The sequence below is a fragment of the Metapseudomonas otitidis genome, assembly GCF_011397855.1.
GTDB classification, from domain to species: domain Bacteria; phylum Pseudomonadota; class Gammaproteobacteria; order Pseudomonadales; family Pseudomonadaceae; genus Metapseudomonas; species Metapseudomonas otitidis.
In genome coordinates, this window is record NZ_AP022642.1 from 5,470,642 (window position 1) to 5,527,605 (window position 56,964).

The 56,964-nt window shown below is 67.2% G+C and carries 48 protein-coding genes and 1 riboswitch (2 of these 49 cut by a window edge); of the genes, 12 read left to right on the forward strand and 36 right to left on the reverse strand.

Annotated features, from left to right (window positions below):
- From PotMrB4_RS25420 to PotMrB4_RS25470, 11 genes are all read right to left on the reverse strand, one after another.
- Positions 1–562 carry the 5' portion of an ATP phosphoribosyltransferase regulatory subunit gene (locus PotMrB4_RS25420; protein ID WP_044401182.1) on the reverse strand. The gene continues 623 nt to the left of window position 1, outside the view, so 562 of the gene's 1,185 nt are visible here — the first part of the coding sequence; the start codon lies at positions 560–562; the stop codon falls past the left edge of the window.
- Positions 563–596: 34 nt separating this feature from the next.
- On the reverse strand, positions 597–782 hold the full coding sequence (locus tag PotMrB4_RS25425) for a DUF2065 domain-containing protein (RefSeq protein WP_044401399.1): 186 nt from the start codon (positions 780–782) through the stop codon (positions 597–599).
- A 105-nt stretch (positions 783–887) separates the two neighbouring features.
- Positions 888–1,754, reverse strand: a complete 867-nt coding sequence (hflC, locus tag PotMrB4_RS25430; RefSeq protein ID WP_172434782.1) for a protease modulator HflC — start codon at positions 1,752–1,754, stop codon at positions 888–890.
- A complete protein-coding gene (gene hflK / locus PotMrB4_RS25435; RefSeq protein WP_107329348.1) occupies positions 1,754–2,914 on the reverse strand; it encodes an FtsH protease activity modulator HflK in 1,161 nt (386 codons plus the stop codon). Before hflK ends, hflC begins: the two co-directional genes overlap by 1 nt.
- A 97-nt stretch (positions 2,915–3,011) precedes the next feature.
- Positions 3,012–4,313, reverse strand: coding sequence for a ribosome rescue GTPase HflX (gene hflX, locus PotMrB4_RS25440; RefSeq protein ID WP_172434783.1), 1,302 nt, complete (start codon positions 4,311–4,313; stop codon positions 3,012–3,014).
- Positions 4,314–4,325: 12 nt separating this feature from the next.
- Positions 4,326–4,580: an RNA chaperone Hfq gene (gene hfq, locus PotMrB4_RS25445; RefSeq protein ID WP_003453015.1), complete on the reverse strand. Its 255-nt coding sequence runs from the start codon at positions 4,578–4,580 to the stop codon at positions 4,326–4,328.
- A 97-nt stretch (positions 4,581–4,677) separates the two neighbouring features.
- Positions 4,678–5,652 (reverse strand): tRNA (adenosine(37)-N6)-dimethylallyltransferase MiaA, encoded by a 975-nt coding sequence (miaA, locus tag PotMrB4_RS25450; RefSeq protein WP_172434784.1) that lies wholly within the window; start codon positions 5,650–5,652, stop codon positions 4,678–4,680.
- 1 nt (position 5,653) lies between these two features.
- On the reverse strand, positions 5,654–7,537 hold the full coding sequence (gene mutL / locus PotMrB4_RS25455) for a DNA mismatch repair endonuclease MutL (protein WP_172435154.1): 1,884 nt from the start codon (positions 7,535–7,537) through the stop codon (positions 5,654–5,656).
- 5 nt (positions 7,538–7,542) lie between these two features.
- On the reverse strand, positions 7,543–8,982 hold the full coding sequence (locus PotMrB4_RS25460; protein ID WP_142013936.1) for an N-acetylmuramoyl-L-alanine amidase: 1,440 nt from the start codon (positions 8,980–8,982) through the stop codon (positions 7,543–7,545).
- 8 nt (positions 8,983–8,990) lie between these two features.
- On the reverse strand, positions 8,991–9,458 hold the full coding sequence (gene tsaE, locus PotMrB4_RS25465; protein WP_074970538.1) for a tRNA (adenosine(37)-N6)-threonylcarbamoyltransferase complex ATPase subunit type 1 TsaE: 468 nt from the start codon (positions 9,456–9,458) through the stop codon (positions 8,991–8,993).
- A complete protein-coding gene (locus PotMrB4_RS25470) occupies positions 9,446–10,945 on the reverse strand; it encodes an NAD(P)H-hydrate dehydratase (RefSeq protein ID WP_172434785.1) in 1,500 nt (499 codons plus the stop codon). The genes tsaE and PotMrB4_RS25470 overlap by 13 nt, the downstream gene beginning before the upstream one ends.
- Positions 10,946–11,014: 69 nt before the next feature.
- On the opposite strand from PotMrB4_RS25470, the gene queG reads away from it, so the two are divergent.
- Complete coding sequence (queG, locus tag PotMrB4_RS25475; protein ID WP_172434786.1) at positions 11,015–12,085, forward strand: tRNA epoxyqueuosine(34) reductase QueG; 1,071 nt, start codon at positions 11,015–11,017, stop codon at positions 12,083–12,085.
- A gap of 4 nt (positions 12,086–12,089) precedes the next feature.
- Here the strand turns inward: queG and orn are convergent, their stop codons facing one another.
- Both orn and PotMrB4_RS25485 read right to left on the reverse strand, forming a co-directional pair.
- A complete protein-coding gene (orn, locus tag PotMrB4_RS25480; protein WP_172434787.1) occupies positions 12,090–12,632 on the reverse strand; it encodes an oligoribonuclease in 543 nt (180 codons plus the stop codon).
- A 41-nt stretch (positions 12,633–12,673) separates the two neighbouring features.
- Positions 12,674–13,456 carry a class I SAM-dependent methyltransferase gene (locus PotMrB4_RS25485; RefSeq protein WP_172434788.1) on the reverse strand — a complete coding sequence of 261 codons (783 nt, stop codon included), beginning with the start codon at positions 13,454–13,456 and terminating at the stop codon, positions 12,674–12,676.
- 85 nt (positions 13,457–13,541) lie between these two features.
- Between PotMrB4_RS25485 and rsgA the strand changes: the two genes are divergently transcribed.
- Positions 13,542–14,573: a small ribosomal subunit biogenesis GTPase RsgA gene (gene rsgA / locus PotMrB4_RS25490; protein ID WP_044401129.1), complete on the forward strand. Its 1,032-nt coding sequence runs from the start codon at positions 13,542–13,544 to the stop codon at positions 14,571–14,573.
- Between the two features lie 52 nt (positions 14,574–14,625).
- Here rsgA and motB read toward each other — a convergent pair whose 3' ends face one another.
- Together motB and motA are read right to left on the reverse strand one after the other, a co-directional pair.
- Positions 14,626–15,687 (reverse strand): flagellar motor protein MotB, encoded by a 1,062-nt coding sequence (motB, locus tag PotMrB4_RS25495; protein ID WP_142013928.1) that lies wholly within the window; start codon positions 15,685–15,687, stop codon positions 14,626–14,628.
- Positions 15,688–15,700: 13 nt separating this feature from the next.
- The gene (gene motA / locus PotMrB4_RS25500) at positions 15,701–16,552 is read right to left on the reverse strand and encodes a flagellar motor stator protein MotA (RefSeq protein ID WP_074970550.1); all 852 of its coding nucleotides are present in this window, start codon (positions 16,550–16,552) and stop codon (positions 15,701–15,703) included.
- A 117-nt stretch (positions 16,553–16,669) separates the two neighbouring features.
- Here motA and PotMrB4_RS25505 point away from each other — a divergent pair, with 117 nt between their 5' ends.
- The 5 genes from PotMrB4_RS25505 (at position 16,670) to PotMrB4_RS25525 (ending at position 24,083) form a co-directional block, all read left to right on the forward strand.
- Positions 16,670–18,193 (forward strand): HDOD domain-containing protein, encoded by a 1,524-nt coding sequence (locus PotMrB4_RS25505; protein WP_172434789.1) that lies wholly within the window; start codon positions 16,670–16,672, stop codon positions 18,191–18,193.
- 46 nt (positions 18,194–18,239) lie between these two features.
- Positions 18,240–19,055 (forward strand): thiosulfate sulfurtransferase, encoded by an 816-nt coding sequence (gene rhdA / locus PotMrB4_RS25510; RefSeq protein WP_172434790.1) that lies wholly within the window; start codon positions 18,240–18,242, stop codon positions 19,053–19,055.
- 24 nt (positions 19,056–19,079) lie between these two features.
- Positions 19,080–19,943, forward strand: a complete 864-nt coding sequence (gene asd, locus PotMrB4_RS25515; protein ID WP_044401114.1) for an archaetidylserine decarboxylase — start codon at positions 19,080–19,082, stop codon at positions 19,941–19,943.
- Positions 19,944–20,135: 192 nt separating this feature from the next.
- Complete coding sequence (locus tag PotMrB4_RS25520) at positions 20,136–21,950, forward strand: molecular chaperone (RefSeq protein WP_172434791.1); 1,815 nt, start codon at positions 20,136–20,138, stop codon at positions 21,948–21,950.
- Positions 21,951–22,013: 63 nt separating this feature from the next.
- Positions 22,014–24,083, forward strand: coding sequence for an EAL domain-containing response regulator (locus PotMrB4_RS25525; protein ID WP_044401107.1), 2,070 nt, complete (start codon positions 22,014–22,016; stop codon positions 24,081–24,083).
- Positions 24,084–24,146: 63 nt separating this feature from the next.
- On the opposite strand, the gene serB is transcribed toward PotMrB4_RS25525, so the two are convergent.
- Positions 24,147–25,361 carry a phosphoserine phosphatase SerB gene (serB, locus tag PotMrB4_RS25530; protein WP_172434792.1) on the reverse strand — a complete coding sequence of 405 codons (1,215 nt, stop codon included), beginning with the start codon at positions 25,359–25,361 and terminating at the stop codon, positions 24,147–24,149.
- A 133-nt stretch (positions 25,362–25,494) separates the two neighbouring features.
- Between serB and PotMrB4_RS25535 the strand changes: the two genes are divergently transcribed.
- Entirely contained in the window at positions 25,495–27,021 is a 1,527-nt protein-coding gene (locus PotMrB4_RS25535; protein WP_172434793.1) for an AhpA/YtjB family protein, read from the forward strand.
- A gap of 23 nt (positions 27,022–27,044) precedes the next feature.
- Complete coding sequence (locus tag PotMrB4_RS25540) at positions 27,045–27,593, forward strand: metal-dependent hydrolase (RefSeq protein WP_074970566.1); 549 nt, start codon at positions 27,045–27,047, stop codon at positions 27,591–27,593.
- Between the two features lie 73 nt (positions 27,594–27,666).
- Here PotMrB4_RS25540 and PotMrB4_RS25545 read toward each other — a convergent pair whose 3' ends face one another.
- The 9 genes from PotMrB4_RS25545 to PotMrB4_RS25585 all read right to left on the reverse strand — a co-directional run bounded on the left by PotMrB4_RS25545 (position 27,667) and on the right by PotMrB4_RS25585 (position 36,887).
- Positions 27,667–28,383 carry a PqiC family protein gene (locus tag PotMrB4_RS25545; protein ID WP_044401095.1) on the reverse strand — a complete coding sequence of 239 codons (717 nt, stop codon included), beginning with the start codon at positions 28,381–28,383 and terminating at the stop codon, positions 27,667–27,669.
- A gap of 157 nt (positions 28,384–28,540) precedes the next feature.
- Positions 28,541–30,799: a DNA topoisomerase IV subunit A gene (parC, locus tag PotMrB4_RS25550; protein WP_074970568.1), complete on the reverse strand. Its 2,259-nt coding sequence runs from the start codon at positions 30,797–30,799 to the stop codon at positions 28,541–28,543.
- Positions 30,800–30,806: 7 nt separating this feature from the next.
- Positions 30,807–31,331, reverse strand: a complete 525-nt coding sequence (locus PotMrB4_RS25555) for a retropepsin-like aspartic protease family protein (protein ID WP_172434794.1) — start codon at positions 31,329–31,331, stop codon at positions 30,807–30,809.
- Entirely contained in the window at positions 31,328–32,311 is a 984-nt protein-coding gene (locus tag PotMrB4_RS25560; protein WP_172434795.1) for an esterase-like activity of phytase family protein, read from the reverse strand. Before PotMrB4_RS25560 ends, PotMrB4_RS25555 begins: the two co-directional genes overlap by 4 nt.
- Positions 32,308–34,197 (reverse strand): DNA topoisomerase IV subunit B, encoded by a 1,890-nt coding sequence (gene parE, locus PotMrB4_RS25565; protein WP_044401084.1) that lies wholly within the window; start codon positions 34,195–34,197, stop codon positions 32,308–32,310. Before parE ends, PotMrB4_RS25560 begins: the two co-directional genes overlap by 4 nt.
- Before the next feature lie 14 nt (positions 34,198–34,211).
- Positions 34,212–34,829 carry a YqiA/YcfP family alpha/beta fold hydrolase gene (locus PotMrB4_RS25570; protein WP_172434796.1) on the reverse strand — a complete coding sequence of 206 codons (618 nt, stop codon included), beginning with the start codon at positions 34,827–34,829 and terminating at the stop codon, positions 34,212–34,214.
- Between the two features lie 59 nt (positions 34,830–34,888).
- Positions 34,889–35,704: a 3',5'-cyclic-AMP phosphodiesterase gene (gene cpdA / locus PotMrB4_RS25575; RefSeq protein ID WP_074970576.1), complete on the reverse strand. Its 816-nt coding sequence runs from the start codon at positions 35,702–35,704 to the stop codon at positions 34,889–34,891.
- 119 nt (positions 35,705–35,823) lie between these two features.
- A complete protein-coding gene (locus tag PotMrB4_RS25580) occupies positions 35,824–36,279 on the reverse strand; it encodes a DUF1249 domain-containing protein (protein ID WP_069560628.1) in 456 nt (151 codons plus the stop codon).
- Positions 36,270–36,887 carry an NUDIX domain-containing protein gene (locus PotMrB4_RS25585; RefSeq protein ID WP_044401072.1) on the reverse strand — a complete coding sequence of 206 codons (618 nt, stop codon included), beginning with the start codon at positions 36,885–36,887 and terminating at the stop codon, positions 36,270–36,272. The genes PotMrB4_RS25580 and PotMrB4_RS25585 overlap by 10 nt, the downstream gene beginning before the upstream one ends.
- A 180-nt stretch (positions 36,888–37,067) precedes the next feature.
- Between PotMrB4_RS25585 and PotMrB4_RS25590 the strand changes: the two genes are divergently transcribed.
- On the forward strand, positions 37,068–37,817 hold the full coding sequence (locus PotMrB4_RS25590) for an RsiV family protein (RefSeq protein ID WP_172434797.1): 750 nt from the start codon (positions 37,068–37,070) through the stop codon (positions 37,815–37,817).
- Here PotMrB4_RS25590 and cytX read toward each other — a convergent pair.
- Positions 37,786–39,075, reverse strand: a complete 1,290-nt coding sequence (gene cytX, locus PotMrB4_RS25595; RefSeq protein WP_172435155.1) for a putative hydroxymethylpyrimidine transporter CytX — start codon at positions 39,073–39,075, stop codon at positions 37,786–37,788. The two genes, PotMrB4_RS25590 and cytX, sit on opposite strands and share 32 nt — an antisense overlap.
- Positions 39,076–39,206: 131 nt before the next feature.
- On the reverse strand, positions 39,207–41,090 hold the full coding sequence (thiC, locus tag PotMrB4_RS25600) for a phosphomethylpyrimidine synthase ThiC (protein ID WP_107329283.1): 1,884 nt from the start codon (positions 41,088–41,090) through the stop codon (positions 39,207–39,209).
- Between the two features lie 90 nt (positions 41,091–41,180).
- A riboswitch (TPP riboswitch) is annotated at positions 41,181–41,287 on the reverse strand.
- 207 nt (positions 41,288–41,494) lie between these two features.
- On the opposite strand from thiC, the gene PotMrB4_RS25605 reads away from it, so the two are divergent.
- Positions 41,495–42,931, forward strand: coding sequence for a TolC family outer membrane protein (locus tag PotMrB4_RS25605; RefSeq protein WP_074970584.1), 1,437 nt, complete (start codon positions 41,495–41,497; stop codon positions 42,929–42,931).
- 53 nt (positions 42,932–42,984) lie between these two features.
- On the opposite strand, the gene PotMrB4_RS25610 is transcribed toward PotMrB4_RS25605, so the two are convergent.
- From PotMrB4_RS25610 to PotMrB4_RS25635, 6 genes are read right to left on the reverse strand one after another with little or no spacing between them, the layout of a single operon-like run.
- Positions 42,985–43,695: an NAD(P)H-dependent oxidoreductase gene (locus tag PotMrB4_RS25610; RefSeq protein WP_172434798.1), complete on the reverse strand. Its 711-nt coding sequence runs from the start codon at positions 43,693–43,695 to the stop codon at positions 42,985–42,987.
- Positions 43,692–44,912 (reverse strand): pyridoxal phosphate-dependent aminotransferase, encoded by a 1,221-nt coding sequence (locus PotMrB4_RS25615; RefSeq protein WP_172434799.1) that lies wholly within the window; start codon positions 44,910–44,912, stop codon positions 43,692–43,694. Before PotMrB4_RS25615 ends, PotMrB4_RS25610 begins: the two co-directional genes overlap by 4 nt.
- 15 nt (positions 44,913–44,927) lie before the next feature.
- On the reverse strand, positions 44,928–46,547 hold the full coding sequence (locus PotMrB4_RS25620) for a 5-guanidino-2-oxopentanoate decarboxylase (RefSeq protein ID WP_172434800.1): 1,620 nt from the start codon (positions 46,545–46,547) through the stop codon (positions 44,928–44,930).
- Positions 46,548–46,579: 32 nt separating this feature from the next.
- Complete coding sequence (locus PotMrB4_RS25625; protein ID WP_172434801.1) at positions 46,580–48,667, reverse strand: acetate--CoA ligase family protein; 2,088 nt, start codon at positions 48,665–48,667, stop codon at positions 46,580–46,582.
- Between the two features lie 10 nt (positions 48,668–48,677).
- Positions 48,678–49,838 carry an acyl-CoA dehydrogenase family protein gene (locus PotMrB4_RS25630; RefSeq protein WP_142013879.1) on the reverse strand — a complete coding sequence of 387 codons (1,161 nt, stop codon included), beginning with the start codon at positions 49,836–49,838 and terminating at the stop codon, positions 48,678–48,680.
- Between the two features lie 17 nt (positions 49,839–49,855).
- Entirely contained in the window at positions 49,856–50,644 is a 789-nt protein-coding gene (locus PotMrB4_RS25635; RefSeq protein WP_172434802.1) for an enoyl-CoA hydratase/isomerase family protein, read from the reverse strand.
- Between the two features lie 684 nt (positions 50,645–51,328).
- Between PotMrB4_RS25635 and PotMrB4_RS25640 the strand changes: the two genes are divergently transcribed.
- The gene (locus PotMrB4_RS25640; RefSeq protein ID WP_172432356.1) at positions 51,329–52,276 is read left to right on the forward strand and encodes an IS110 family RNA-guided transposase; all 948 of its coding nucleotides are present in this window, start codon (positions 51,329–51,331) and stop codon (positions 52,274–52,276) included.
- Positions 52,277–52,409: 133 nt separating this feature from the next.
- Here PotMrB4_RS25640 and PotMrB4_RS25645 read toward each other — a convergent pair whose 3' ends face one another.
- The 3 genes from PotMrB4_RS25645 to PotMrB4_RS25655 all read right to left on the reverse strand — a co-directional run.
- Positions 52,410–53,837, reverse strand: a complete 1,428-nt coding sequence (locus tag PotMrB4_RS25645; protein ID WP_172434803.1) for an amino acid permease — start codon at positions 53,835–53,837, stop codon at positions 52,410–52,412.
- 345 nt (positions 53,838–54,182) lie between these two features.
- Positions 54,183–56,396, reverse strand: a complete 2,214-nt coding sequence (locus tag PotMrB4_RS25650) for an ATP-binding protein (protein WP_172434804.1) — start codon at positions 56,394–56,396, stop codon at positions 54,183–54,185.
- A protein-coding gene (locus tag PotMrB4_RS25655) for a substrate-binding periplasmic protein (protein WP_394354047.1) crosses the window boundary here: on the reverse strand, positions 56,393–56,964 show its 3' portion. It continues 202 nt past the right edge of the window; 572 of the gene's 774 nt are visible here — the last part of the coding sequence; its start codon lies off the right edge, out of view; the stop codon is at positions 56,393–56,395. Before PotMrB4_RS25655 ends, PotMrB4_RS25650 begins: the two co-directional genes overlap by 4 nt.

The window sequence follows — 56,964 nt, forward strand, 5'->3', positions numbered from 1 at the left end:
CGAAAAGACGCTGCTCAGCTTCGCCGGACAACTCGGCAGCACGGGCAAGACCACGGTAGATACCGACATGACCAAGGTCCATGTGCACGTCCGGCACATCGGCCAGCTCGAGCATCTCCAGCATCAGGCTGATGACTTCGACATCGCTGGCCGGGCTGGCATCGCCATACAGCTCGGCACCCAGCTGGATCGGGCTGCGGGAGGTGGAAAGTGCGCGCGGCTTGGCATGCAGGACACTGCCCGCATAGCACAGTCGGTTGGGCCCTTCGCGACGCAGGGTATGGGCGTCCAGGCGCGCAACCTGGGGCGTGATGTCGGCGCGGAAGCCCATCTGCCGTCCCGATTGCGGGTCCGTGACCTTGAACGTACGCAATTCAAGATCCTGCCCGGCGCCCGTGAGCAGGGATTCGAGAAATTCGATGTGCGGGGTTACCACGAAGTCGTAGCCCCAGCGCTGGAACAGGTCCAGTACCTGGCGGCGGGCTGCCTCGATGCGCGCCGCGTCGGGCGGCAGTACTTCTTCGATTCCGTCTGGCAGCAGCCAGCGATCTACCGTTGCCATTTCGCCACTCCCCTCTTAGCCGGGCGGCAAGCCTTCAGTGAAGCAGATACAGGAGGCCGGTCCCCAGCAACATGCTGGCGAGGCCCATGAGGCGGAGATGGCGATCCTTCAGACTCGCCAACCCAAGCACCGCGGCGCGCCAACGGCGCGGATAGAGGAAGGGCAGGATGCCTTCCAGCACCAGCACAAAACAGATCGCTATGCCGATTTCCTGCCACATGATTCCCGCGGACGCAAAAAAGCCGGGAATTCCCGGCTGGCCCATCATAACACGTTTTCCCGGAGGGTCACCCCGGCGGTCAGGTTCGTCCGCCGGGGTGCATCCTCACTTGACCTTGTTCAGGAACTGGAAGAACTCGCTGTGCGGGTCCAGCACCATCACATCGCTCTTCTTGGCGAAGCTCTCGCGGTAAGCCTGCAGGCTCCGGTAGAAGGAATAGAACTCCGGGTCCTGGCTGTAGGCCTTGGCATAGATGGCAGCCGCCTGGGCATCACCATCACCGCGAAGCTCTTCGGACTCCCGGTAGGCTTCGGCCAGCAGTACACGGCGCTGACGGTCGGCATCCGCGCGGATACCTTCTGCCAACTCGCTACCCTTGGCGCGATGCTCACGCGCCTCCCGTTCGCGCTCGGTACTCATGCGCTCGAAAACGCTGCGGTTCACCTCGCGAGGCAGGTCGATGGCCTTCACGCGAACGTCCACGACCTCGATACCCAACTCCTTGCTGGCCATGGTGTTCAGCGAACGCGTGATATCGGCCATCAGGCCATCGCGCTCACCGGACACCACTTCATGCAGGGTGCGCTTGCCAAACTGGTCGCGCAGGCCGGCCTCGAGACGACGGGAGAGTCGCTCGTCCGCAATCTGCTTGAGGCCGGATGTGGCGGTGTAGAAGCGCTCGGCATCGGAGACCCGCCACTTGGCATAGGCATCCACCATCACCGCCTTCTTCTCCTGGGTCAGGAAACGCTGGGTGGGTGAATCCAAGGTCAGCAGGCGCGCATCGAACTTACGCACCTGGTTGACGTAGGGGATCTTCACGTGAAGGCCGGGCTGGACATCTGCCTCGACGATACGGCCGAACTGGAGGAGAACCGCTCGTTCGGTCTGGGCCACGATGTAGAAGCTGCTCCAGGCTACCAGCCCGAGCACGACAACCCCGATCAGGGCGATCAGCGACTTGTTACCCATCAGCGACTCTCCCTAGAACGCAGATCGCGCTGCTGCAGATCGGTGGTGACGCGCGAACCCAGGTCGCTGGCCGCGCCGCTCGAGGTGGCCGGCGCCGGTATTGCCGCACTGGCACCACCGCGGTTGTCGATCATCTTGTCCAGCGGCAGATACAGCAGGTTGTTCTGCCCCTTGTCACCCGTTACCAGGACCTTGCTGGTGTTGCTGAAGACTTCCTGCATGGTGTCGAGGTACAGGCGCTGGCGCGTGACATCGGGCGCCTTGCGGTATTCAGCCACTAGTTTGGTGAAGCGATCAGCCTCACCCTTGGCACGGGAGATGACCTCTTCACGGTAACCGTTGGCCTCTTCGATGATGCGCTGGGCCTGACCACGGGCTTCAGGGATCACGCCATTGGCGTAGGCCTCTGCCTGGTTCTTGGCGCGCTGTTCATCTTCACGGGCACGGATCACGTCATCGAATGCTTCCTGCACCTCACGGGGCGCGGCCGCACTCTGGACGTTGACCTGGGTGACGGTGATGCCGGTGCCATAGGTGTCGAGGAAGCGCTGCAGGCGCTCCTTGATCTCACTGGCCATCAGCTCACGGCCTTCGGTCAGCACCTGGTCCATCTCGGTCGAGCCCACCACATGACGGAGGGCGCTCTCGGTGGCGTGCTGCAAGCTCACTTCAGGCTGATCGACGTTCAGCACGAACTTCTGCAGGTCACTGATCTTGTACTGCACAGTGAGCGGCACTTCGACGATGTTCTCGTCCTCGGTGAGCATCTGCCCCTGCTTGCTGTAGGCTCGCTCGCGGGTGACGTTCTCCTGGAACTTGCGATCGATCGGCGGGAAATAGATGTTCAGGCCAGGCCCAACGGTCTCGTAGTACTTGCCGAAGCGAAGTACCACCGCCTGCTCCTGTTCATCGACCACGTACACCGCGCTGTAGAGCCAGCCCAGTACAAGGATGAACAGGGCAATACCCAACAAACCGAAGCCACCGCCACGGTTTTCATCGCCGCCTCGTTTCTTGCCGCCCCCGAACAGGCCATTAAGGCTGTCCTGCAGCTTGCGGAAGGCTTCGTCCAGATCCGGCGGTCCCTTGCGGTCACCGCCACGGCGGCCACCCCAGGGATCCTGATTGTTCGAGTTGCCACCCGGCTCGTTCCAAGCCATAGCGCTCTCCATACTGATAAAGCAAAGACGCGCCCAAGGCACGTCCGCCAATGCTACCGAAAGCCCGCTATCTGCGGCAAAAAGCCATTCCGCGGCCTTATTGCAAAGTGTGTTGCTCGATGAACGCCTGGGGTTGCCAGCCTTCGCGACTGACAAGCCGGTTCAGCTCGACACGCGGCAACCTGACTGCCAGCAATGTATCGCCAGCCTCGTCGTGCTGCTCGCTCTGCACGGCCCCCAATGCGAAGAACTGTGCCCGCAGGCGCCCCAAACGCTGCGGTAGCTTCAGGGTCCCTACGAAGAGGTCCTCCCCCAACAACTCGGCAATCGCTTGCTCAAGCAGCTCAAGCCCTTTGCCCTCGCGGGCAGACAACCAGACACGCTCAGGCTTGCCATGCTCGTCTCGCTGGATTTGCGGTTCCATGGATTCCAGCAGGTCGATCTTGTTGTAGACCTCCAGCATCGGCAATCCATCGGCACCGATCTCCCCCAGTACCGCCAGCACTTGTTCGATCTGCGCCATCCGCTCAGGCTCATGAGCATCGATAACGTGCAGCAGCAGGTCGGAGTTGCTGGACTCCTCAAGGGTAGCCCGGAAAGCCTCGACGAGCTTGTGCGGAAGATGGCGGATAAAACCCACGGTATCTGCCAGCACGATCGGCCCCAGATCTGCCAGTTCGAGCCGGCGCAGCGTGGGATCCAGCGTGGCGAAAAGTTGGTCTGCCGCATAGACCTCGGACGTGGTCAGGGCATTGAAAAGCGTGGATTTACCCGCGTTGGTATACCCCACGAGTGACACAGAAGGGATATCCGCTCGCCTGCGGCCACGTCGGGCCTGCTCACGCTGGCTGCGAACCTTTTCGAGGCGCTGCTTGATCTGGCGGATGCGCACGCGCAGGAGGCGGCGGTCCGTTTCCAGCTGGGTCTCACCGGGACCACGCAGGCCAATACCGCCCTTCTGGCGCTCCAGGTGGGTCCAGCCGCGAACCAGGCGGGTACTCATGTGTTCGAGCTGCGCGAGCTCCACCTGCAGCTTGCCTTCATGGGTCCTGGCGCGCTGGGCGAAGATATCGAGGATCAGACCGGTGCGGTCCAGCACCCGGCACTCGAAGGCGCGCTCGAGGTTGCGCTCCTGGCTGGGTGTGAGGGTGTGATTGAAGATGACAAGCTCAGCCTGCTCAGCCTTGACCAGATCGTGAAGCTCCTCGACCTTGCCGCTGCCGATCAGGTATTTGGCGGTCGGCTGGTGACGGGAAACAGAGATGAAGGCCACCGTATCCGCACCAGCCGATCGAGCCAGTTCCTGGAATTCCTGCGGGTCTTCTCGCGCCTCAGGATCATGGCCTTCCAAATGAACAAGGACGGCACGTTCACCACCACCTGGGCGTTCGAAAAACAAAGCAGACTCCTATCAGGCGTTACCGGGCTCAGGCTGCTCTTGTTCGCTGGCGCTGGGCAGGCGGACGGGGCGGCTCGGTACAACGGTGGAAATGGCGTGTTTGTAGACCATCTGGCTGACGGTGTTCTTCAGCAGGATCACGAACTGGTCGAAGGATTCGATCTGGCCCTGCAGCTTGATGCCGTTGACCAAGTAGATGGAAACCGGTACGCGTTCCTTACGCAAGGTATTCAGGTAAGGGTCTTGTAGCGAATGCCCTTTTGACATATGCCGCACTCCTGTAGGGATCTAATTCGTATGAGTTGTCAAATGACGAGAAAGTTGGCCGCCCTACCCCCAAGGATAGACGGTAACTGGCGAGGTCTTAGCCCAATATGGAGACCGACTCCAGGTATTTCAAGGCGCGCGGCAGATTGTCGCAAGCCAGGCTGTCGAGCCAGTGCAAATCGGCCCAACTGCGTAACCAGGTGAACTGTCGCTTGGCCAACTGGCGCGTGGCAATGATGCCTCGCTCCTCCATTTCGGCCCGGGTCAGGTTGCCCTCGAGGTATTCCCATACCTGGCGGTAACCCACAGCCCTTATAGACGGCAATCCTGCGTGCAAGTCACGTCTTTCGCGCAGGTTTTCGACCTCTTGGACAAACCCCTGTTCCAGCATCAGACGAAATCGTTGCGCAATTCGTGCATGCAAAACCTGGCGATCCGCAGGAGCAATCGCCAGCTGCGCGACAGTATAAGGCAAATGCCCCGCCCCAGCGGGGCCGGCGTCGTGATTTTGCGACGCCTGTCGACGCCGCAGCTCACTCATGGAAACACCGCCAGAGAGGTACACCTCCAGCGCCCGGGTCAGGCGCTGGGGATCATTGGGATGGATGCGCGCAGCCGACTCGGGATCGACAGCTGCCAGCTCCTGATGCAAGACCTCCCATCCCTCCCGCGCAGCACGGCCTTCCAGCTCAGCCCGTATGGCCGGATCCGCGCTGGGCATGTCCGCCAACCCCTCCAGCAACGCCTTGTAGTAGAGCATCGTGCCGCCAACCAGCAACGGTATGCGGCCCCGGGCGGTGGCATCCGCCATGGCGGCCAGCGCATCCGCGCGAAAATCCGCAGCTGAATAGGCGTCGGCAGGATCGAGGATATCGATCAATTGATGCGGGTAGGCTTCCAGCGTGGCGCGATCCGGCTTGGCGGTGCCGATATCCATGCCGCGATACACCAGGGCGGAATCAACGCTGATCAACTCGCAGGGCAGCGCCTGGGCCAACTCGATGGCCAGATCGGTCTTCCCCGCAGCAGTCGGCCCCATCAGGAAGATGGCAGGCGGCAAACGCTCCCCCATCTCAACGGCCCCGCAGGAAGAGCTTGTCGAGGTCGTCCATGCCCAACTGGGTCCAGGTGGGGCGCCCGTGGTTGCACTGGCCGCTGCGCTCGGTCTGCTCCATGTCGCGGAGCAGGCCATTCATCTCCGGCACGGTCAGCCGGCGATTGGCACGCACCGCGCCATGGCAGGCCATGGTCGCCAGCAGCTCGTTCAGGTGCGCCTGAATGCGGTCGCTGGTCCCGTATTCGAGCAGATCCGACAGCACATCCCGCACCAGTTGGGAAGCTTCGGCCTGCTTCAGCAATGCCGGTGTCTGGCGGATCGCCAGGGTCTCCGGCCCCAGTCGCTGCAGCTCGAAGCCAAGCCGCTGGAACCAGGCCGCGTGCTCTTCGGCGCAGTCTGCTTCGCGCTGGCTCACCGCCAGGGATTCCGGCACCAGCAACGGCTGTCCTTTGAGGCCCTCGCTGGCCATGGCGATCTTCAGGCGCTCATAGGTGATGCGCTCGTGAGCCGCATGCATGTCGACCAGCACAAGCCCCTGTGCGTTTTCCGCAAGGATGTAGATGCCCTTGAGCTGTGCCAGCGCATAGCCCAGCGGCGGAATATCGCCCTGGCTTTGCGGCAGGCTCACGGGCGCCGAATCCGGCAACGGCGCGAAATACTCGCGGTAAGCCGCCTGGGCCTCGGCCGTCCCTACAGGGCCGGCAGGCCGAGACGGCAGCGCATAACCGCCAGACGAGGCTGTCGGTCGCCAGGCAGGCTCGGCCACAGGGCGTTCCAGCACATTGGCGGCCAGGCTCATCTCGCCCTGGGGACCGAACTCGCCCGCTTCCAGCCCGGTAGGGCGAACCATGGGCGCGACCGCCGCAGGCGCGGCGAGCTGGTCTTCGGGACGCACCTCGCCCAGGGCGCGATGCAAGGTTCCGTAGAGAAAGTCATGGACGGTGCGCCCCTCGCGGAAACGCACCTCGTGCTTGGTGGGGTGCACGTTCACGTCCACCGCCGCAGGGTCCAGCTCCAGAAACAGCACGAAGGTCGGATGGCGACCGTTGTACAGCACATCGCGATACGCCTGGCGCACCGCATGCACCACCAGCTTGTCCCGCACCATCCGACCGTTCACGTAGAAATACTGCAGGTCCGCCTGGCTGCGGGAGAACGTAGGCAGCCCCACCCAACCCCACAGGTGCAGACCGTTGCGCTCCACCTGGATGGGCAGCGCCTGCTCCAGGAAAGCCGAGCCGCACACACTGGCAACGCGCCGCGCGCGGGAAATCTCGTCACGGGCCTCGTGCAGCGCGAATACCGTTTTGCCGTTGTGGCGAAGGTGGAAGGCCACATCGAACCGCGCCAGGGCGAGACGCCGGATGACCTCCTGCAGATGCTCGAACTCGGTCTTCTCGGCCCGCAGGAACTTGCGCCGCGCCGGCGTGTTGAAGAACAGGTCGCGCACCTCCACCGAGGTTCCCACCGGGTGGGCGGCAGGCTGAACGCGCGCCTCCATGTCACGCCCTTCGGTCTCCACCTGCCAGGCCTGGTCGGCATCCGCCGTGCGCGAGGTCATGGTCAGCCGTGCCACGGAGCTTATGGAAGCCAGCGCTTCGCCCCGGAACCCCAGGCTCATGACCCGCTCCAGATCATCCAGATCACGGATCTTGCTGGTGGCGTGGCGCGCCAGGGCCAGGGGAAGGTCATCGGAGGGGATGCCGCAACCGTCATCACGGACCCGCAGCAGCTTCACACCGCCCTGTTCGACCTCCACGTCGATCCGACGCGCCCCCGCATCAAGGCTGTTTTCCAGCAACTCCTTGATTACCGAAGCCGGGCGCTCGACCACCTCGCCGGCGGCGATCTGGTTGGCCAGGCGCGGGCTGAGCAGGTGGATGCGGCGCAACTCTGCCATGTCGCTCATGGCTGGGCCGCCAGAGCCGTGGTGGCCGGAATGCTCAGGGTCTGGCCGACCTTGATGGTGTCGCTCTTCAAACCGTTGGCGTTGCGCAACGCCACCAGGCTGACCTGGTAGCGCTGGGCAATGAGCGCGAGGCTCTCGCCGGACGCGACGATGTGCTCACGCGGACCGGCGGCGATCTTGCCCGCATCACGCAGCGAGGCAATGTAGGTTCCCGGCGGCGGGTTCTGCACGAAGAACTGCTTGATGCCGCTCTGGATGGAGCGCGCCAGCGCCTGCTGGTGCCCGGCGGAGGCCAGCTTCTGGGATTCCTGGTGGTTGGAGATGAAACCGGTCTCCACCAGGATCGACGGGATGTCCGGGGACTTCAGCACCATGAAGCCCGCCTGCTCGACCCGGCGCTTGTGCAACGGCGTGACGCGCCCGATGTTGGTCAGCACCTTGTGCCCCACGTTCAGGCTGGAGGACAGCGTGGCCGTCATCGACAGGTCCAGCAGCACGCCGGCCAGCATGCGGTCCTTGTCATCCAGGCTGACGCTGCCCACACCGCCAATGAGGTCGGAACGGTTTTCGTTGTCTGCCAGCCAGCGGGCCGTCTCGGACGTGGCGCCCCGGTCGGACAAGGCAAAGACAGAGGCACCGAACGCGCTGCGGCTCGGCGCCGCATCGGCGTGGATAGAGACGAACAGGTCGGCGCCCTTCTTGCGGGCGATCTCGGTGCGCTTGCGCAGCGGAATGAAGTAATCGCCGGTACGCACCAGCTCGGCGCGGAAGCCCCGCTCCTGGTTGATCTGGCGCTGCAACTCCTTGGCGATGGCCAGCGTCACGTCCTTCTCATGCTGCCCCTTGGGCCCGAGGGCGCCCGGGTCCTCGCCGCCGTGGCCGGCGTCGATGGCGACGATGATGTCGCGCTTGCCACCGGAAACCGGCGGCAGCTTGCCGGTGGACGGCTGAGTGGGGGAAACCGGCGGCTGCGGCGTGCTGGGCGCCGTCGCTACCTGCGGGGCGCTGGCCTCTTCGGCGGCAGAGGGCTGGTCGTACAGGTCGACCACCAGGCGATTGCCATACTGCTGGTTGGGCGCCAGGGTGAAGCTCTTGGGCGTGACGCCGGGCGCCACGTCGATCACCACCCGCAGGTCGGTCGGCGAGCGCTGGGCCGAGCGGACGCTCTTGATCGGCGTGTTGGCGATGGACAGCTTGTCCAGCTGAGTGCCCAACTGGGCGCCATTGATGTCGATGACGATGCGATCCGGCGCGGTCAGCGTGAACACGCTGTGCTGCACCGGGCCGGACAGGTCGAAGACCAGGCGGGTGTTGTCGGGAGCACGCCAGAGCCGCACACTGCGGACCTCGGTGGCAGCCAGGATATTGGTGGCAAAGGCTGCCAGCAGCAGACCGATCCCGGCAAACAGTGCGCGCGAGCGCATACTCCACCCCATACTCGTCTTCATTCTCCCGTGGCCAAGGCGGCACACCAGGCTTCGCCGCGCGCGGTATGCGGCGAGAAATGCAGCGAGCGGCCGCCTGCATGGGCGCTAATGGTAATGTCAAGGTCCGCCTTTGGCAAAACGCCCTGACCCCGCTCGGGCCACTCGATCAGGCACAACGCATCGCCCTCGAAATAGTCGCGGATACCGAGGAATTCCAGCTCCTCGGGGTCGACCAGGCGGTACAGGTCGAAGTGATAGACCGCGACCCCATCGATCTCATAGGGCTCCACCAGGGTGAAGGTCGGGCTCTTGACCGCACCGGCATGCCCAAGTCCCCGCAGCAAGCCGCGCGAAAGGGTCGTCTTGCCCGCGCCCAGGTCGCCATGAAGGTAGATCACCCCCCGCCCACCGCTGACATGCCCCAACCGGGCCCCAAGGGCGGTCATGGCGTCTTCTCCCTGGGCGAACAGCTTCAGCTCAGGCACGGCGAATACTCCTCGATCAACTGACGAATGGTAGGTATCAGGTCGCTGGCCGCCAGGCCGCGTCCTTTGAGCCCCTGGTGCTCCCCGGCTACGGCATGCAGCCAGGTGGCCAGGGCAGCGGCCTCGAAGGGTGACAGGTGCTGTGCCAGCAAGGCGCCAACCAGCCCCGCCAGCACATCCCCGAGCCCGGCGGTGGCCATGGCCGGATGCCCCCGGTCACAGAGCGCCAAGCGGCCATCGGGCGAGGCCACCAGGCTGCCAGCCCCCTTGAGCACCACCACAGCACTGTAACGCCGGGCCAACGCCAAGGCAGCGGCGGGTCGATCAGCCTGAACCTGGCCGACCTCCACACCCAGCAGGCGCGCCGCCTCGCCGGGGTGGGGCGTGATCACGCAATCGGGCGGCAATTGAACAGCACCCGCAGCCAGCAGATTCAGTGCGTCGGCATCCCAGACCTGGGGCAATACAGCGGCCGACAAAACGCTCAGCAAGGCCCGCCCCCAGGGCCCCTGCCCGAGCCCCGGCCCCACCACCAGCACATCGGCACGTTCCACAAGCGGCCGCAGCGTACCCGTCGACTCGACGGCCACGCTCATCACTTCAGGCACCCGCGCCAGGGCAGCGGCCAAGTGTTCGCCCCGGGTCGCCAGGGAGACCATCCCCGCCCCGCTGCGCAAAGCACTCTCGGCACTGAGCAACGCTGCGCCGCCGGTACCAAGCTCGCCGCCCACGACCAGCACCTGCCCGTAGCGCCCCTTGTGAGCTGTGCGCGGCCTCGGCAGCAGGGATGGGAGGCCGCCGAGCGCCAGCCTGCGGGCCAGGACCGGATGAGCGGCGACCACTTCCGGATCCGCCTTGAGGTCATCGAAAACCAACGCCCCCACATGATCAGGAGCCTGGCCGGTAAACAGGCCGAGCTTGAGGCCGATGAACGTCACCGTCATCGTCGCGACAACCGCCACCCCAAGCACCTGGCCGGTGTCCGCACTGAGTCCCGAGGGAATATCAACGGCCAGCACCGGCAGGCCGCTGCCATTGATCTGGCGGATGGCTACGTCATAAGGCGCGCGCACCGGTCCGGAGAGGCCAGTGCCGAGCAACGCATCCACCAGCACGCCGCGCAGGGGCTCCTCGGCGTGCCAGGCAATGATCGGAACACCTGCTGCCTGGGCCTCATCCCGGGCCAGCGCCGCATCACCCGCCAGCGCTTGGGGCTCCCCAACCGCCAGGACGCGCACCTGCCAACCTGCGCGAGCCGCCAAGGCCGCCAGCAGGTAGCCATCCCCGGCGTTGTTGCCGCGACCGGCCAGCACCGTCACTTCGCCAGCCTCTTGCCAACGGCGACGCAGGGCCCGCCAGGCGGCATGGGCAGCCCGCTGCATCAGTTCGAAGCCGGGGGTACCCGCGGCGATCAGGCGGGCATCGAGTGCGCGCACCTGCTCGGCGGAATAAAGCGACAGCGGCAGATCATCGACAGGATCGGACATGCGATTCGGTAGTTCAGGCAGGGGTCTGGCAGAATTATACGCACCTCGCCACTGTTTCCCTCTCTCCCGATGCCCCTTTCCCCGCAGCAACTCGACGAACTGGCCGACGCCATCAAGACATGGGGGCGCGAGCTCGGCTTCCAGCAAGTGGGCATCAGCGATGTCGACCTCGGCGAGCACGAAGCGCACCTGCAACGCTGGCTGGAGGCAGGCCACCACGGCGAGATGGACTACATGGCCGCCCACGGCAGCAAACGCTCGCACCCGGACGAGCTGGTGCCCGGCACCCTGCGGGTGGTGTCGTTGCGCATGGACTACCTGCCAGGCGACACGCGCATGACCCAGGTGCTGGCCGAGCCCGAGAAGGCCTACGTGTCCCGCTATGCCCTGGGCCGGGACTACCACAAGCTGATCCGCAAGCGCCTGCAGCAACTGGCCGACCGCATCCAGGCGGCCATCGGCCCCTTCGGCCATCGCGCCTTCGTCGACAGCGCCCCCGTGCTGGAGAAAGCCATCGCCGAGCAGGCAGGCCTCGGCTGGATCGGCAAGAACACCCTGGTGCTCAACCGCAAGGCTGGCAGCTACTTCTTTCTCGGCGAACTGTTCGTCGACCTGCCGCTGCCCGTGGACGCGCCCCACGGCAGCGAGCATTGCGGTCGCTGCACGGCCTGCATGGACATCTGCCCCACCGCCGCCTTCGTCGCGCCCTACCAACTGGACGCGCGCCGCTGCATCTCCTACCTGACCATCGAGCTGAAAGGCCCGATCCCGGAAGCGTTGCGCCCGCTGATCGGCAACCGCGTGTTCGGCTGCGACGACTGCCAGATCGTCTGCCCCTGGAACCGCTTCGCCCGCCCCAGCGACCAGGGCGACTTCCAGCCGCGGCACAACCTGGACAACACCGAACTGGCCAGCCTGTTCGCCTGGACGGAAGAGGAGTTCCTCAGCCGTACGGAAGGCTCCCCGCTACGCCGGGCCGGATACGAGCGCTGGCTGCGCAACCTGGCCGTGGGCCTGGGCAATGCCCCGAGCACCGTACCGGTCCTGGAGGCGTTGCGCGCCCGGCGGGATCACCCGTCCGAGCTGGTGCGCGAGCACGTGAGATGGGCCCTCGCCCGCCACGGTGCGAGCGAGGCCTGAGGGATCACAGCTTGATGAAGTGATCGCGGTAGTGACGCAGCTCCGCGATGGAGTCGCGGATATCGTCCAGGGCCAGGTGGCTGCTGCTCTTCTTCACCCCATCGCGAACATGGGGCGCCCAGCGCGCGGCCAGCTCCTTGAGGGTGGAGACGTCCAGGTTGCGGTAGTGGAAGTAGGCCTCCAGGCTCGGCATCTGCCGATAGAGGAAGCGGCGATCCTGGCAGATGCTGTTGCCGCAGATCGGCGACTTGCCCTTGGGCACCCAGTGTTCGAGGAAGGCCAAGGTCTGCGCCTCCGCCTCGGCAGTGCTGATGCGGCTCTCGCGAACCCGCTGGGTGAGGCCGCTCTGGCCGTGCTGACGGGTGTTCCACTCGTCCATGCCGGCAAGGATCTCGTCGCTCTGGTGAATGGCCAGCACCGGCCCCTCGGCCAGCACATTGAGGTGGCTGTCGGTGATGATGGTGGCCATTTCGATGATGACGTCGTTGTCCGGATCCAGCCCGGTCATTTCCAGGTCGATCCAGATGAGGTTCTGAGGGTTCTGCATGTCGGAAATGCTCTCTAGGGACAGAGCGCAATTCTAGCGGATTACGCACGCCCCATCGGCCAGAAAAGCAGCGCCGTCTGGCGCCCGACCATCACGGGCAGGGAATGCCGCGGCGCCACGCCCGGCACCTCGAAGGTGTTGCTGACCAGCCAGCTGCCGCTGCGCATCTCCCCAAGGGCCTTCTCCCACAGGCGCGGCATGGGCTCTGGCGAGAGAAAGCAGTAGGCCAGGTCAAATGTCGCCAGGTCGATGCGCCACAGGCTCTGGTAGTGCACGCTGCAATTGCGCAGCGGCAGGCAGCGCAGCCAGGCGAGCAGGAACAGCAGCGGCGCGGTCTCCACGCCGACGAAGTGTCGCTCCGGGAAGCGCCGCGCCAAACGTACCAGCAGGCCGCCGGTGCCACAGCCCAGGTCGACGAAGCGCAGTGCCTGTGGCTGCCCATCCAGCCAGTCGCCCAACAGCTGAACAGCCCGGTCGCCACTGAGGTAGAGCGGCACGCGCTCGAACACGCTGTTCCAGTTCACCAGCGCTACCAGAACGAAACCCAGCAGGAACAGCCAGGGCGGCAGCGCCAGGTACTGGACCAGCAACAGCGCCGGCAGGAACGCCAGATTGATCCACACCCACCAGCGGGACAGCCCGAGCCTTTGGCCAATGCCCGCCGCCAAGCCGCCTTCCAGCAGCGCCAGCGCCCATAAAGGCAGGCGCTGCCCCAACAGCCAGGCGAGCGCATACACCAGCAGCGCCAGCAGCACGACCGCCGCCCCGTGTGCCAGGAGCGCACGCCCCAACGGCCGACCGAACAGGCCCAACCCCGACTTCATCCACCTCTCCCAACCGTGTTCAGCAGCCGCCCATGCTAGACTCGCCGCGCCCAACCCGCACGAAACTCTACCGACCCGGAAGCCCATGGCCAAACGCCACCTCAGCCGCCGTCAAAGCTGGCGCATCGAAAAAATCCAGGAAGAACGCGCCGCCCGCGCTGCCAAGCGCGAATCGCGCCTGGTCGATGAATTGGAAGGCGGCGACCTCGGCCCCGAGCAGACCGGATTGGTCATCGCCCACTTCGGCGTCCAGGTAGAAGTCGAAGCCTTGGAAGGCGAGCTCGCCGGCCAGGTCGTCCGCTGCCACCTGCGCGCCAACCTGCCCGCCCTGGTAACCGGCGACCGCGTGGTCTGGCGCCCCGGCAACCAGGGCAGCGGCGTGATCGTCGCGCAACTGCCGCGCACCAGCGAGCTGTGCCGTCCGGACATGCGTGGCCTGCTCAAGCCGGTGGCGGCAAACGTCGACCTGATCGTCATCGTCTTCGCGCCGCTGCCCACGCCCCACGCCAACCTGATCGACCGCTACCTGGTGGCTGCCGAGCACGCCGGCATCCAGCCGCTGCTGCTGCTGAACAAGTGTGACCTGGTGGATGACCAGAACGGCGCGATGCTCGACAGCCTGCTGGAGGCCTATCGGCAACTGGGCTACGCGTTGCTGGAGGTCTCGGCCCATGGCGGAGGCGGCATGGATGACCTGCGTGCGCGCCTGGATGGCCACACCAGCGTCTTCGTCGGCCAGTCCGGCGTGGGTAAATCGTCCCTGGTGAACAGCCTGCTGCCCGGCGTGGATACCCGCGTCGGCGCGCTGTCGGAACTCACCGGCAAGGGCACCCACACCACCACCACCGCCCGGCTGTTCCACTTCCCCGGAGGCGGCAACCTCATCGACTCCCCCGGCATCCGCGAGTTCGGCCTCGGCCATGTCAGCCGTGATGACGTGGAAGCCGGCTTCATCGAATTCCGCGACCTGCTCGGCCACTGCCGCTTCCGCGACTGCAAGCACGACCGCGAGCCGGGCTGCGCGCTGCTCCAGGCACTGGAGGAAGGCCGCATCCATCCACAGCGGATGGGCAGCTACCGGCACATCATCGCCAGCCTCCCCGAGCCGGAGTACTGATGCAGAAAGGCCACGCAATGCGTGGCCTTTCTCGTTCAAGCAGCGAGCCCGGTCAGGGCTGCTTCTGCGAATCCATCTTCAGCACCCCATCCTCGAAGATGTTCAACTTCTGCTGCAGCTCCTTGGGCTGCATGGGTTCCGTCCCTGAAGCCGGCTGCCCACCGGCGGGTGCGGCAGCGCCGGGCGCTGATGCCGGAGCATTGGCAGGTGCGCCCTCTTTGCTTTGCTGAGGTTCGCCCTCGATGTCGCGCTGGGCGCGCTTGGTCAGGACGATGATGTCGATGCGACGGTTCACCGGGTTGAGCGGGTCCTTGCGGTCGAACAGGGCCGACGAGGCATAACCCACCACGCGCGCCACCTGCTCATCCGGGTAACCGCCCGCAACCAGGGTGCGCCGCGCCGCGTTGGCACGGTTGGCGGACAGCTCCCAGTTGCCGAACTCGCCATTGCCGGCAAACGGCTTGGCGTCGGTGTGACCACTGACGCTGATCTTGTTCGGCACCGCCTTGATGGTCTCGGCCAGGATCAACAGGATGTCCTCGAAATACGGCTGCAGCCGCGCGCTGCCCAGGTCGAACATCGGCCGGTTGGCAGCGTCCATGATCTGAATGCGCAGGCCGTCCTGGGTGATCTCGAAGAGGATCTGGTCCTTGAACTTGCGCAATTCGGGGTTCTCCTCGACCTTGTTCTGCAGCTCCTGCAGCAGCATCTCGAGGCGCTCGCGCTCAACCTGCTCGGCCAGGTTCTCGGCCTGGGTCGGGTCGACCTGGCGGGTCTGGATCTGCTCGTTGCTGGAGGAGTCGACGGACTGTTCCTGGGCGTCGGGGGCGTCCTTCAGCTCGGGGTTCAGGGTACGGTCGGGTGCGGGAGTCGGGGTACCGCCCAAATCGATGACGTAGGGGCTGGCGCTCTCAGTGAAGCCGATCGGGTCCTGGAAGTAGCCGGAGATCGCCTTCTTCTGTTCAGGCGTGGCTGACGACATCAGCCAGAGCACCAGGAAGAACGCCATCATCGCCGTGGCGAAGTCGGCGAAGGCGATCTTCCAGGCGCCCCCATGGTGGCCGGCCGCGCTCTTCTTGACGCGCTTGACGATGATCGGCTGGTTGTTGTCCATGCTCGGTCTTCAATCAGCTGCCGCGGACGGCCTGTTCGAGCTCGCTGAAGCTCGGGCGGTGCGCCGGGAACAGGACCTTGCGCCCGAACTCGACGGCCAGGGACGGCGGCATCCCCGAGGCGGAAGCCACCAGGGTGGCCTTGATGGCCTCGTACAGGTTCAGCTCTTCCTTCGCATCGTGCTCAAGGCTGACCGCCAGCGGGCCGAAGAAACCGTAAGCCGCGAGAATACCGAGGAAGGTCCCCACAAGGGCCGCCGCCACGTGCTTACCGAGTTCTGCCTGGGCAACCTGGCCCAACAACGCCATGGTCACCACGATGCCGAGCACCGCCGCCACGATGCCGAAGCCCGGCAGGCCGTCGGCGATCCGGTTGACAGCATGGGCCGGATGCTCCAGCTCTTCCTTGAGGCTGTTCAGTTCCATGTCGAACAGGCCTTCCAGCTCGTGGGGCGCCATGTTCCCGGAAGACATGATGCGCAGGTAGTCGCTGATGTAGGCCACCATCCCCGCATCCTTGAGGATGGCCGGGTACTTGCTGAAGATCGGGCTCGCGTTGGGGTCTTCGATGTCGGCCTCGATGGCCATCATCCCTTCACGGCGGCTCTTGTTGAGGATTTCGTAGAGCAGGCGCAACACTTCGAGGTAGAACGCATGGGTGAAGCGCGAGCTGAACATCTTCAGCGACTTCTTCAGCACGTGCATGAAGGTGCTGCCAGGGTTGGCCTGGAGGAAAGCCCCCAGCGCCGCACCGCCGATGATCAGCACCTCGAAGGGCTGGATCAACGCGGCGATCTGGCCGTGTGAAAGGACATAGCCACCGAGCACGGCGGCGAAGACGACGATGATGCCGATTATCTTTGCCATAGAGAGAAGGGAGTTTCCGGGTGAAAACAGGGCCGCGAATACAGCCCTTCTAATTATCGGAACTTATGCGCCAGACTATAGCCAGTTAAGGCGAAAAGCCAGTTCGGCACAAACCTCATGAAGACCTCAAAGCCCGTCCCCACAAGCCTCGAAGGCTGGATCAAGCAGCTCGACGGTGTTCGCCTGCCGATCCCTGCCGCCAGCCACGAGCGGGTGCGTCGGGCCCTGGGGGACAGCCGCCGTTCGTTGCGCGACATCGCCGACATGATCCAGGACAGCCCCGCCCTTGCCCTCAGCCTGATGCGCGAGGCGAACCGCACGGCGACAGCACTGGGCGGCCCGGCGGAAAGCCTCGAGGTAGCCCTGACCCGCCTCGGCCTGAAGCGCTCCGAAGAGTTGCTCAATCGCCTGCCCGCCGTTGCCGAACACGACATTCCCCTGCCCCTCCGCCAGATCCTGTTGATCAGTCAGCACGCATCCCAGCAGGCCAACGGCCTGTTCGCCGCCCGACTGGCCAGGCTGTGGCAGGAGATCCACTGGAACAGCCTGCTCTTCCTCTCGCCGCTCTGGCCGCTGCTGGCGCTCTATCCCGAGCTGTTCAGCGCCTGGGAAAAGCGCGTACTGGTGCGCGGCGAACCCGCCCGCAAGGTCGAGCGCGACCTGCTAGGCGTTCCCGTCCTGCGCCTGTGCCAGGCCCTTGCAGAGCATTGGCGACTGCCCGAGTGGATCACTGAAGGCTACCGCCTGCTGAATGCTCAGCAGAGAATGCTGGTCAAAGCACTGCACATTGCCCGCGACAACGAGCATCCGCTGCACCAGCAGCAGTTATTGGATGCCGACACCGACCTGCGCCGCTGGCTGACCCAGCCCGCCAACACCGTGCTGCTGGCCAACGGTCTGGCCATCTCGGCCCACAACTCCTGGACCTGCGACCACAGCCTGCGCTGGCAGCGCCTGACAGGGCTCTACATGCAACTGCCCCTGGCAGACGTGCAGCAGCTCGTCCACCAGCAGGCCGTGGAAAGTGCTCGCCACCACGCCACGCCCGAGCTCTGGCATCCGGCGCAAGGCCTCATCTGGCCGTGGGGCACCAGCCGCTGGCCGGTCGATGCGGCCAAACCGGCACCGCCGCCCCCGGCCGCCCTGCAGGAATGGCGCACCCTCTGCACCCAGCTGCTGCAAGAGCCGAGCACCTTCGCCAATATCGTCCAGCTCACCGCCTGCGCCCGCGACGCACTTGCCGCCTGCGGCATGCGCCGCAGCCTGCTCCTGCTGGTGGACAAGACCCAGACGCGCCTGATGGTCCAGCAGAGCGGCGGCCTGCCCAAGGAGGCAGCCGGCCTGCAGTTGGACCCGGCCCAGAGCCAGGTCCTCAAGCGCCTGCTTGCCCAGCCGGGCCAACTGCGCCTGAGCCCGGAGAACGCGGCGCAGTACTCCGCCTTCATCCCCGGCAACCTCAAGGCCCTGTTCCCGGCCGATCACCTGTTGCTGCGCTCCGTGGCGGCCAATGGGCGGGTGGTGCTGCTGGTGGTTGCCGATCAGGGCGGCCAGCCGTTCTCCGACATCGGGTTGCAGGCCTTCGGAAAGACCATGCAATGCATCGAGCGCGCCCTGCTTGGCTTTGCCAGTCGCGGGCGCTGACCTTTCCGCTACAATCTCCCGCTTTCCGCCCTTACCGGAGCCCGTCATGCCTGCCTTTGCCGGCCTGCCATTGGTCATAGAGCCCGCCGACCTGGCCGCACGCCTGGATGCCCCTGAGCTGATCCTGGTGGATCTCACCAGCGCCGCCCGCTATGCCGAGGGCCACATCCCCGGCGCCCGCTTCGTCGACCCCAAGCGCACCCAGTTGGGCCAGCCACCTGCCCCCGGCCTGCTGCCGGCCAAGGCTGACCTTGAGGCACTGTTCGGTGAACTGGGCCATCGTCCCGACGCGGTCTACGTGGTCTATGACGACGAAGGTGGCGGCTGGGCCGGGCGCTTCATCTGGCTGCTGGATGTGATCGGCCACCCGCATTACCACTATGTCGATGGTGGCCTGCATGCCTGGCTCGCCGACGGCCACGCCACATCCGGCGATACCCCCACACCCGCCGGCGGCTCGCTGCCCCTGGTGCTGCACAACGCCCCGACCGCCACCCGCGAGTACCTGCAGAGCCGCCTCGGCGCAGCCGACCTGGCGATCTGGGATGCCCGCAACCCCGCCGAGTACGCCGGCACCAAGGTGCTGGCTGCCAAGGGCGGACACATCCCCGGCGCGATCAATTTCGAATGGACCGCCGGCATGGACCCGTCGCGCGCGCTGCGTATCCGCCGCGACATGCCTGAAATCCTCAACCGGCTGGGCATCACCCCCGACAAGGAAGTGATCACCCACTGCCAGACCCACCACCGCTCCGGCTTCACCTACCTGGTGGCCAAGGCGCTCGGCTACCCCCGCGTGAAGGGCTACGCCGGCTCCTGGTCGGAGTGGGGCAACCACCCGGACACGCCCGTCGAGGCCTGAGGCCCCGGAACCCAAGGAAAGACCATGAAAGAACGCCTGTTCATCATCAGCCAGTACCTGCTCCCCCATCACCTGCTCTCGCGCCTGGCCGGGTGCGTGGCCGAATGCCGCATCCGCTGGTTCAAGAACGCCTTCACCGCCTGGTTCGCCCGCCGCTACCAAGTGAACATGAACGAAGCGCTGGTCGAGGACCTCACCGCCTACGAGCATTTCAACGCTTTCTTCACCCGCGCACTCAAGGACGGTGCCCGCCCGCTGGACAGCACCCCCGGCGCCATCCTCTGCCCCGCCGACGGCGCGGTCAGCCAGCTCGGTCCGATCGAGCACGGCCGCATCTTCCAGGCCAAGGGCCACAGCTTCAGCGTGCTGGAGCTGCTGGGCGGCGATGCCGAACGCGCTGCGCCCTTCATGGGCGGTGACTTCGCCACCATCTACCTGTCGCCCCGCGACTACCACCGCGTGCACGCCCCGCTGGCCGGCACCCTCCGCGAAATGATCTACGTGCCGGGGCGCCTGTTCTCCGTGAACCAGAGCACCGCCGAGAACGTGCCGGAGCTGTTCGCCCGCAACGAGCGCGTGGTCTGCCTGTTCGACACCGAGCGCGGGCCGATGGCCGTGGTACTGGTGGGCGCGATGATCGTCGCCTCCATCGAGACCGTCTGGGCCGGCCTGGTGACGCCGCCCAAGCGCGAGCTGAAGACCTTCCGCTACGACGAAGCCGCACGGGCACCGATCAGCCTGGAAAAAGGCGCCGAACTGGGTCGCTTCAAGCTCGGCTCCACCGCCATCGTGCTCTTCGGGCCCGAGCAGATCCGCTGGGCCGAAGGCCTGGCCGCCGGTAGCGCGGTGAGCATGGGCCAGCTCCTGGCACTGCCGAAGGAAGCCTGACCGCAAGGCCCTGGGACGTTGAACGCGCGGCCACCCGGCCTGGTCCAACGTCCCATAAGCCCGCTCGACACGCCTGTCCGCGCGATACCGCCACCGGCCTCTCGTTAGGCTGCGGCGACCCGATGATGCTGCTAGAGTGCGAGAGACCGTTCCCACACGCCTGGCCCGTTGCTGTTGGAGTACCCGAGTTACATGGACAAGCAGAGTCCCCACCTGTTATTGCGTGTTCCGACTCCGAGCAAGCAGAGCCTGTCCCTCTGTGAAGCCACGCCCCGCGATATCAAGCGCTGGATCTCCCTGCTGCCCAAGGCCAACATCGGCGAGACTGCTCGTCAGCTCTACCAGGCGCTGGTGGAGCTGAACCAGCTCATCACCCCCAGCGACAACCGCCTGCACCTGCTGGAACTGATCCGCCCCGAGGTGTACTTCGTCTGCCAGCACCTCGAACGCCACTTCCTCAATCAGGCCATCGTCCTCGACGAACGTCCGCGCAAGGTGGCCAACCTGTGCCAGGCCCTGCAGAACCACCTGGCCATCGGCTACAAGCAGATCGTCGTGCAGGAAGCCCAGCGCCAGGCCCGTGACGGCCAGCAACTGCTGACCATCGCCCTGCAGCGCGCCATGCACAGCCTCAACTCCGCCCTCATCCGCGCCAGCCAGCTGTACTGCCCGGTGCCGGAAGGCCTGTGGCTGGAACTGCACCAGCTCTACCAACTGGCCAGCAGCCGGCAGGTTCACCGCGTCGTCGTGCGCGACGGCCTGGCCCGCCACACCGAAGGCCTGAGCGTCGAACAGAACTACCTGGTCGCCCTGCTGCTGGGCTGCGCCCGCTGCAACCAGATGCGCCAGAACAACATCGCAAAGCTCGCCGAAGTGCTGGAGCCCTGGAGCGCACTGGTGCGCCTGCAAGGCGCCGAACTGGCCTCCAGCCTGTTCGCCGTCGCGCCGCAGGTCGACGGCCCGCCCCGCTACAAATCGCTGTTCCAGGCCAGTGAAATGGCAGGCCTGCTGGGCATCGACCCGCTGCCGCTGGTGGATGCGATCAAGCACTACCTGACCCTCGCTACCGAAGACCGCGCCCAGGCGCGCCTGCTGGTACCGGAAGGCATCAGCGTCGACCTCCTGCAGCACCTCAGTTCCGCTTGGGGCGACATCTCCGAGCGCACCTTCCAGCGCACGCCCGGGCGCGGCGCGCTGACCCTCTGCATCGGCATGAGCGCCCTGCACTTCTTCCTCTCCGGCAAGCAGCCGTTCGGCGCGATCCTGAAGATCAAGGAAGCCGGCCAAGCGGTCTTCAAGCCGATCAACAAGGACGAAGGCGACGTCTGGAACACCGCCTTCGACGCCCAGCCGCAGAACTGGGACGAAGGCCTGCCCTACGAGGAAATCCAGTACAGCAAGCCGGTCACGCCCGGCGATACCAGCCCCCAGCCAGAGCCCCCGGCCAGCGGCGAGAACTACCCGACCTTCGAGCTGGCCATCGTCAACCACAGCCCCGGCGGCTACTGCCTCAGCTGGCCCAAGGAAGTCCCCAGCCAGCTCCAGGCCGGCGAACTGCTCGGCGTGCAGGACGCCCCCAGCCAGGGCTGGAGCGTCGCCGTGGTGCGCTGGATCCGCCAGGTACGTGGCGGCGGCACCCAGATGGGTATCGAGCTGATCGCTCCCCACGCCCAGCCGTGCGGCCTGCAGCTGCTGCGCAAGGCCGACCAGCACAGCCAGTACCTGCGGGCACTGCTGCTCCCAGAGATCTCGGCCATCTCCCGCCCGGCGACCCTGATCACGCCGCGCCTGCCGTTCCAGGAAGGCAACAAGGTGCAGATCAACATCCACGGCGACGAACGCCGTGCCGTCCTCACCAGCCGACAGACCTCGACCGGCAGCTTCAGCCAGTTCGAATACCGTCCGTTCGAGCAGCCGACGGAGCAGCACGGGAAGCCTGTCACAGCTTCGGGAGCGCGCGGATCGGGTGGGGACGAAGACTTTGACTCGCTCTGGAAGTCGCTGTAGATTCCCCAGCCACTCCCATTTGTCGCCATTTAGCGCCCGTTCGGCGCGGTCTAAGCACACGCCATGGCAATCGAGAAGAAAACCATCCGTCTGCTGATCCTGGAAGACTCGCAGAACGAAGCCGAGCGCCTGGTCAGCCTTTTCCGTAACGCAGGACGCGCCACCCGCGTCCATCGCCTGGTGTCCAGCGAAGACCTCGCCGAAGCCCTCCAGCAGACCTGGGACCTGCTCATCGCAGCCCCCGAGAGCGAGAACCTCTCCCCCGGCGAAGCCCTCGGCGCAATCCGCCGCCAATCCAAGGACATCCCCTTCATCCAGCTGGTGCAGGACAACGACCCTGACCTCGTCACCGAAGCCCTGGCCCTCGGCGCCCAGGATGCGGTGCCCCAAGGAGAGGATGAGCGCCTGGTGCTGGTGGCCAATCGCGAACTGGCCAACCTCGAGGAACGTCGCGCCCGCCGCGCCGCCGAGGTGAGCCTGCGCGAAGCCGAGAAGCGCTGCCAGCTGCTGCTGGACAGCTCCGTGGACGCCATCACCTACGTCCACGACGGCATGCACATCTATGCCAACCGCGCCTACGTCGAGATGTTCGGCTATGAAGATGCCGACGAGCTTGAAGGCATGCCGATGATCGACCTGATCACCGGCGACGACCAGGCCGCGTTCAAGGACTTCCTCAAGAACTACCGAGACGGCGAAGGCAACAGCGAACTCACCTGCTCCGGCTGCAAGGTCGACGGCCAGGCGTTCCAGGCCCGCATGAGCTTCTCCCCCGCCACCTACGATGGCGAACCCTGCATACAGGTGGTAATCCGCGCTGAAGTCGCCAGCGCCGAACTGGAAGAAAAGCTGCGCGAGATCAGCAGCCAGGACCTGGTCACCGGCCTGTTCAACCGCAACCACTTCACCGAGCTGATGGATGCCGCCGCCGAGCGCGCCGTCAACGCCGGACAGCCCGCGAGCCTTGCCTACATCCGTGTCGACCGCTACTCCGCCCTGCAGGCGGACATCGGCATCGGCGGCAGCGACCTGGTGCTGACCGACCTGGCCAACCTGCTGCGCACCCACTTCCCCGCCGACGCCCAGCTCGCCCGCTTCAGCGACGACGTCTTCAGCGTGCTGCAACCCGGCCTCAGCCCGGAGCAAGCTCGCGACGGCCTCCAGGCCTTGCGCAAGAAGGTGGAAGGCCACCTGTTCGACGTCAGCGGCCGCACCGCCCAACTGACCCTGTCCATCGGCGTCGCCGGCCTCAACGAGACCACGCCGCGTGCGGAAGAAGTCATCGACCGCGCCCACCGGTGTGCCGACGAGATCACCGACGGCAACGACGTGCGCCTGTACGACCCCGCCAGCGAACTGGCCGCCGCTGCCAGCCGCGGCAACCTGGTGGCCATGGTCCAGCAGGCGCTGGAAACCAACAGCTTCCGCCTGCTGTTCCAGCCCATCATCAGCCTGCGTGGCGACAGCCACGAGCACTACGAAGTGCTGCTGCGCCTGCTCAGCCCCCAGGGCGAGGAAGTGCCGCCGGCCGAGTTCCTCGGCGCCGCGCGGGAAGCCGGCCTGGCCGAGAAGATCGACCGCTGGGTGATCCTCAACTCGGTCAAGCTGCTGTCCGAGCACCGCGCCAAGGGCCACAGCACCCGCCTGTTCGTGCACCTGTCCGGCTCCAGCCTGCAGGACCAGACCCTGCTCCCCTGGCTGAGCGTCGCCCTCAAGGCCGCACGCCTGCCTTCCGACGCGCTGATCTTCCAGTTCAGCGAACCCGACGCCATCGCCTACCTGAAACAGGCCAAGGCCCTGACCCAGGGCCTGGCAGAGCTGCACTGCAAGGTGGCGCTGAGCCAGTTCGGCTGCGCGCTGAACCCCTTCAACACCCTCAAGCACCTGAACATCGACTTCGTGAAGGTCGACGGCTCCTTCACCCAGGACCTGGGCAAGGCCGAGAACCAGGAAGCACTGAAGACCCTGCTGGCCAGCCTGCACGCCCAGGCCAAGCTGACCATCGTGCCCTTCGTCGAGAGCGCCAGCGTGCTGGCCACCCTCTGGCAGGCCGGGGTCAACTACATCCAGGGCTACTACCTGCAGGGCCCCAGCCAGTCGATGGATTACGACTTCTCCTCCGGAGACGAGTAAGCCCTTCAGCCACACACGAAAAAGCCGCCCGAGGGCGGCTTTTTCGTACCAGGATGGCGAGGCTCAGTCCTGGCCGTCGCGGTCGCGGAACCCCAGCAGGTAGAGGATGCCGTCCAGCCCCAGGGTGGAGATGGCCTGCTTGGCCGACTGCTTGACCAGCGGCTTGGCACGGAAGGCCACGCCCAGGCCGGCCAGGCCCAGCATCGGCAGGTCGTTGGCGCCGTCGCCCACGGCGATGGTCTGCTCCAGGCGCAACCCTTCGCGCTCGGCCAGCTCGCGCAGCAGGTCGGCCTTGCGCTGGGCGTCGACAATGGGCTCCACCGCCACGCCGGTGAGCTTGCCGTCGACGATCTGCAGCTCGTTGGCGAACACGTAGTCGATGCCCAGCTTGGCCTGCAGTTGCTTGGCGAAATAGGTGAAGCCCCCGGAGAGGATCGCGGTCTTGTAGCCCAGGCGCTTGAGCTCGGCGAACAGCGTCTCGGCGCCCTCGGTCAGGCGCAGGGAGGCACCGATTTCCTGCAGCACGTCTTCGGAAAGCCCCTTGAGCAGCCCCAGGCGCTCCTTGAAGCTGGCGCGGAAATCCAGCTCGCCGCGCATCGCACGCTCGGTGATCTCGGCCACCTGATCACCCACACCGGCCGCCTTGGCCAGTTCGTCGATGACCTCCGCCTCGATCAGCGTCGAGTCCATGTCGAACACCGCCAGGCGGCGGTTGCGGCGGAACACCGAATCGCGCTGGAAGGCGATGTCGACGTTCAGCTCCTGGGCCACGCTGAGGAACTCGGCCCGCAGCGCTGCCGGGTCGGCCGGCTCACCGCGCACGGAGAACTCGATGCAGCCCTTGCCCTGGCTGTCGGGCATGTCCAGCGGCATGCGCCCGGACAGGCGGTCGATGTGGTCGATGTTCAGGTCGTACTTCGCGGTGATGGCGCTGACACGCTGCAGCTGTTCGGCGGTGACCTTGCGGGTCAGCAGGGTGACGATGTGGCGGGCCTTGCCCTGGCCGCCGACCCAGGTCTGGTAGTCGGCTTCCGACACCGGCGTGAAGCGCACCTGCTGGTCCAGCTTGTAGGCGGTGAACAGCACGTCCTTCAGCACCGACGAGCCCTGCTCGGTACCGGGGATCTCCACCAGGATGCCGAACGACAGGGTGTCGTGGATGACGGCCTGGCCGATGTCGAGGATGTTGACGCCGCCCTGCGCCAGGACGCCGGTGATCGCCGCGGTCAGACCGGGCCGATCCTCACCGGTGATGTTGATCAGGACTATTTCGCGCAAGGCGCACCTCCTGCAGTGGAAAAGGCGCACATTCTACCCACTTTCCCGGCCCGGCGAGCATGCCGGCCGCTTTGCCCTGCGGGGGGCGCTCGCTATACTGCGCCCCAATTCCGTCCGAGAAGAGCCGAGCTCTGTGAACCGGCCCACGTCCGTCAAACCCGACAACTTCTTCCTGCTGATCTTCAACGCCCTGCGCCAGCGCCGTGTGCCGATCGCCTTGCGCATCGCCAGCCACAGCCTGCTCCTGGTTGCCCTGGCGCTGGTGATCTACGCCTGGGTGATGGGCATGCAGTTCCGCCAGGCCATGCAGCAGCAGGCCGACGCCCTCGGCCAGAGCCTCACCGCGCAGACTGCCGCGTCCGCCACCGAGCTGCTGGTGTCCAACGACATCCTCAGCCTCAACGTCCTGCTCAACAACCTGGTGAAGAACCCGCTGGTGGCCCACGCTGCCATCTACAGCGTGGACAACCGCATCCTCGCCGAGGCCGGCTCGCGGCCCAAGCAGGGCCTGCTGGGCGAAACCACCGGGCTGTACTCCACCCCCATCACCTTCCAGGAAGTCATCGCCGGGCACCTGCGCCTGAGCCTGGACATGCAGCAGTTCCAGCAGCCGATGACCATCAGCCTGCAGAGCATGGGCCTGTTGAGCCTCATCCTGCTGGCCCTGACGCTGTCCCTCAGCCTGCGCCTGGGTCGCCACCTGTCCACGCCGCTGCTGCAACTGCGGGTGTGGCTGCGTGACCCGGACGACCCAGCCCCCGGTGCCGGCCGCCAGGATGAGCTGGGCGACCTCGCCCGCCAGCTCCAGGCCCGCCTGGTGCCGGAGAAGCCCGAGCCGGAACCCGAGCCCGAGCCGGACTACCCGGAACTCGAAGATGAAGACCTCCAGCCCGAGCCCGGCCTGGAAGACGAAGAAGACGGCTTCGAGGTCCGCGACCTGCGCGACACCCGCTACGACGTCGAGGACGAGCTGCCCAGCCGCCTGTTCACCCCGGACGATGACGATCCCTTCGCCGAGCTTCGCCCGGTGGAGGAGCCGACCCGTGCGCCGGCCGTCGAGCCCCCAGCACCGGTGCAACCCAGCGTGCCCCAGCGCAGCGCCGTGCTCGCCGTGCAACTGGGCGCCCAGGACCAGCTGCGCCGCCTGCCGCGCTCGCGCCTGCTGGACCTGCTGCAACGCTACCGCGACTGCCTCGACCAAGCCGCCACCCTCTACCAGGGCGAGCTGCACACCCTCAACGACGGCAGCAGCCTGATGCTGTTCCACAGCCTCGACAGCGGCGAGGACCACCTCACCCATGCGCTGTGCTGCGGCGAGCTGCTGCGTGCCCTGGGCCACGCCCTGCAGATTGAGGTGGCCGACAGCGGCATCACCCTCCAGCTGCAGCTGGGCCTGACCCTCGGCGACAGCCTGGCCGGCATGAGCCAAGGCGACCTGCTGCTGGACGACGTGACCCAGGCCGCCCTCGCGCTCAGCCAGCACAGCCGCAACCTGCTGCTGGTGGACCGCGCCATCGCCGATGACGCGCTGGTGCGCCAGCGGGCGCGTGTGCGTGCCATCGCCAGCCCCGAAGGCGCCTGCTGCGTTGAACGCCTGCTGGAACCCTACCCCTCGCTGCTGGAACGCCAGCTGGCCCGCATGCACGAAGCCCGGCACTGAGCCGGGCGCCACGGAACGGCAACATGACCACACTGATCACCCATCCCCTGCCGGTGCTTGCCGTGGGCATCGCCCTGGGCAGCCGGGTCATTCCCCCGCGCCTGCTGCTAGCCGGCCTGATTGCCGCCTGCCTGCCGGACGCCGACGTGCTCGCCTTCAAGCTGGGCATCGCCTATGCCGATGCCTTCGGCCACCGGGGATTCAGCCATTCGCTGCTGTTCGCCGCGCTCTGCGCCGCACTGGCCGCCCTGCTCTGTCGCCCGCTGCGCTGCGGCCCTCTGAAGGCGGGCCTGTTCGTCGGCCTGGCGGCCCTCAGCCACAGCGCCCTGGACGCACTCACCAACGGCGGCCTGGGTGTCGCCTGGTTCTGGCCGTGGAGCCAGGAGCGCTACTTCCTGCCCTGGCGCCCCATCGAGGTCTCGCCCTTCATCAAGGGCTTCTTCAGCGCCCGCGGCCTGGCCGTGCTGGCCTCGGAAGCCCGCTGGGTCTGGTTGCCCTGCCTGGCTGTCGCGCTGTCCGGCTTCACCCTGCGCCACCTGCTGCTGCGCTCGCCGCAACGCGACCACGCCTGAACGCCGGGCTGAAATGAAAAACGCCGCGCTCCCTGGGGATGCGCGGCGTTTTCACAGGTGGAACGGCACACCGCTAGAAGCGGAACACCTCCACATCGGTACGCACCGGAGCCGCCATCGGGATCTTTGGTTGCGCCGGCTCCCGGCTGTTGCGCGCGGGCGCGGGGCTGGGCTTGCGCGTCTCCCCGGCAGCGGGCGCGGAGGCCTGGCCCTCCAGGGGTTTCACGGCACCCGCGAGTTGCTCGGCCAGTTGCTGCAGCAACTGGCTCTGGGCGCGAACCTGATCGCCCGCCGAACCGTCATGGGGCTGTTCCAGGCGCACCAGGCGGCTGTCACGCAGTTGGCCGGCCTTGTCCAGCACCCGCCACTGGGCTTCCAGCACCGCCGGGCGCTGGGGGCCGGAGTCCAGGCGGTTGATGCTCAGCAGCACCTGGGCGTCCGGGGTGAAACCCGGGTTGGCAGGGGCCAGCACCAGGCGCTGACTGTCCAGGCGCCAGGCCAGTTGGCGCAGCAGGAGCTGGTCGATGTCGCCGGCCAGGCTGCCGGCCCAGCGCCCCTCGGTGGAGGCGGTCAGGCTGCCGTCGGGCTGGCGTTGCAAGAGGGTTTCGCGCTGCAGGTAGTCCGCCACGGACACTGGGCCCAGCAGCACGGCCATGCCGGCAGCCTGGGAGGGCAGCTCGGAGTTGCCGGTCTCCAGCTGGTAGAGCGGCGCGGGTGGGGTGTGGACGCAACCCGCCAGCCCCAGGAGGCTGGTCAGCAGCGCCAGGAGTGGAAGTCGTACGACGTTCATCTGTCTGCTCTTCCGGGCCACACGCGGCGGCCCTGTTCGAATTCATCTCGGGGCGCCCGCCATGGCGGGGCCGTCAGGGGGCACTATCATCCGCCAATGCGGCGGACGACTCCAGCCTCGCGCGTCGAATGGCAGGCGCCAAGGCGCCGCCGGGCGGTCAGCCCGGCAGCTCCACCTGCAGTGCATCGACCCGCTGGAAGCCACGGGGCAGCTTGTTGCCACGCCGTCCGCGCTCGCCCTTGTAGTGCTCCAGGTCGTCAGCCTTGAGCGACAGCGTGCGCTTGCCGGCTTGCAACACCAGGGTGGCGCCGGCGGGCAGCACGGCCAGGTCGGCCAGGTATTCCTCGCGGCTGGCAACGCGCTCGCCGGGGATGCCGATGATCTTGTTGCCCTTGCCCTTGGCCAGCTGCGGCAGGTCCGCAACCTTGAACAGCAGCAGGCGCCCTTCGGTGGTCACGGCGGCGAGGCAGTCCTCCTCCAGGCTGCCGAGAGGACGCGGCGCCATCACCCGCGAACCTTCCGGCAGGCTGACCAGCGCCTTGCCGGCCTTGTTCTTGGCCTGCAGGTCGGCACCCTTGACCACGAAGCCGTAGCCCGCGTCCGAGGCGATCACGTAGAGCGCGTCGTCGTCCGGCAGCAGCACACATTCGAAGGTGGCCCCCGGCGGCGGCGTCAGGCGGCCGGTGAGCGGCTCGCCCTGGCCACGGGCGGACGGCAGCGAATGGGCCGCCAGGGAGTAGCTGCGGCCGGTGGAGTCGATGAACACCGCGAACTGGTTGGAGCGGCCCGGCGCTGAGGCCTTGAAGCCGTCGCCCGCCTTGTAGGAAAGCCCGGTGGCGTCGATGTCGTGGCCCTTGGCGCAGCGCACCCAGCCCTTCTCCGAGAGCACCACGGTGACCGGCTCGGTGGGCATCAGCTCGGTTTCCGACAGGGCGCGGGCCTCGGCGCGGGCGACGATCGGCGAGCGGCGCGCATCGCCGTAGGTCTCGGCGTCCTTGATCAGCTCCTCGCGCACCAGCTTCTTCAGCTTGGCGTCGCTACCCAGCAGGGCCAGCAGCTTCTTCTGTTCCTTCAGCAGCTCGTCCTGCTCGCCACGGATTTTCATCTCTTCCAGGCGGGCCAGTTGGCGCAGGCGGGTGTCGAGGATGTAGTCGGCCTGGGCTTCGCTGAGCTGGAAGCGCTCCATCAGCACCGGCTTGGGCTGGTCCTCGGTGCGGATGATGTGGATCACCTCGTCGAGGTTGAGGAAGGCGATCAGCAAGCCATCCAACAGGTGCAGGCGCTTCTCCACCTTGTCCAGGCGGAACTGCAGGCGGCGGCGCACGGTGCCGACGCGGTAGGTCAGCCACTCGGTGAGCAGGGTGCGCAGGTCCTTGACCTGGGGACGCCCGTCGAGGCCGATCACGTTCATGTTGACCCGGTAGCTGGACTCCAGGTCGGTGGTGGCGAACAGGTGCTGCATCAGCTCGTCGGCGTCCACGCGGTTGGAGCGCGGGATGATGACGATGCGGGTGGGGTTTTCGTGGTCCGACTCGTCGCGCAGGTCGGCCACCATGGGCAGCTTCTTGGCCTGCATCTGGGCGGCGATCTGCTCCAGCACCTTGGCGCCGGAGACCTGGTGGGGCAGCGCGGTGACGACGATGTCACCGTCCTCGACGCGGTACACGGCGCGCATGCGCACCGAACCACGGCCCGTTTCGTAAATCTTCAGCAGGTCGGCACGCGGGGTGATGACCTCCGCCTCGGTGGGGAAGTCCGGGCCGAGCACGTGTTCGCAGAGCTGCTCGACCGTGGCCGAGGGCTCGTCCAGCAGGTGCACGCAGGCACTGGCCACTTCCCGCAGGTTGTGCGGCGGCACGTCGGTGGCCATGCCCACGGCGATGCCGGTGGTGCCGTTGAGCAGCAGGTTGGGCAGGCGCGCCGGCAGGGTCAGGGGCTCCTGCATGGTGCCGTCGAAGTTGGGGCCCCAGTCCACGGTGCCCTGGCCCAGTTCGGAGAGCAGCACCTCGGCATAACGGGACAGCCGCGCTTCGGTGTAGCGCATGGCGGCGAAGGACTTGGGATCGTCCGGCGCCCCCCAGTTACCCTGGCCGTCCACCAGCGTGTAGCGGTAGCTGAAGGGTTGGGCCATCAGCACCATGGCTTCGTAGCAGGCGGAGTCGCCGTGGGGGTGGTACTTGCCGAGCACGTCGCCCACGGTACGGGCGGACTTCTTGTGCTTGGAGTCGGCATCCAGGCCCAGCTCGCTCATGGCGTAGATGATGCGCCGCTGCACGGGCTTCAGGCCGTCGCCGATGTGCGGCAGGGCGCGGTCCATGATCACGTACATGGAGTAGTTCAGGTAGGCCTGCTCGGTGAACTCGGCCAGGGAACGGCGTTCCACGCCTTCCAGGGAGAGATCGAGGGTTTCGCTCATGCGTGCCTCACGGTGTCAGGTGTTGGCGCAGCACCAGGGTGCCGTCGCGCTGTGTGAATTCGAGTTGCTTGAGGGCGCTCATGCCGAGCAGCACCTCGTCGCCATCCATGCCGGGGGCGATGATGGCGGGCACCTGGGCAAGGTGGATGTCGCCCAGCTGCAGCTCGTCCAGATGGGTGCGATGACCGGTGGCGCGGCCATTCGCGGTACTCAGGGTGATGGGCTCGCCGCGCTTGAGCGCCAGGCGCCGGGCCAGCGCTTCAGGCACGGCAACGGCGGTGGCGCCGGTGTCCAGCAGGAAGGTCACGGCCTGCCCATCGATACGGCCATTGGCGAGGTAATGCCCCTGGCTGCCACTGGCCAGGCGCACTTCCACATAGCCATCGCCACGGGTGGAGGTGGGCGCCTGGTTGGGATTGCGCTTGCCGTCTTCCCAGCGGCCGAAGAAGTGTGTGGCCAGGAGCATGGCAGTGCCCCAGGCGAGCACCAGCATCACCCGGCCCGCACGCTTGCCCGGCGCCTGCTGGGTCATGGTGCTTCCCAGCCTCCGGTCGGCTTGGCAAAGCGCCACACGATCGGGCGCGACTCGCCGTCGGCGCGCACGCTGGAGCCGTTGTCGACGCCGATCCAGGCGCCGTCGGCGTCGACCACCAGCGCCTCGGCCATGCCCCAGTCCACGTCGTAGCGACGGGGCTCGGTGAGGGCTTCGGCGGCGAACGACCAGCAGCGCTCCACCAGGCCCTTGGCCGGATCGCGGCGGCAGACCTTATGGGCATGGCGCTCCAGGGTGAACAGCTTGCCCTTGTACAGCGACAGGTCGGCGAAGTCCTTGGCCATCGGTACCGCACGCCCCAGGGTCGGCGGCGGGGTGTCCTCGCCGGCCTCGCTGAAGATCACGCAACCCCCGGAGCACGACCAGGTGGACTGTTTGCGGTGCACCACCATCAGCCCACGGCGCTCGCGTTCGGCGGCCAGCCACAGGCGCTCCCCAGCGGGGTCGATGGCAATGCCTTCGAGCAGCGCATTGAAGTGCAGCAGCATGCCACTGGCACGGGCCTGGCGGACCAGGCTGTCCGGCAGGCGCAGCCAGTCGGCGGTGCCGTCCGGGCGAACCTGCAGCACGGCGGCATGGGCTTCGCTGAGCAGGTAGCGGTTGCCGGCGGCATCACAGGTGATGCCTTCCAGGTCCAGCTCGTTGCCACGGAACAGGTTCATGAACCAGGTGCGCGTGCGCACGCCCCAGGGCAGGCCACTGGGCGGCGGCGGCGGTGCCTCAAAGGCTTCCGCGCGCGCCTGCAGGACGCCATCCACCGGTTCCAGCACGAACAGACGGTCATCAACCCGGTCGGACACGCTCTGCAGCGCCTTGCCACACACCGCCAGGCCGGACAGGTTGCCGCCGTCCATGCCCACCACCGGGTACTCGGCCACCAGCCGTAGTTCTTCCACCGGGGCAGCGGCCCACAGCGACGGGGCAGACAGCAGCAGGGCGAGGAACAGGCCCGCCCTCACACCTGGACCTCGACCAGGTTGCCCTTGGATTCGAGCCAGCTCTTGCGGTCGCTGGCGCGCTTCTTGGCCAGCAGCATGTCCATCATCTCGTGGGTCAGGCTGCCGTCGTCGAGGGTCAGTTGCACCAGGCGCCGGGTGTTCGGGTCCATGGTGGTTTCGCGCAGCTGCAGCGGGTTCATCTCGCCCAGGCCCTTGAAGCGGGTGACCTGGGGCTTGCCGCGCTTCTTCTCGGCTGCCATGCGGTCGAGGATGCCGTCGCGCTCGGCGTCGTCGAGGGCGTAGTGGACCTCCTTGCCCAGGTCGATGCGGTACAGCGGCGGCATGGCGACGTAGACGTGGCCGGCTTCCACCAGCGGACGGAAGTGACGCACGAACAGGGCGCAGAGCAGCGTGGCGATGTGCAAGCCGTCAGAGTCGGCGTCGGCGAGGATGCAGACCTTGCCGTAGCGCAGCTGGGACAGGTCGCTGGAGCCGGGGTCGATGCCGATGGCCACGGCGATGTCGTGGACCTCCTGACTGGCGAGCACTTCGCCGCCGTCGACTTCCCAGGTGTTCAGGATCTTCCCGCGCAGCGGCATGATCGCCTGGAACTCCTTGTCCCGTGCCTGCTTGGCGGAGCCGCCGGCAGAGTCACCTTCCACCAGGAACAGCTCGGCGCGCATCGGGTCCTGGCCGGCGCAGTCGGCCAGCTTGCCGGGCAGCGCCGGGCCCTGGGTGATCTTCTTGCGCTCGACCTTCTTGCCCGCCTTGAGGCGGCGGCCGGCGTTGCTGATGGCCAGTTCGGCCAGTTGCAGGCCCAGCTCGGGGTGAGCGTTGAGCCAGAGGCTGAAGGCATCCTTGGCGACGCCGGAGACGAAGGCGGCCGCCTCACGGGAAGACAGGCGCTCCTTGGTCTGCCCGGAGAACTGCGGGTCCTGCATCTTCATCGAGAGGACGAAGGCGATGCGCTCCCAGATGTCCTCGGGGGCCAGCTTGACCCCACGCGGCAGCAGGTTGCGGAATTCGCAGAACTCGCGCATGGCGTCCAGCAGGCCCTGGCGCAGGCCGTTGACGTGGGTGCCGCCCTGGGCCGTGGGGATCAGGTTGACGTAGCTCTCCTGCAGCGACTCGCCGCCCTCGGGCAGCCACAGCAGGGCCCAGTCCACCGCCTCCTTGTCACCGGCCAGGCTGCCGACGAACGGTTCGTCGGGCAGGCGCAGGTATTCGCTGACGGCGTCCACCAGGTAGGAGCGCAGGCCGTCCTCGTAGTGCCATTCGACGCGCTCGCCAGCGGCCTTGTCCTCGAAGGTGACCAGCAGGCCCGGGCAGAGCACGGCCTTGGCCTTGAGCACGTGCTTCAGCCGGCTGACGGAGAAGCGGTGGGAGTCGAAGTACTTGGCGTCCGGCCAGAAGTGCACGCTGGTGCCGGTGTTGCGCTTGCCGACGGTGCCAATGACTTCCAGGTCGCTGGCCTTGAAGCCATCGGCGAAAGCCATGCGGTATTCGTTGCCCTCGCGCTTGACGCGCACCTCCACACGGGTGGACAGGGCGTTCACCACCGAGATGCCCACGCCGTGGAGGCCGCCGGAGAACTGGTAGTTCTTGTTGCTGAACTTGCCGCCGGCATGGAGCTTGGTGAGGATCAGCTCGACGCCGGGCACCCCTTCCTCGGGGTGGATGTCGACGGGCATGCCGCGGCCGTCGTCGATCACTTCCAGGGAGTTGTCCTCGTGGAGGATCACCTGGACGCTCTTGGCATGGCCGGCCAGGGCTTCGTCGACGCTGTTGTCGATGACTTCCTGGGCCAGGTGGTTGGGCCGGCTGGTGTCGGTGTACATGCCCGGGCGCTTGCGCACCGGGTCCAGGCCGGAGAGGACTTCAATGGCATCCGCGTTGTAAGTGGCCATGGATTCCCTTTCGTTCAAAGGTCGGAAAAATCGATGTCCCGCCACTGCTGGGCGGGGAAACCGGCATACGCCAGCAGGGCCGGCAAATGGGCGGGGAAGCGCTGGAACCCATGGTCGCCGCCGGCCTCGATGCGCAGGGCACAGGCACGGTAGAAGCGCTCGGCTTCGCGGTAATCCAGGGTTTCGTCGGCGGTCTGCAGCCAGACCTGGTAGCGGCTGGCGTCCTGCGGGGGTGCCACTTCCAGCGCTGCCAGGGCGTCCACATGGGCCTGGGTCAGCTCCCATTCCTCGCCGCTGTAATAGTTCTTCTGCGGCCCGAGGCGGCCCTCGAACAGCCGGTGCGGGTTCACCGCCGGGTTGATCAGGATGGCCTTGAGCCCGTGCCGCTCCGCAAGGTGGGTCGCATAGTAGCCGCCCAGTGAGCTGCCGACCAGCACCGGCCGGCCCAGCTCGGCGAGGGCCGCCTCCAGCTGCTCGATGGCCTGGCGCGGGTCATGGTGCAGGGCCGGCACGCGCAGCCGCTCGGCCTGCCCCATGCGCTGCATCAGGGCAGTGAGCTGGAGGGCCTTGCGGGAGTCGGGTGAGCTGTTGAAGCCGTGGATATAGAGGATGGCGGTGGCGGCGGTGGGCACGTGGCGTCCTGGGGTGTGTGGCTGGCAGTCGTACTTCTTGCCGTGCCTCGGCGCCAAGGTCAATAACCTTTGACGCTGTAGTCCACTTCGAAATCGATTCCGGTGACCCGCGATACGCCGGTCTCCAGGCGGCCATCGCCGTGCAGCCTGAGCCAGCGGTAGCCGGGGGCCTCGCCGCCGACCTGGAACTCCTCGCTCCCCGGCGCGAACTGCACGCAGGTGGAGGGCGAGGCCAGCAGGCGCACGCCGTCGCGCAGCTGGTCGAACTCCTGGTGCACATGGCCCCAGAGCACGCCGCGCACATTGCTGAAGCGCGCCAGCACCTCGAACAGGGCGTCCGGGTTGCGGATGCCGATCGGGTCCATCCAGCGGCAGCCGATGGGCACCGGGTGGTGGTGGAAGCTCACCAGCACATGACGATCACCGGCTTCGCTCAGCGCCTGCTCCAGCAGGGCCAGCTGGGCGGGCGGGAAATGCCCGGGCACGGCACCGCCGATGGTGGAATCCAGCAGCACCACGCGCCAGGCGGGGAAGTCGATCACCGGTTGCAGCAGGTCGCTGTCGCGGCACACCTGCTCCATCACCTGGACCTCGTCGTGATTGCCGGGGAACCAGCGGCACGGCGCGGGAATGCGGGCACAGAGATCACGGAAATGGACGTAGGACTCGGGACTGCCGTCCTGGGACAGGTCACCCGTGGCCAGCACCAGGTCGATGGCGGGCTGTTCCTCCAGCACCTGGTCGATGACGCGGCTCAGGCTGTCGTGCGTATTCATGCCCAGCAGCCGTCCTTCTTCTTCGGCGAAGAGGTGGCTGTCGGACAACTGCACGAGCAGGACCGAAGGAGCAGCGGCGTGGCGGTTCGCGCTGGACAAGACAGTCTCCTGGGGGTGAATGCCACGAATTATGGTGGCACAAGCGTGACGCGGTAAACCCGAGAACCGGGAATGGTTCACAGTTAGCGCGCCCCGGGAGATGGGCGGAAAGAAGTTTCCTACAAGACGACGGGTTCGACTTCGTGACCACAGGCCAGGCAGTGGGACAGCCACTCACCCAGGAAGAGGTTCAGCTGGCTCTTCTCGTCCGGCTGGTGCATGTCGACATTGGGGTAGGGATAGAAGCTGCGCAGGCGCCGTGCGTTCTCGGCAGCGACCACCTCGGCCATGCGTGCGTCGTGGTACACGCGGACCTCCAGCTGCGGGGACGGCAGCCAGGGCAGCGGCAGCTCCTGGCGCACCTTCAGCGTGGTGGTGTAGGGGCATGCCTCCACCACGTCCAGCGCCAGCACCCCCAGCAGGTGCTCGCCCTGGCTCAGGGCCACGCGGCGCGAGGCCTGGGCCTCGCGCATCTGGGGCAGCAACCGCATCAGCCGGGCGTAGTTGGCCTCACAGGCGGCTTGCAGCCCGGCCAGGTCCACCCGGTAGCGGTCGCGCAACAGGTTCACGTCCACATCCCCCGTACTTCGTCGCGGTTCAGCGCCAGCCATTGCAGGGCAATGATGGCGGCAGCGTTGATGATGCGCCCCTCGCGCAGGGCGGCCAGGGCATCGGCGAAGGACAGCACGTGGACACGGATGTCCTCCCCCTCCTCCGCCAGACCGTGTACGCCACCGGCACCCTCTGCGGTGCAACGGCCTACGTACAAATGCACGAATTCGTCGGACCCACCGGGTGAAGGATAGTAGGCGGTGATGGGCCAGAGGGAAGTCAATGTCAGGTCAGCCTCTTCGACGGCTTCGCGTCGGGCCACCTCTTCCGGTTCCTCGGCCTTGTCGATGAGGCCGGCCACCAGTTCGAGCATCCAGGGGTTCTGGCTCTTCTCCATGGCGCCGACACGGAACTGCTCGATGAGAACCACCTCGTCGCGTTGCGGATCGTAGGGCAGCACGCAGACGGCATCGTGGCGCACGAACAGCTCGCGGCTGAGTTCCGGGCCCATCTGCCCGGAGAACTGCCGATGACGCAGGCGCAGGCGGTCCAGGCGGTAGAAGCCGCGGAAACACACCTCGCGCTCGATCACGTCGATCGCATCAGGGCCGGGTTTGAAGGTGTCTGTCATTGCATCTCGCTCTGTCGGGTGGTTCTGCGTCCGCGCATCCTACTCCGCCGTTTCGGCTTTGCGCAGCCTCTTTGCAGGCGGGCCGGGGACTGGGATCATGCGTTCCCTCCTGCCCGGCGCCGCGAACTCATGGCGCCGGGAACAGTCGAAAACCGCACCGTCCAGCAGACAGCCGATCCGATGACCGATTCCCTCTCCCTGCGCAAAAAACTGGCGCTCGCCGCCTTCACCCTCCTGCTCGGCGCCTGCCAGAGCCTTGCGCCCGACACCGGCCTGAAGGTCGAACGCCAGGCCTGGGAACACCTCAAGCCCGGTTGCCAGGGCGAGAGCTGCCCGCTGGTGAACATCGACGTGGTGCACTTCCCCGACGCACCGGCGCTGGAAAGCCTGGTCAACCGCCGCCTGCTGCAGATGACCCAGGACGCCCCCGGCACGCCGCTGCCGGCTTCGCTGGCCTCCTACGAACGGGACTTCCTCGCCCGCGCCGAGCCCGGCTGGGCCAGCTACCTGCAGGCCAAGGTACGCGAGCAGCATGACCAACTGACGATCATCGAACTCTCCAGCTACCTGGCCACTGGTGGTGCCCACGGCATGCCAGGGCGCGGCCTCATCACCTACGACCGCAAGCGCGAGCAGGCGCTGACCCTGCGCGACATGCTGCTGCCCGGCCAGGAAGAAGCCTTCTGGAAGCTGGCTGAAGCGGCGCACCAGCGCTGGCTGGCGGCCAACAAGCTGGACCAGGATGCCGACTTCGCCAGCACCTGGCCCTTCCAGCGCACCGAGCACGTGGCCCTGACCCGTGGCGCGATGCTGCTGAAGTACGACGTCTACAGCATCGCCCCCTACGCCAGCGGGCACCCGGAGCTGGCCATCCCCTACCCGCAGCTCAACGGCATCCTCAAGCCGGAGTATTTCCCCGGCCGAGGCTGATCCGCCCGAGCCCCCACTGCAGCAAGCCGGCCGCCAGCAGCGCCGGCAGGGTCGCCCCCAGCTCCGGCCAGCGGGCGGCCAACAGGTGGTACAGCGCCACACCGCTGCCCCAGGCCACCAGGGTGTCCCAGCGCAGCACACGGCGCGGCGCCAGCTCCGCACGGCGCTGGCGCAGAATGAAGTGATCCACCAGCACCACGCCGAACAGCGGCGCGAATACCGAGCCGATCAGCAGCAGGAAGTTCTGGTACTCCGCCAGCGGCGCGAAGGCCGCGATCAGGGTGCACAGCACACCGATGGCCAGGGCTAGCTGCTCCACCTTCAGCGGCAGCAGGATGCCCGCCGAAACGGCCGCCGAATGGATATCGGCAAAGGCCTTCTCCGACTCGTCCAGCAGCACCAGCAACAGCGGAATGCCCATCCCGGCACCGGCCAGGGCCAGCAGCAGGGCGTTGGCATCGCTGCCCTCGGCGAACGCCAGGGTGTAGGCCACGCCCAGGCTCATCAGCCACAGGCAGCCGACGAAGAAGCCCAGGGCCGAACCGACGAACACCCCCGAGCCCCGCCGCCCGAAGCGCGTGTAGTCGGCGATCAGCGGCAGCCAGGACAGCGGCATGGCGATGGCGATGTCGAAGCCCAGGGCAAAGCCCATCGAACCGTCACCGGCCTTGGCCAGGATGGCGCCCAGGTCCGCACGGCGCAGCAGGTCCCAGGTCAGCCACAGGCAGGCCCCCAGCAGCAGCCAGATGCCCCAGCGCCGCAGGATGCGCCGCACGAAAGCCAACGGGCCGGCCACTGCCAGCAGGGTCGCCAGGCCGCCGAAGACCAGCGTCCAGAGCAGCGGCGAGGTCCAGGCGCCCTGCTCGCCGAAGCTGCGGCTGGCCAGCAGGCTCGCGGCATCGCGCATGACGATGATCTCGAAGGCACCCCAGCCCACCAGTTGCAGCAGGTTGAGCAACGCCGGCAGGGACGCGCCGGCCGAGCCGAGGCTGAGCTTCATCGCCGCCATGCTCGACAGCCCGGTGTCGCTGCCGATCAGCGCCGCAGCCCCCAGCAGCAGCACGCCGACGCCGGTGCCCAGGAGGATCGCCAGCAGCGCATCGCCCCCACCCAGGCCTGGCGCCAGCAGCGCACCGGTCTGCAGCACCATCAGGCCGAGGCCCAGGGAGAACCAGAAGGAAAACAGGTCGCGCGTGCCGAGAACGCGCTGGTCGAAAGCGACCGGGATGGACGGCGAGTAGCGAGGCGAGGTGTTCACGTAGCGGATGCCCTGGTTGGACGGTGGCAAGGGTTGGCCCACAAACCGCGAAGCCGGGCATCAGGCCCGGCTTGCGAAAGAGGGTGGATCGGGGCGCCGGCGATGCCTGGGGCACGCCGGGCCCGGCTCGGTCAGACCTGCTTGTAGATCACCGAGCCTTCTTCGCGGAACCGCCCGGACTGCTCGGCGAACCCGGCCTGGATGGCCTTCTGTTCATCGGTCAGCCCGTTCTCCTTGGCGTAGTCGCGCACTTCCTGGGTGATCTTCATGGAGCAGAACTTCGGCCCGCACATGGAGCAGAAGTGGGCCACCTTGGCCGACTCCTTGGGCAGCGTCTCGTCGTGGAAGGCGCGGGCGGTGTCCGGGTCCAGGCCGAGGTTGAACTGGTCCTCCCAACGGAACTCGAAGCGCGCCTTGCTCAGGGCGTTGTCGCGGATCTGCGCCCCGGGGTGGCCCTTGGCGAGGTCGGCGGCGTGGGCGGCGATCTTGTAGGTGATGATCCCGGTCTTCACGTCATCCTTGTTCGGCAGGCCCAGGTGCTCCTTGGGCGTGACGTAGCAGAGCATGGCGCAACCGAACCAGCCGATCATCGCAGCGCCGATGCCGCTGGTGATGTGGTCGTAGCCGGGGGCGATGTCGGTGGTCAGCGGGCCGAGGGTGTAGAACGGCGCCTCGTCGCAGCATTCCAGCTGCTTGTCCATGTTCTCCTTGATCAGGTGCATGGGCACGTGACCGGGGCCTTCGATCATGGTCTGCACGTCGTGCTTCCAGGCCACCTTGGTCAGCTCGCCAAGGGTCTCCAGCTCACCGAACTGGGCCGCGTCGTTGGCGTCGGCGATGGAGCCGGGACGCAGGCCGTCGCCCAGCGAGAAGGACACGTCGTAGGCCTTCATGATTTCGCAGATTTCCTCGAAGTGGGTGTAGAGGAAATTCTCCTGGTGATGCGCCAGGCACCACTTGGCCATGATCGAACCGCCACGGGAGACGATGCCGGTGACCCGCTTGGCGGTCAGCGGCACATAGCGCAGCAGCACGCCGGCGTGGATGGTGAAGTAGTCCACGCCCTGCTCCGCCTGCTCGATCAGGGTGTCGCGGAACAGGTCCCAGGTCAGGTCCTCGGCGATGCCGCCGACCTTCTCCAGGGCCTGGTAGATCGGCACGGTGCCGATGGGCACCGGCGAGTTGCGGATGATCCACTCGCGGGTCTCGTGGATGTGCTTGCCGGTGGACAGGTCCATCACCGTGTCCGAGCCCCAGCGGATGCCCCAGGTCAGCTTGGCCACCTCTTCCTCGATGGAGGAGCCCAGGGCCGAGTTGCCGATGTTGCCGTTGATCTTCACCAGGAAGTTGCGGCCGATGATCATCGGCTCCAGCTCCACGTGGTTGATGTTGGCGGGGATGATGGCGCGGCCGCGGGCGACTTCCTCGCGGACGAACTCGGGGGTGATCTCCTTCGGAATGGCAGCACCGAAGCTGTGCCCCGGGTGCTGCTCCTTCAGCAGGCCGGCCTCGCGGGCCTCGGCCAGCTTCATGTTCTCGCGGATGGCGACGAACTCCATCTCCGGCGTGATGATGCCCTTCTTCGCGTAGTGCATCTGCGTGACGTTGTGCCCGGCCTTGGCCCGGCGCGGGTTGCGCACGTGGGCGAAGCGCATGGCCGACAGCTCGGCGTCCGCCAGGCGGCGCTGGCCGAACTCGGAGGTCAGGCCCGGCAGGCGTTCGGTGTCGTTGCGGTCATCGATCCAGGGGCTGCGGATGTCCGCCAGGCCCTTGCGCACGTCGATCTGCACGGCGGGATCGGTGTAGGGGCCGGAGGTGTCGTAGACGGTCACCGGCGCGTTGATCTCGCCACCGAAGGCGGTGGGGGTCACGTCCAGGGCGATCTCGCGCATGGGCACGCGGATATCGGGGCGCGAGCCCTGAACATAGACCTTGTGGGAACGGGGAAACGGCTGGACGGATTGCTGATCGACCTGGGCGCTCTCGCTCAGGTTTCGTTGTTGTTTTGCGGTCATCGGCAGGCTCCTGGGTGATGTCGGAGCGAACCTGAAAGGCAGAGTGCACCGGGGCCGGTGCCGAGAGGGACCTCTCCGGAGTGCAAGGCGGGAGAGGCACATCTTGTTCCCTACGCAGGCCTTAACCTGATCAGGTTCAACGGGATCCGGAACTTTCCGATCTCAGCCTCCGATTCGAGGCACCCCGACAAGAACTCGCGCAGTCTAATCAAGCCCGCCGCCACAAACCAAGCCCGCACCGGTAAATAAATGACCCGCGCGTCAGGAAATCCGCTGAAAACAGTATTGTTCCGGGCAGGCAACATAACGTCCGGCAAACTACACTCAGCCCGCCTGGCGGTTGTCTTGACCGCGTACCACGGCACCCGTAGCCTTGCCCGACCCCACTGAATCCAGGATTGATCATGCTGCGCAGACTCTCACTGGCTGTTGCCGTGGCCTCCGCATTCGCCGGAACCGCCTGGGCAGCCAACGCCCCGCTGTCAGCCAAGACGGACCTTGTAACCGTGTACAAGGACGCGGTCGACAACAACGCCGACCTCGCCGCCGCCCGCGCCAACTTCGAAGCCCAGCGCGAGGCCGTGCCCCAGGCACGTGCCGGCCTGCTGCCGCAGATCAATGGCGGCGCCAGCGCCAACGACACCCGCACCAAGCTGGACCAGCCCTCGGCCACCAGCTCGCGCAGCGGCATCGTCTACCAGGCCAGCCTCAGCCAGCCGATCTTCCGCGCTGACCGCTGGTTCCAGCTCAAGGCCGCCGAGGCCAGCACCGAACAGGCCTCCCTGGAGTTCTCCGCGACCCAGCAGAACCTGATCCTGCAGACCGCCGAAGGCTACTTCGCCGTGCTCCGCGCCCAGGACAACCTCGCCTCCACCAAGGCCGAGGAAGCTGCCTTCAAGCGCCAGCTCGACCAGGCCAACGAGCGCTTCGACGTGGGCCTCTCGGACAAGACCGACGTGCTCGAAGCCCAGGCCGGCTACGACACCGCCCGCGCCAACCGGATGATCGCCGAGCGCAATGTGGAAGACGCCTTCCAGGCGCTGACCACCCTGACCAACCGTGAATACGGCGCCATCGAAGGCATCCAGCACACCCTGCCGGTGGTGGTGCCCAGCCCGAACGACGCCAAGGCCTGGGTCGACACCGCCGCCCAGCAGAACCTCAACCTGCAGGCCAGCAACCACGCCGTGGACGCCGCCGAGGAAACCCTGCGCCAGCGCAAGTCCGGCCATGCCCCGACCCTGGATGCCGTCGCCCAGTACCAGAAGGGCGACAACGACAGCCTCGGCTTCACCAACAGCGGCACCAGCCCCGTGCGCTACGGCAGCGATGTCGAGCAGCGCACCATCGGCCTGCAGCTGAACATCCCGATCTACAGCGGCGGCCTGACCAGCTCCCAGGTGCGCGAGTCCTACCAGCGCCTGAGCCAGACCGAGCAGCAGCGCGAAAGCCTGCGCCGCCAGGTGGTGCAGAACACCCGCAACTACCACCGCGCGGTGAACACCGACGTCGAGCAGGTCAAGGCCCGCAAGCAGTCGATCATCTCCAACCAGAGCGCCCTGGAAGCCACCGAAATCGGCTACCAGGTCGGCACCCGCAACATCGTCGACGTGCTGGACGCCCAGCGCCAGCTGTACAGCTCGGTGCGCGACTACAACAACGCCCGCTACGACTACATCCTCGACAACCTGCGCCTGAAGCAGGCCGCCGGCACCTTGAGCCCGGCCGACCTAGAAGCCCTGGCCGGCTTCCTCAAGGCGGACTACGACCCGGACAAGGACTTCCTGCCCCCGGACCTGGCCAAGGCGGCGGAAGCCAGCCTGCGCAACAAGGCCAACTGACAGGCCCCATGAAAAAGCCCGGCACATGCCGGGCTTTTTCGTTCCTGGGCCATTCAGCCCTCTGCGGGCAAGGGGTACAGCCGCGAATCGAACTGGTCGAGACGGGGGAAGACCAGCGGTTCGTCCTGCTCGATCCCGGCGAGCCGCGCCTGGTACGCCTGCAGGTAGCCGGCCCGCACGTCGTCGCTCACATAGGGCACGTGCCAGGCGACGAACGGCGGCAGCACCGTCATGCCGGTGTAGGCCAGCGTGCCGCGCAGGACCGGTCGCAGCATGTCCTCAAGCGGGCCGTGGATCGCCCCCGGGCCGAACATATGATCGCGCCCGCCCAGGGTCAGGGTCAGCAAGGCGCGCTTGCCCGCCAGCCCGCCCTGGTCGTAGAAGCGCGTGCCGCCGTAGCAGATGCCGGACACCAGCACCCGGTCGAACCAGCCCTTGAGGATGGCCGGCACGGAGAACCAGTAGACCGGGAAGTTGAAGATCACCAGATCCGCCCACAGCAGCTTGTCCAGCTCCTCGCGGATGTCGTCAGCCAGGGTCTGGGCCGTCACCGCCTCGCGCTGCTCCAGGGCGTACACCAGGTAGTCCGGATTGCGCCGCTCGAGGAAGTCCGCCTCGCTGGCCACCGGGTTCCAGTTCATCCCATAAAGGTCCGACACCTTCACCGCGTGCCCCTGCTCCCGGAGCGTCTGCTCGGCGAGCCGGCACAGCGCGGTACAGAAGGAGCGCGGTTCGTTGTGGGCGTGGACGATCAATACATTCATGCGAACTCCCGTCGCGCTGGATCATTGGAAGAGGACACGCCCTGCTCAAGCACCTCGGCCGCGCAACGTGCGATGCGGCGGCAGGCCTCGCGCAGGGGCTCGGCGCCCAGCACCAGGCCCAGGCGGATGTGCCCGGCCGCACTGGGGCCGAAGGCCTCGCCGGCCAGCACCGAGACCCCGTGGCCGTCCAGCAGCCGGTCGGCGAAAGCCTGGGCGGAGAGCCCGGTGGCGCGGATATCCACCATCACGAACATGCCCCCGTCCGGCCGCAGGGCGCGCACACCGGGGCAATCGGCCAGGCAGTCGAGCACCAGGTCGCGGCGCTGGCGGTAGGCCTCGCGCATGGCCTCCAGCTCCGGCAAGCGCGCCTCAAGCGCGGTGCAGGCAGCGTCCTGGATGAAGTCCGGCGAGCCGTAGAGCATGCACAGCGCCAGGTTCTCCAGGTGCCCGCAGAGCGCGCGCGGGCCCACCACCCAGCCCACGCGCCAGCCGGTCATGGCGTGGGACTTCGACAGGCTGTTGAGGGTCGCCGTGCGCTCAGCCATGCCCGGCAGGCTGGCGGGGCTGATGTGCTCTCCCTCGAACAGCAGCTCGCTGTAGACCTCGTCGGAAATCATCCACAGGTCATTTTTCACGCACAGCTCGGCCAGCTTTTCCCAGGTGGCACGCGGCAGGCTGGCGCCGGAGGGGTTGTGCGGGCTGTTGATCGCCAGGGCGCGGGTGCGCGGGGTGATCCGCGCGGCCACGTCCTCGGCCTGCACGCGGAAGCCGTGCTCGGAGCGCACCGGGACCGGCACGACGGTGGCGCCACAGGCCCCGAACACCGCCTCGTAGGTGACGTACATCGGCTCGGCGACGATCACCTCGTCGCCCGGATTGAGCACGCACTGCGCCACGGCATACAGCGCGCACTGCGCACCGGCCAGCACGACCACGTCGTCGCTGGTGACCGCCTGGCCGCTGCGCTGGCTGTGACGACGGGCGATGGCTTCGCGCAGCGAACGCTTGCCGCGCACGTCGGCGTAATGGGTGTTGCCGGCCAGCAGGCTGTCGATGGCCGACTGCACGATGGGCACCGGCGTGTCGAAGTCCGGATCGCCCACCGACAGCAGCAGGATGTCGTCGCCCTGCTCCATACGCGCCAGGGCGCGGTAGTGGATGTCCCAGGCGGCAGCACCGTCGCCGGCGATGCGTTGGGTGAAGTTCGAGTAGCGCATGGGCAGCTCCTTGGGTCAGCGGGCCTGTTGGGCGCAGGCGTGTTTCAGCTCGATCAGGGTCACCCCTGGATGGCGGAAGCCCTCGCGCAGGTCCTGCTCCAGCGCATCCAGGCTCTGCGGCTGGCGCACCTCGCAGCCGTAGGCGCGGCCGAGCAGGGCGAAATCCGGGTTGCGCGGCAGCACGCCGATGGGCTCGATGTCCAGGTCGAGCATGTCGTCGCGGATCTGCCCCAGCGCATCGTTGTTCCACAGCAGCACCACCAGCGGGCTGTCCAGCTCCTCGGTGGCGGTTGCCAGCTCCTGGGCGGTGTAGAGGAAGCCGCCGTCGCCCACCAGCACCAGGCCGGGGCGCTCCGGCGCACCGAACTTGGCGCCGATGCCGGCCGGCACGCCGTAGCCGAGGGTGCCGTAGCCGGTGGGGTGCAACCAGCTGCGCGGCGCCCGGCTGGGGAACAGGTAGTTGCCGCTGTAGGCCAGCTGGGTCATGTCGCTGGCGATGAAGGCGGTGTCCGGCAGCGCCTGGGCGATGCGTTCGAGGATCGCCTGGTGGAGGCGCTGCAGCGGGGCGTGGCTGGCCTCCAGTTGCTCACGCAGCCGGCCGATGCGCTCACGGGCGCTGGCCGCATCCCGCGCGGCAGCCGGCAGCGCGGCGAGCAACGCCTCGGCGGTGGCCTTCGCATCCCCCAGCAGCGCCACGGCGCACGGGTAGAAGTCGTTGAACTTGCGCGAATCGACGTCGACGCGGATCACCTCGCCGGTCAGCGGCAGGCGCTCGCGCCAGTAATCGGTGTCGGCCATCTCGGTGCCGATGGCCAGCACCACATCGGCCTCGGCGATCATGTCCCAACCGGCCTGGGTGCACAGGGTGGCGCCGGCGGCGAGCGGCGCTTCCGGCGCCAGCAGGCCCTTGCCGGCGACGCTGGTGAACAGCGGCGCGGCCAGGCGCTCGCTCAGCGCGGCCAGGGCATCGGCGGCCTGCAGCGCACCGCCGCCGGCGATGATCATCGGGCGCCGGGCGGCCTGGAGTTTATCCACAGCCTGCCGCAGCGCGGCGGCGCAAGGCTGGCCACGGCCGGCACGGCGCACCACCTCATGGGTCCAGTCGCGGGCGACCGGGTTGGCGAGCACGTCCAGCGGCACGGAGATGTGCACCGGGCGCGGGCGCTCGCTGTCAAACACGGCGTAGGCGCGGGCGATCAGCTCGGGCAAATCCTCGGCACTCAGGGCGACGGCGGAAAACGCGGTGATCGGCGCGGTCATCGCACGCTGGTCCTGGGTCTCGTGCAGGCAGCCCCAGCCTTTGCCGAGGCTGGCGGTGTGGTTGACGCTGGAGATCACCAGCAGCGGGATGGAGTCGGCGTAGGCCTGGCCGATGGCGGTGGCGGCGTTGGTCACCCCCGGCCCGGTGATGATGAAGGCCACGCCCGGCTTGCCGCTGACCCGCGCGTAACCATCGGCCATGAAGCCGGCGCCCTGCTCGTGGCGGGTCAGCACGTGGCGGATGCCGCGGCCGGGCAGGCCCCGGTACAGCTCCAGGGTGTGTACACCGGGAATGCCGAACACGGTGTCGACCCCGTAGTTGGCCAGCAGGCGGACCAGGGCCTGGCCGCCGGTGAGAGGTGTGGTCTGTTGCATGGGTCGTCTCCCCAAGGGCTGAAGCGTGACGGTCATTCGGCGAAGCGGATCAGTGCATCCACCGCCACGGCGCCTTCGGCGTCCGCCAGCAGCGGGTTCACATCAAGCTCCAGCAGGCTGTCCACGTGTTCGCAGGCGTAGTCGGCGACGGCGCGTATGGCCTCCACCAGCGCCTCCAGGTCCACCGCCGGGCGGCCGCGAAAGCCGGTGAGCAGCGGCGCACTGCGCAGGCTGAGCAAGGCATCGCGGATCGCCGCATCGGTGGTGGGCAGCAGCAGGCTGCGGCTGTCCTTGAGCAACTCGACGAGGATGCCGCCGGCCCCCAGCACCAGCGCCAGGCCGAAGCCGTTCTCGCGCTTGATGCCGACGATCAGCTCGGCCAACGGCGGGTTGGCCATGCGCTCCAGCAGCACCTGCTCGAAGGGCACGCCGGGCGCGTGGCGGGCGATGTTCGCGCGCATGTCGAACAGCGCCGCTTCCAGCGCCGCCTCGTTACGCAGGTGGAGCGCCACGCCGCCGGCTTCGGTCTTGTGCGGCAGCTGCGCGCTGACCACTTTCAGCGCCAATGGGAAGCCGACGTCGGCGGCCGCTTCACGGGCTTGCGCAGGCGTGCTCAGGCCGGCACGCGGCAGCGGCAGGCCGAAGGCCTTCAGCGCCTGTTTGGATTGCCACTCGTCCAGCAAGCGGCCTTCGCCATCGAGGGCCTGCGGGCAGAGCGGCACCAGCGCCGCTTCGCCACGGGCCAGCAGCGCGTCGCGGCGCTGGCGGTAATGGGCGATGCGCCCCCAGGCGGCGAGGCCGTCTTCCACGCCTTGCAGCGCGGCGACGCCGTGGGCATGCAGCCGTTCACGGGCCTGCCTGGGCAGCAGCTCCGGCAACGCGGAAGCGATGAAGCCTACCTTGCCGTGGCGCTCCAGCGCCGCGCAGTAAAGCGCCAGCAGCAGGTCGCACTGCGGGCGCTCGCCGGTTTCCTCGCCGGGGTAGTCCAGCACCAGCAGGGCGGCATCGGCGTCGGTCTGCAGGGCGCTGTCGAGCATGCGCTCCAGCGCCGGGCCGTCGCCCCAGATGGCGGTGGTGAAGTCCAGCGGGTTGGCGATGTTGGCGTAGTCCGGCAGCACCTGGGCCAGCTCGGCGCGCTGGGCGTCGACCAGCTTGGGCAGGGCCAGGCCGTTGCGTTCGGCGTAGTCGGCAATCAGCCCGGCGTCGCCACCGGAGCATGCCAGCGCCGCCAGGCGCGGACCGGCCGGCAGGTTGCCGCAGGCGGCCGCCTTGAGGGTTTCAATGAAGCTCACCGGGCCGCTGACGCGGATCACCCCGAGGCGCTCGAACAGCGCGTCGTACAGGGCGTCGGAGCCGGCCAGGGAGCTGGTGTGGCTGAGCGCCAGTTCGGCGCCGATCTGCGACACGCCGGTCTTCAGGGCGATCACCGGGATGCCTTTCTGCAACGCCTTGTAGGCCGCGCGGGCAAAGCCGGGAACGTTCCTCAGCCCTTCCAGGTGCAGGCCGATGGCGGTCACGCGCGGCTCGTCCAGCAGCACGTCCATCAGTTCGGCCACGCCCAGCTGCGCCTGGTTGCCCACCGAGGCCATGTAAGCGATGGGCAGCGAGCGGTCGCTCATGGACAGGTTGTAGGCGAAGTTGCCGCTCTGGGTGAGCACCGCCACGCCCTTCTCCACCCGCTGCCCGCCATGGGCCACCGGCCACAGCGCGGCGCCGTGCAGGTAGTCGAGCAGGCCGTAGCAGTTGGGGCCCAGCAGGGCCATGTCGCCGGCGCTGGCGAGCAGGCGGCGCTGCAGGGCTTCGCCTTCGGCGCCGGTCTCGGCGAAGCCGGAGGCGTAGCAGATGACGCCACCGGCCTCCTTGGCGGCCAGCTCGGCGACGGCCTGCAGGGTCAGGTCGCGATTGGTGGCGACGAACACTGCGTCCGGCCCTTCGGGCAGGTCGGCGATAGTGCGCACGCAGGGCACGCCTTCGAGCGCGTCGTGTTGCGGGTTGACCAGCCACATCGCACCCGGGAAGCCGCCTTCGGCGCAGCGCTTGAGCGCGCGCGCCATGCTGCGGCCACCGATGAAGGCGAGGTGACGGGGCGCCAGCAGGCGCTGGAGGTTTTCGCGTTTCATGGCACGGGCCTCAGCGCAGCAGCGGACGCAGCAGTTCGCGGGAAATGATGTGGCGCTGGATCTCCGAGGTGCCTTCCCAGATGCGCTCGATGCGCGCGTTGCGCCAGATGCGCTCCACCGGCCCTTCGTCCATCAGGCCCATGCCGCCGAAGATCTGCACTGTCTCGTCGGCCACCTTGCCGAGCACTTCACTGGCGAACAGCTTGGCCATGCCGGCCTCGCCGTCGGTCATGGTGCCGCGGTCCATCTTCCAGGCGGTGTGCAGGGTCATCAGCTCGGCGGCGCGGATCTGCGTGGCCATGTCGGCGAGCTTGAACGAGATGCCCTGGTAGCTGCCGATGGGCTGGCCGAACTGCTTGCGGTCGGCGGACCACTGCAGCGCCAGGTCCAGCGCGCGCTGGGCCTGCCCGACGCAGTTGGCAGCCACCATCACGCGGCCAGCGGTGAGCCAGGCGTTAGCCACTTCCCAGCCCTTGTCCACTTCGCCGAGGACCTTGGAGGCCGGCACGCGGCAGTCGTCGAAGAAGATCTCGTAGGTGTGGTAGCCCTTGTTGCTCACGCACTTCGGCCCCCGGCGCACGGTCATGCCGGCGGTGCCCTTGTCCACCAGGAAGGCGGTCACGGCGTTGCGCTTCTTGCCGTTGCGCTCGAAGGTGTCGGTCACCGCGAAGACGATGGCGAAATCGGCATGCCCGGCGTGACTGATGAAGTGCTTGGCGCCGTTGATGATGAAGTCGTCGCCGTCACGCACGGCGCGGGTCTTGATGGCGTTGGCGTCGGAACCGGCGCCCGGCTCGGTGAGGGCGAAGCAGTCGATCTTCTCGCCCTGCACGCACGGCAGCAGGTAGTCGCCGATCTGCGCGCCGGTGCAGGCCATGAGGATCTTCGACGGCCGCGCAACGAACACATGCAGCGCCCAGGACACCTTCGACAGCTCGCGCTCGACCAGCGCCTGGGACAGGTAGTCCAGGCCACCGCCGCCGACGTCCTCGGGCATGTTGAAGGCGTAGAAACCAGCGGCGATGGCTTTGCCGCGAATCTGCGCGGCCAGCTCCGGGGATACGGCGTCGGCGCGGTCCACTGCTTCTTCGTGGGGCAGCAGCTCCTTCTCGACGAAGGCCTTGACCGCCTCGACGAGCATGTCCTGTTCCTGGGTCAGTTGAAAATCCATGGCATCACCTGCAGCCGTCAGCGGCCGTTGAATTGGGGGGAACGTTTCTCGGTCACGGCGCGCAGCGCCTCGGCGGCATCGTCACTGCGGCCGCAGAGCAGCCCGGCGGCCTGCTCGGCTTCCAGCTGCTGGGCCAGGGTGCGGCTGGCGCCCTCGCGCATCAGGCGCTTGGTCTGGGCGAAGGCGAAGGTCGGGCCGGCGGCCAGGCGCGCGGCGAATTCGCCGACCTGTGCCAGCAGGTGTTCATCGGCAACCACCTCGCCGACCAGGCCGGTGCTCAGCGCGCGCTCGGCGTTCCACAGCTCATCGAGGAACAGCAGGCGCTTGGCCGCTTCGCTGCCGATCAGGCGCGGCAGGTGCCAGCTGGCGCCGGCGTCCGGGCAGTAGGCCATGCCGGTGTAGCCGGCCTTGAAGCGCGCGGAGGCGCCAGCGATGCGGAAGTCGCAGCACAGCGCCAGGTCCATCCCCGCGCCCACGGCGGTGCCGTTGAGGGCAGCGATGGTCGGCTTGTCCAGGCCATGCAGGCGGCGCATCAGGGCGTGGGCGGTTTCGGTCCAGCCGTAGGTTTCCAGCTCGCCCCGGGCTTCGGCTTCGGCCCATTCGGCGAGGTCGGCGCCGGCGCAGAAGCTGCGGCCTTCACCGGTCAGCACGATGACGCGCACCGCCGGGTCGGCCTCATGGGCGTCCAGCTGGGCCAGCAGGTTCTTGAGCGTGGGGATGTCCAGCGCGTTGCGCTGCGCAGGGCGGTTCAGGGTGATCCAGGCGATACCGCCCTGGACCCGGCTGAGCGGGGATGGCTGTGTCATGCGGCCCTCGTTCTTGTCGTTGATTGTGCGGAGGCGAATGCGTGGCCTCATGCTAAACAGTCGTTCAACAAGACCACAATCCACCCCGGCAGCCGCCTGTAACGAAGCGTGCAAAGCCGCCGGAACGCGCCAGCCCTGGCGCCGAAGGGCGCGCAGACGGCGCTGGCCTCCGGCAGCGTTACAACTTCGAACAAAGATCTCTACGCCACGGAAAGGCGATGTTCCAATCCGCTATTGCGAGCCTCCTGAGCCTTGCACTAGCGGTCTCATGGTCCTTCTGCCTGAAGCGCAAGCCATTCCCCTAACTGGCTCAGAAGGTGGGGCGGCGAAACCTGCCCCTTCAGGAGGCCGAGTGGAATCGTCGTGGAAGGGGTTTAGCGACATGGATGTCGCGAGAGCGCTGCCGGGCCAGGGATGGCCCGTCAGCGCGGGCCCCTGGAACGACGATGGAGCGAGGGAAGTCCCGCGCAGCGGGACCCGTATGCAGGGGCGAGCCTTTTTGGTTTCTTTTTTGGCGACTGAAAAAAGAAACTTGTAAGTTGTTCCACACCTGCTTCAGACCGCCAGAAACTAGATCTCCAGATCGTGGGCGAGCGAGGGTCGGAGCAGGTTCTTCTTGATTAACCCGAACGGTTGCCTGAGCTCAAAGCTCGTTTCTGCAAGTCAGGGTGAGAGAGGAATGCCATGAACCAAGAACTCCTCGTTGTCGGAATCGATATCTCGAAGAACTTTCTCGATGTCTTCGTCAGTGGCAGCGCCACGCTCCAGCGCTATGCCAACGACGCTTCAGGTAGGGCCCAACTGGCCACCGATATGCTGGCCTTGGCACCCAACCTCATCGTGGCTGAGGCAACGGGTGGCCTGGAGCGTCTCCTGATTGCGGAGCTGGCTGCACAGCAATTGCCGTTGGTACTGGCCAATCCAAGGCAGGTCCGTGACTTTGCCAAGGCATCGGGCCAACTGGCCAAGACTGACGCGTTGGATGCTCGGGTTCTCGCCACATTCGGGATTGCCATTCGTCCCACCGTACGGCCGCTACCCGAGGAGCAAGCGCTCGAACTGGCGGATCTAGTTGGGCGTCGGCGTCAATTGGTCGACATGATGGTCGCCGAGAAGCTGCGCTTGCAGCAGGCAGCAGGCAAGGCCTTGCGGCGTGACATCAAGCTGCATATCCAGTGGCTGGAAAAGCGCCTCAGAGCCAGCGATGCAGGGTTGAATGATGCCATTCAAAAATCAGAGATCTGGCGGGCCAAGGATGACTTGCTGGCTGAAGTGAAAGGTATTGGGCCCGTATGTCGAATCACGTTGCTGGCTCTACTACCAGAGCTGGGCCACCTGAACCGCAAGCAGATTGCGGCATTGGTGGGTGTCGCGCCCTTCAACCGGGACAGCGGCTACTACCGGGGTACCCGGCGAGTTTGGGGTGGGCGATCCGAAGTCAGGAAGGTGCTCTACATGGCCACGCTGTCGGCCATTCGCAGCCGCAACGAGGTCGTGCACAGCTTCTATCGGAGACTAAAAGAACAGGGGAAACCCGGCAAAGTAGCGGTCGTCGCCTGCATGCGGAAACTGCTCACCATCCTCAATGCGATGCTCCGTGATCAGGCACATTTCAGGCCTCAAGTGGCTTGACGCTGAACACGGTTGCTCGCCCGGCAAGGCGAAACAGGCGACATCAGCAGAACTCAGCAATCAGCAACACGCTGTGGGGAGATTAGCCACGACCAAGGTCCCGCAGTGCGGGGCCTTGGTCGTGACACGGGGTTCAGCCGATGCTGGGGACGATCTCCTCCCCCACGTCACCACCACGCCTGCGGCGGATCAGGAAGTAGGCGCCGTAGCACACAGCGATGAAGCCGAAGCCCCAGTACAGCGACGGCCGCTGGGTGGGGTCCAGGGCGAGGAAGACGAACAGCGAGCAGCAGATGGCGATGCAGGCCAGCGGCACCAGCGGGAACAGCGGCGCCGAGTACTTCAGGTCGGCCCGGGTGCCGCCCTTGGCCATGTGCTCGCGGCGGAAGCGGTACTGGGCGTAGGCGATGACGATCCAGGTCACGGTGCCGGCCATGCCGCTCACCGCCATCAGCACCATGAACAGGGTGTCGGCGGCGACGATGCTGGTCAGCAGCGACAGCAGGGCGAAGCACAGGGTGATCAGCAGCGCGTACAGCGGCACGCCGCGGGCGCTCAGTTTCGACAGCTGGCGCGGCGCCATGCCGGTCTTGGACATGGCCCAGAGGATGCGGGTGGAGGCGTAGAGCCCGGAGTTGCCCACGGAAAGGATCGCCGTGAGGATCACGAAGTTCATCAGGTCGGCGGCATAGGGAATGCCCACCTTGTCGAACACCTGAACGAACGGGCTCTCCATCAGCCCCGCCTCACGCCAGGGGACGATGGCGGCCAGCACGCCGATGGCCAGCACGTAGAAGATCAGCACGCGGAAGACCACGTTGCGCACCGCCTGGGGGATGCTCTTCTCCGGCTGGTCGGTCTCGCCGGCGGCGACGCCCATGATCTCGCAGCCCTGGAAGGCATAGACCACCGTCATCATCACCGCGAACACGGCGGCCAGCCCGTTGGGGAACAGGCCATCCCCCACCAGGTTGGCCAGGCCCGGCGCCGCTGACTGGCCTTCGAGGGGAATGGCGCCGAACACCGCCAGCAGCCCCACCAGGATGAACACCAGGATGGCCGCCACCTTGATGCCGGAGAACCAGTACTCGGCCTCGCCGAAGGCCCGGGTCGCCAGGGCGTTGAGGGAGAACAACACCACCACGAACAACCCTGACCACACCCAGATGGGGACATCCGGGAACCAGCGCGTCATCAGCATCCCGGCGGCGGTGAACTCCAGGCCCACCGTGGAGGCCCAGCTCATCCAGTAGACCCAGCCGATCATGAAGCCGGTGGCCGGGCCGATGAAGCGCGTGGCGTGGGCCTGGAACGAGCCGGAGACCGGCATCTGCACCGAGAGTTCGCCGAGGCAGACCATCACCAGGTACATGAGCAGGCCGGCGACCAGGTAGGCGAGGATGGCGCCCATCGGGCCGCCAGAGCCGATGGTGACGCCCGAGCCCATGAACAGGCCGGTGCCGATCACCCCGCCGAGCGAGAGCATGAAGATGTGCCGGCTCTTGAGCGCCCGGGTGAGCTGGATTTTCTCGCCGCTGCCGGCGTGACGGGTCTCAGACATGGCGCACCTCCGGAGAACGGCGGGTGCGGGTGAGCGGAACTCTACGTTGGGTCATTGTTGTTATCTCCAATCGATCAGAGGCCGTGGCTCGAGCACGGATACCGCTGGATTATTCGAAGGAGATGTAAGGCGCCGTTGATCGCCGGGATCGAAGTTGTAAAAAGCTGTAATGAAGCTGTCTCGCTTCAGGGCGCTTTTAAAAACGTAGGCGAGGCAGTCATCGCAAGGCAAAAACAGGCGAAAAAGCGCAGTTTACGTGCGGTAAATGAGCATTTTGATCGGACTCGCGCACGAGCCTGTTTTTAACGCCGCGATGACAACGCAGGTAGTTTTTATAAGTGTCCTTCAGGCGAGCTGTTGCATCTGCGCCTCGGCCGCCGCCCGCTCCCGGTCCAGGCGCTCGCTCCAGCCCTGCAGCGCCTCGCCCGCCAGGGCGGCGGCTTCCAGGGCCGCCAGGCAGTTCCCGAGGCCACGCCAGCCCAGCGACCGGCAACTGCCGGCAAGGCGGTGGGCCAGGCCGGCGACTTCGTCCCGGTCGTCGGCGCGGATGGCTTCGTGCAGCAGCGGCATCTGCTCGGCCAGCAGTTGGCGCAGGGCGCCGACCAGCGCGGCGAGGCGGTTCTCCCCCAGCAGTTCGCGGTGGGTGGCCAGCAGACGGGGGTCGAGCGCGGTTCCGTCGTCCGCCTCGTCCGGCGGGGGGCTGCCGGGCACGGCCAGTGCACGACGCAGGGCGTCCAGGCGCAGGGGCTTGGCCAGCACGCCCTGCATGCCCGCCTCGAAGTAGCGGCGGACGCTGGCCGGTTCGACGCTGGCGGTGAAGGCGAGGATGGTGGTCGCCCGGTTGACCCCGTCCGCCTGCTGGCGGATCGCCCGGCACAGCTCGATGCCGTCCATGCCCGGCAGGTGCATGTCCAGCAGGATGAGGTCGAACGCCTGCTGGCGGCAGGCGTCCAGCGCGGGCTGGGCATCGTCCACGGCCTGCACGTGGTGGCCGTCCCGTTCCAGCAGCCCCAGGGCCACGTCGCGGTTCAGCGCCACGTCTTCCACCAGCAGCACCTGCAGGGCACGACCCGCAGGTGCGTTGCCCACCGGCCGGGCCGCCGGGAGCGCCGCCGGTTGCAGTTCGATGTCGAACCAGAAGCGGCTGCCCTCGCCTTCCCGGCTGTGCAGGCCGATCTGCCCGCCCATGGCGTCCACCAGCCGCTTGCTGATGGCCAGCCCCAGGCCGCTGCCGCCGTAGCGGCGGGTGACGGCGTCGCTGGCCTGGACGAAGCGCTCGAAGATCCGCGCCTGGGCCGCCTCGGGGATGCCGATGCCGTTGTCGCTGACCACGAAGCGCACGCGCTGGGCCGCGCCCTGGGCCGGGGTGGCGGTCACCTCCACCCGCACGTCGCCGTCGGCGGTGAACTTCACGGCATTGGCCACCAGGTTGCTCAGCACCTGGCGGAGGAACTGCTCGGCCCCTCGGCAGCGGCGGTTCACCGACGGGTCCAGGCGCAGCGAGAGCACGGTGCCGTTGTCCTCGGCGCGGGGCTCCAGCAGCGTCAGCACTTCGTCCAGCAGCTCGCTCAGATCGAACTCGACGGCTTCCGGCAGGCTCACCCCGTCTTCCAGCCGGGCGAACAGCAGGACTTCGTCGAGCACCGCCAGCAGGCCTTCCCCGGCCTTGTGCAGGGCGTGCAGGCGCTTGCGCTCCAGCGTGCCCAGGTCGGCGTCGCGCAGCAGTTCGGCCATGCCGAGGATGCCGTTGAGCGGAGTGCGGATCTCGTGGCTCATGGTCGCCAGGAAGCGCATCTTCGCCTCGTTCGCGGCCTCGGCCTCCTCCTTGGCCCGCTGCAGGCTGGCGGTACGCCGTTCGACCTGGCGCTGCAGCTCGCTGCGCTCGCGCCCCAGGGCCTGGCGCATGGTGTCCAGGGCCTGGGCCACGGTGTCGAGCTCGTCCGGCCGGGGCCGGGCGCGCTTGTCCAGGTGCAGCGGCTGCTGCAGGTCGCCTTCGGCCATGCGCTGGGCAAAGCCGGCCATGCGCTCCAGGTGCCGCGTCACCAGGCTGTGGAACAGCAGGCTCAGGGCCACCGCCAGGCCGCAGAGGAAGGCGCCCATCCACAGCAGGCCGTCCAGCCCGCTCTGCCAGAGGCGCCGATGAACGGCCCCGAGGTCGATGGCCAGGGTCAGTTCACCGAGGGCGCGCCGCTCGCCGTCGGGCGGCTGGTAGCCGAGGGGGAAATGCTCGACCCGCACCGGGCCGGGCACCTGGATGTCGCCCTGGACCAGGGTGAAATCCTCGCTGGCGAGGCTCGCCCAGGCGACGTCTGGGAAGTCCACCAGGCCGTGCAGTTGCACCCGCAACTGGGCCTGGTCGAGGTCCCAGAGGCTGCGCTCGAAGCTGGCCAGGTAACCGCTGCGGATCAGCTCCAGGCGCTGTTCGATGGCCTGCATCTCGCGCCGGTACTCCAGGCCCAGCTGCACCGCGCCGGCCAGCAGGGTGACGCACAAGCTGAAGCCGAGGACCCGCTGCAGCAGGCGCCGGGCCAGCGGTCCGGGGGCGTGCAGGGCCTTCATGGTGACTCCAGGGGGCGCCCCTGGGTGCGGTAGTCGCGCTCGCTCTCTTCCAGCCAGCGCTGCAGGCTGCCGTCGGCCTGCAGCGCCTGCAGGATGCGGTCGATGTCGTCGAGCCGCGCCAGGAGCGGTGAGCGCCGCGACACGGCCAGCCGCAGGGAGTCCACCGCCAGGGGTTCGGGCGCGTCGACGATGGCCTCGCCGCCCGGCATGCCCGCCACGAACAGCCGCCCGGTGCGACGCTCGTAGGGGATGAAGTCGATGCGCTGGCGGATCAGCTTGCCGAAGTTCTGCCGGCTGTCCGAGACGTATTCGATGCGCCCCTGGCGGGTGACGAAGCGGTCGAACTCGGTGCCGTAGCTTTCCCCGAACAGCAGCCCGCCACGGTAACCGGCGAGGTCGGCCAGGTGCTTTACCGCCAGGGGCTTGTGGCGGTTGTAGAAGAGCGCGACCTCCTCCCGCAGCACCGGCGCCTCGGCGAACGCCAGGTATTGCTGGCGCTCCCCGGTGCGGTAGGCCAGCACCAGGTCGACGCGGCCGCTGGCGGCATCCATCAGGCAGCGCTTCCAGT

Excerpts from the sequence above, each read along its gene's own strand:
- PotMrB4_RS25425 (WP_044401399.1), bottom strand. The coding sequence starts at position 782 with ATGTGGCAGGAAATCGGCATAGCGATCTGTTTTGTGCTGGTGCTGGAA.
- hflC (WP_172434782.1), bottom strand. The coding sequence starts at position 1,754 with ATGGGTAACAAGTCGCTGATCGCCCTGATCGGGGTTGTCGTGCTCGGG.
- hflK (WP_107329348.1), bottom strand. The coding sequence starts at position 2,914 with ATGGCTTGGAACGAGCCGGGTGGCAACTCGAACAATCAGGATCCCTGG.
- hfq (WP_003453015.1), bottom strand. The coding sequence starts at position 4,580 with ATGTCAAAAGGGCATTCGCTACAAGACCCTTACCTGAATACCTTGCGT.
- miaA (WP_172434784.1), bottom strand. The coding sequence starts at position 5,652 with ATGGGGGAGCGTTTGCCGCCTGCCATCTTCCTGATGGGGCCGACTGCT.
- mutL (WP_172435154.1), bottom strand. The coding sequence starts at position 7,537 with ATGGCAGAGTTGCGCCGCATCCACCTGCTCAGCCCGCGCCTGGCCAAC.
- PotMrB4_RS25460 (WP_142013936.1), bottom strand. The coding sequence starts at position 8,982 with ATGGGGTGGAGTATGCGCTCGCGCGCACTGTTTGCCGGGATCGGTCTG.
- PotMrB4_RS25470 (WP_172434785.1), bottom strand. The coding sequence starts at position 10,945 with ATGTCCGATCCTGTCGATGATCTGCCGCTGTCGCTTTATTCCGCCGAG.
- queG (WP_172434786.1), top strand. The coding sequence starts at position 11,015 with ATGCCCCTTTCCCCGCAGCAACTCGACGAACTGGCCGACGCCATCAAG.
- orn (WP_172434787.1), bottom strand. The coding sequence starts at position 12,632 with ATGCAGAACCCTCAGAACCTCATCTGGATCGACCTGGAAATGACCGGG.
- PotMrB4_RS25485 (WP_172434788.1), bottom strand. The coding sequence starts at position 13,456 with ATGAAGTCGGGGTTGGGCCTGTTCGGTCGGCCGTTGGGGCGTGCGCTC.
- rsgA (WP_044401129.1), top strand. The coding sequence starts at position 13,542 with ATGGCCAAACGCCACCTCAGCCGCCGTCAAAGCTGGCGCATCGAAAAA.
- motB (WP_142013928.1), bottom strand. The coding sequence starts at position 15,687 with ATGGACAACAACCAGCCGATCATCGTCAAGCGCGTCAAGAAGAGCGCG.
- motA (WP_074970550.1), bottom strand. The coding sequence starts at position 16,552 with ATGGCAAAGATAATCGGCATCATCGTCGTCTTCGCCGCCGTGCTCGGT.
- PotMrB4_RS25505 (WP_172434789.1), top strand. The coding sequence starts at position 16,670 with ATGAAGACCTCAAAGCCCGTCCCCACAAGCCTCGAAGGCTGGATCAAG.
- rhdA (WP_172434790.1), top strand. The coding sequence starts at position 18,240 with ATGCCTGCCTTTGCCGGCCTGCCATTGGTCATAGAGCCCGCCGACCTG.
- asd (WP_044401114.1), top strand. The coding sequence starts at position 19,080 with ATGAAAGAACGCCTGTTCATCATCAGCCAGTACCTGCTCCCCCATCAC.
- PotMrB4_RS25520 (WP_172434791.1), top strand. The coding sequence starts at position 20,136 with ATGGACAAGCAGAGTCCCCACCTGTTATTGCGTGTTCCGACTCCGAGC.
- PotMrB4_RS25525 (WP_044401107.1), top strand. The coding sequence starts at position 22,014 with ATGGCAATCGAGAAGAAAACCATCCGTCTGCTGATCCTGGAAGACTCG.
- PotMrB4_RS25540 (WP_074970566.1), top strand. The coding sequence starts at position 27,045 with ATGACCACACTGATCACCCATCCCCTGCCGGTGCTTGCCGTGGGCATC.
- PotMrB4_RS25545 (WP_044401095.1), bottom strand. The coding sequence starts at position 28,383 with ATGAACGTCGTACGACTTCCACTCCTGGCGCTGCTGACCAGCCTCCTG.
- parC (WP_074970568.1), bottom strand. The coding sequence starts at position 30,799 with ATGAGCGAAACCCTCGATCTCTCCCTGGAAGGCGTGGAACGCCGTTCC.
- PotMrB4_RS25555 (WP_172434794.1), bottom strand. The coding sequence starts at position 31,331 with ATGACCCAGCAGGCGCCGGGCAAGCGTGCGGGCCGGGTGATGCTGGTG.
- parE (WP_044401084.1), bottom strand. The coding sequence starts at position 34,197 with ATGGCCACTTACAACGCGGATGCCATTGAAGTCCTCTCCGGCCTGGAC.
- PotMrB4_RS25585 (WP_044401072.1), bottom strand. The coding sequence starts at position 36,887 with ATGACAGACACCTTCAAACCCGGCCCTGATGCGATCGACGTGATCGAG.
- PotMrB4_RS25590 (WP_172434797.1), top strand. The coding sequence starts at position 37,068 with ATGACCGATTCCCTCTCCCTGCGCAAAAAACTGGCGCTCGCCGCCTTC.
- thiC (WP_107329283.1), bottom strand. The coding sequence starts at position 41,090 with ATGACCGCAAAACAACAACGAAACCTGAGCGAGAGCGCCCAGGTCGAT.
- PotMrB4_RS25605 (WP_074970584.1), top strand. The coding sequence starts at position 41,495 with ATGCTGCGCAGACTCTCACTGGCTGTTGCCGTGGCCTCCGCATTCGCC.
- PotMrB4_RS25610 (WP_172434798.1), bottom strand. The coding sequence starts at position 43,695 with ATGAATGTATTGATCGTCCACGCCCACAACGAACCGCGCTCCTTCTGT.
- PotMrB4_RS25615 (WP_172434799.1), bottom strand. The coding sequence starts at position 44,912 with ATGCGCTACTCGAACTTCACCCAACGCATCGCCGGCGACGGTGCTGCC.
- PotMrB4_RS25620 (WP_172434800.1), bottom strand. The coding sequence starts at position 46,547 with ATGCAACAGACCACACCTCTCACCGGCGGCCAGGCCCTGGTCCGCCTG.
- PotMrB4_RS25625 (WP_172434801.1), bottom strand. The coding sequence starts at position 48,667 with ATGAAACGCGAAAACCTCCAGCGCCTGCTGGCGCCCCGTCACCTCGCC.
- PotMrB4_RS25630 (WP_142013879.1), bottom strand. The coding sequence starts at position 49,838 with ATGGATTTTCAACTGACCCAGGAACAGGACATGCTCGTCGAGGCGGTC.
- PotMrB4_RS25635 (WP_172434802.1), bottom strand. The coding sequence starts at position 50,644 with ATGACACAGCCATCCCCGCTCAGCCGGGTCCAGGGCGGTATCGCCTGG.
- PotMrB4_RS25640 (WP_172432356.1), top strand. The coding sequence starts at position 51,329 with ATGAACCAAGAACTCCTCGTTGTCGGAATCGATATCTCGAAGAACTTT.
- PotMrB4_RS25645 (WP_172434803.1), bottom strand. The coding sequence starts at position 53,837 with ATGTCTGAGACCCGTCACGCCGGCAGCGGCGAGAAAATCCAGCTCACC.
- PotMrB4_RS25650 (WP_172434804.1), bottom strand. The coding sequence starts at position 56,396 with ATGAAGGCCCTGCACGCCCCCGGACCGCTGGCCCGGCGCCTGCTGCAG.